This window comes from Pseudomonas sp. PA27(2017) (assembly GCF_001945445.1).
In the GTDB taxonomy this organism is placed as follows: Bacteria; Pseudomonadota; Gammaproteobacteria; order Pseudomonadales; family Pseudomonadaceae; genus Aquipseudomonas.
In genome coordinates this window covers 169095-224416 of sequence record NZ_MSXW01000022.1, presented here as the reverse complement: position 1 = coordinate 224416, position 55322 = coordinate 169095, and the positions used below count along the sequence as shown (strand labels likewise).

General features: G+C 62.9%; 52 protein-coding genes, 7 tRNA genes and 1 pseudogene (2 of these 60 cut by a window edge). 41 read left to right on the top strand and 19 right to left on the bottom strand.

Annotation, left to right across the window (positions count from 1 at the left end; translation table 11 throughout):
• The 4 genes from BVH06_RS12140 to BVH06_RS12125 all read left to right on the top strand — a co-directional run.
• Positions 1–402: the 3' portion of a glutathione S-transferase family protein gene (locus BVH06_RS12140; RefSeq protein WP_075934227.1), read on the top strand. 216 nt of this gene lie to the left of the window's left edge; the window shows 402 of its 618 coding nt (coding positions 217–618); its start codon lies beyond the left edge, outside the window; its stop codon occupies positions 400–402.
• Positions 403–434: 32 nt separating this feature from the next.
• Positions 435–2501: a pyridoxamine 5'-phosphate oxidase family protein gene (locus tag BVH06_RS12135; protein ID WP_075934226.1), complete on the top strand. Its 2067-nt coding sequence runs from the start codon at positions 435–437 to the stop codon at positions 2499–2501.
• Between the two features lie 263 nt (positions 2502–2764).
• Positions 2765–3655: a LysR family transcriptional regulator gene (locus BVH06_RS12130; protein WP_075934225.1), complete on the top strand. Its 891-nt coding sequence runs from the start codon at positions 2765–2767 to the stop codon at positions 3653–3655.
• A 96-nt stretch (positions 3656–3751) separates the two neighbouring features.
• On the top strand, positions 3752–5626 hold the full coding sequence (locus BVH06_RS12125) for an MFS transporter (RefSeq protein WP_075934224.1): 1875 nt from the start codon (positions 3752–3754) through the stop codon (positions 5624–5626).
• 11 nt (positions 5627–5637) lie between these two features.
• Here the strand turns inward: BVH06_RS12125 and sugE are convergent.
• From sugE to rdgC, 3 genes and pseudogenes are all read right to left on the bottom strand, one after another.
• Positions 5638–5949, bottom strand: a pseudogene (gene sugE, locus BVH06_RS12120) (quaternary ammonium compound efflux SMR transporter SugE); the annotation flags it as partial.
• A 108-nt stretch (positions 5950–6057) separates the two neighbouring features.
• Positions 6058–6999 (bottom strand): bile acid:sodium symporter family protein, encoded by a 942-nt coding sequence (locus BVH06_RS12115; protein ID WP_075931120.1) that lies wholly within the window; start codon positions 6997–6999, stop codon positions 6058–6060.
• Positions 7000–7333: 334 nt separating this feature from the next.
• Positions 7334–8254, bottom strand: coding sequence for a recombination-associated protein RdgC (rdgC, locus tag BVH06_RS12110; RefSeq protein WP_075931119.1), 921 nt, complete (start codon positions 8252–8254; stop codon positions 7334–7336).
• Between the two features lie 321 nt (positions 8255–8575).
• Here rdgC and BVH06_RS12105 point away from each other — a divergent pair.
• A tRNA-Val gene (locus BVH06_RS12105) sits at positions 8576–8651 on the top strand.
• Positions 8652–8663: 12 nt separating this feature from the next.
• Positions 8664–8740, top strand: a tRNA-Asp gene (locus tag BVH06_RS12100).
• Between the two features lie 96 nt (positions 8741–8836).
• On the opposite strand, the gene BVH06_RS12095 is transcribed toward BVH06_RS12100, so the two are convergent.
• From BVH06_RS12095 to BVH06_RS12080, 4 genes are read right to left on the bottom strand one after another with little or no spacing between them, the layout of a single operon-like run.
• Complete coding sequence (locus tag BVH06_RS12095) at positions 8837–9505, bottom strand: DUF3618 domain-containing protein (protein WP_075934223.1); 669 nt, start codon at positions 9503–9505, stop codon at positions 8837–8839.
• Positions 9502–9906, bottom strand: a complete 405-nt coding sequence (locus BVH06_RS12090) for a phage holin family protein (protein WP_075931117.1) — start codon at positions 9904–9906, stop codon at positions 9502–9504. Before BVH06_RS12090 ends, BVH06_RS12095 begins: the two co-directional genes overlap by 4 nt.
• Positions 9903–10316: a hypothetical protein gene (locus BVH06_RS12085; RefSeq protein WP_075934222.1), complete on the bottom strand. Its 414-nt coding sequence runs from the start codon at positions 10314–10316 to the stop codon at positions 9903–9905. The genes BVH06_RS12090 and BVH06_RS12085 overlap by 4 nt, the downstream gene beginning before the upstream one ends.
• A gap of 45 nt (positions 10317–10361) precedes the next feature.
• Positions 10362–10778 (bottom strand): YgaP-like transmembrane domain, encoded by a 417-nt coding sequence (locus BVH06_RS12080; protein ID WP_075934221.1) that lies wholly within the window; start codon positions 10776–10778, stop codon positions 10362–10364.
• 427 nt (positions 10779–11205) lie between these two features.
• Here BVH06_RS12080 and BVH06_RS12075 point away from each other — a divergent pair, with 427 nt between their 5' ends.
• Complete coding sequence (locus BVH06_RS12075; protein ID WP_075931114.1) at positions 11206–12999, top strand: thiamine pyrophosphate-requiring protein; 1794 nt, start codon at positions 11206–11208, stop codon at positions 12997–12999.
• On the opposite strand, the gene BVH06_RS12070 is transcribed toward BVH06_RS12075, so the two are convergent.
• Positions 12996–13493: a CinA family protein gene (locus BVH06_RS12070; RefSeq protein ID WP_075931113.1), complete on the bottom strand. Its 498-nt coding sequence runs from the start codon at positions 13491–13493 to the stop codon at positions 12996–12998. The genes BVH06_RS12075 and BVH06_RS12070 overlap by 4 nt on opposite strands.
• Before the next feature lie 148 nt (positions 13494–13641).
• On the opposite strand from BVH06_RS12070, the gene BVH06_RS12065 reads away from it, so the two are divergent.
• Positions 13642–14442 carry a glucose 1-dehydrogenase gene (locus tag BVH06_RS12065; RefSeq protein WP_075934220.1) on the top strand — a complete coding sequence of 267 codons (801 nt, stop codon included), beginning with the start codon at positions 13642–13644 and terminating at the stop codon, positions 14440–14442.
• A complete protein-coding gene (locus BVH06_RS12060; protein ID WP_075934219.1) occupies positions 14435–16246 on the top strand; it encodes a glycoside hydrolase family 15 protein in 1812 nt (603 codons plus the stop codon). The genes BVH06_RS12065 and BVH06_RS12060 overlap by 8 nt, the downstream gene beginning before the upstream one ends.
• A 10-nt stretch (positions 16247–16256) precedes the next feature.
• Here the strand turns inward: BVH06_RS12060 and BVH06_RS12055 are convergent, their stop codons facing one another.
• Positions 16257–17111, bottom strand: coding sequence for a DMT family transporter (locus BVH06_RS12055; RefSeq protein ID WP_075934218.1), 855 nt, complete (start codon positions 17109–17111; stop codon positions 16257–16259).
• 148 nt (positions 17112–17259) lie between these two features.
• Here BVH06_RS12055 and BVH06_RS12050 point away from each other — a divergent pair, with 148 nt between their 5' ends.
• On the top strand, positions 17260–18312 hold the full coding sequence (locus BVH06_RS12050) for a nitronate monooxygenase family protein (protein ID WP_075934217.1): 1053 nt from the start codon (positions 17260–17262) through the stop codon (positions 18310–18312).
• 71 nt (positions 18313–18383) lie between these two features.
• On the opposite strand, the gene BVH06_RS12045 is transcribed toward BVH06_RS12050, so the two are convergent.
• Positions 18384–18653 (bottom strand): hypothetical protein, encoded by a 270-nt coding sequence (locus tag BVH06_RS12045; protein WP_075931108.1) that lies wholly within the window; start codon positions 18651–18653, stop codon positions 18384–18386.
• 458 nt (positions 18654–19111) lie between these two features.
• Between BVH06_RS12045 and BVH06_RS12040 the strand changes: the two genes are divergently transcribed.
• The 15 genes from BVH06_RS12040 to BVH06_RS11970 all read left to right on the top strand — a co-directional run bounded on the left by BVH06_RS12040 (position 19112) and on the right by BVH06_RS11970 (position 33185).
• On the top strand, positions 19112–20332 hold the full coding sequence (locus BVH06_RS12040; protein WP_075934216.1) for an aspartate aminotransferase family protein: 1221 nt from the start codon (positions 19112–19114) through the stop codon (positions 20330–20332).
• A gap of 123 nt (positions 20333–20455) precedes the next feature.
• The gene (gene aruF / locus BVH06_RS12035) at positions 20456–21472 is read left to right on the top strand and encodes an arginine/ornithine succinyltransferase subunit alpha (protein WP_075931106.1); all 1017 of its coding nucleotides are present in this window, start codon (positions 20456–20458) and stop codon (positions 21470–21472) included.
• Positions 21473–21524: 52 nt separating this feature from the next.
• Positions 21525–22541 carry an arginine N-succinyltransferase gene (astA, locus tag BVH06_RS12030; protein ID WP_075934215.1) on the top strand — a complete coding sequence of 339 codons (1017 nt, stop codon included), beginning with the start codon at positions 21525–21527 and terminating at the stop codon, positions 22539–22541.
• Positions 22542–22676: 135 nt separating this feature from the next.
• Positions 22677–24131 carry a succinylglutamate-semialdehyde dehydrogenase gene (gene astD, locus BVH06_RS12025; RefSeq protein WP_075934214.1) on the top strand — a complete coding sequence of 485 codons (1455 nt, stop codon included), beginning with the start codon at positions 22677–22679 and terminating at the stop codon, positions 24129–24131.
• On the top strand, positions 24128–25483 hold the full coding sequence (gene astB, locus BVH06_RS12020; protein ID WP_075934213.1) for an N-succinylarginine dihydrolase: 1356 nt from the start codon (positions 24128–24130) through the stop codon (positions 25481–25483). Before astD ends, astB begins: the two co-directional genes overlap by 4 nt.
• A 39-nt stretch (positions 25484–25522) precedes the next feature.
• Complete coding sequence (locus BVH06_RS12015; protein WP_013792219.1) at positions 25523–25807, top strand: hypothetical protein; 285 nt, start codon at positions 25523–25525, stop codon at positions 25805–25807.
• Positions 25808–25816: 9 nt separating this feature from the next.
• On the top strand, positions 25817–26827 hold the full coding sequence (gene astE, locus BVH06_RS12010; RefSeq protein ID WP_075934212.1) for a succinylglutamate desuccinylase: 1011 nt from the start codon (positions 25817–25819) through the stop codon (positions 26825–26827).
• A gap of 248 nt (positions 26828–27075) precedes the next feature.
• The gene (gene ltaE / locus BVH06_RS12005) at positions 27076–28077 is read left to right on the top strand and encodes a low-specificity L-threonine aldolase (protein WP_075934211.1); all 1002 of its coding nucleotides are present in this window, start codon (positions 27076–27078) and stop codon (positions 28075–28077) included.
• Positions 28078–28250: 173 nt separating this feature from the next.
• Positions 28251–30875, top strand: coding sequence for an alanine--tRNA ligase (gene alaS, locus BVH06_RS12000; RefSeq protein WP_075934210.1), 2625 nt, complete (start codon positions 28251–28253; stop codon positions 30873–30875).
• 114 nt (positions 30876–30989) lie between these two features.
• On the top strand, positions 30990–32228 hold the full coding sequence (locus BVH06_RS11995) for an aspartate kinase (protein WP_013792215.1): 1239 nt from the start codon (positions 30990–30992) through the stop codon (positions 32226–32228).
• Positions 32229–32407: 179 nt separating this feature from the next.
• A complete protein-coding gene (csrA, locus tag BVH06_RS11990; RefSeq protein ID WP_013792214.1) occupies positions 32408–32593 on the top strand; it encodes a carbon storage regulator CsrA in 186 nt (61 codons plus the stop codon).
• A 61-nt stretch (positions 32594–32654) separates the two neighbouring features.
• Positions 32655–32745, top strand: a tRNA-Ser gene (locus tag BVH06_RS11985).
• Positions 32746–32813: 68 nt separating this feature from the next.
• Positions 32814–32890, top strand: a tRNA-Arg gene (locus BVH06_RS11980).
• A gap of 70 nt (positions 32891–32960) precedes the next feature.
• A tRNA-Arg gene (locus tag BVH06_RS11975) sits at positions 32961–33037 on the top strand.
• Between the two features lie 71 nt (positions 33038–33108).
• Positions 33109–33185: transfer RNA gene (locus tag BVH06_RS11970), tRNA-Arg, on the top strand.
• Positions 33186–33288: 103 nt separating this feature from the next.
• Here BVH06_RS11970 and BVH06_RS11965 read toward each other — a convergent pair.
• Positions 33289–33795, bottom strand: coding sequence for a DUF4124 domain-containing protein (locus BVH06_RS11965; RefSeq protein ID WP_075934209.1), 507 nt, complete (start codon positions 33793–33795; stop codon positions 33289–33291).
• 319 nt (positions 33796–34114) lie between these two features.
• Here BVH06_RS11965 and mgtE point away from each other — a divergent pair, with 319 nt between their 5' ends.
• Positions 34115–35557 carry a magnesium transporter gene (mgtE, locus tag BVH06_RS11960; RefSeq protein ID WP_075931097.1) on the top strand — a complete coding sequence of 481 codons (1443 nt, stop codon included), beginning with the start codon at positions 34115–34117 and terminating at the stop codon, positions 35555–35557.
• Positions 35558–35672: 115 nt separating this feature from the next.
• Here mgtE and BVH06_RS11955 read toward each other — a convergent pair whose 3' ends face one another.
• Positions 35673–36002 carry an Arc family DNA-binding protein gene (locus BVH06_RS11955; protein ID WP_073264256.1) on the bottom strand — a complete coding sequence of 110 codons (330 nt, stop codon included), beginning with the start codon at positions 36000–36002 and terminating at the stop codon, positions 35673–35675.
• Between the two features lie 419 nt (positions 36003–36421).
• Between BVH06_RS11955 and phnN the strand changes: the two genes are divergently transcribed.
• The gene (phnN, locus tag BVH06_RS11950) at positions 36422–36982 is read left to right on the top strand and encodes a phosphonate metabolism protein/1,5-bisphosphokinase (PRPP-forming) PhnN (protein WP_075934208.1); all 561 of its coding nucleotides are present in this window, start codon (positions 36422–36424) and stop codon (positions 36980–36982) included.
• A 27-nt stretch (positions 36983–37009) separates the two neighbouring features.
• Here phnN and BVH06_RS25395 read toward each other — a convergent pair whose 3' ends face one another.
• The 3 genes from BVH06_RS25395 to BVH06_RS11940 all read right to left on the bottom strand — a co-directional run bounded on the left by BVH06_RS25395 (position 37010) and on the right by BVH06_RS11940 (position 38261).
• Positions 37010–37192, bottom strand: a complete 183-nt coding sequence (locus BVH06_RS25395) for a PA3371 family protein (RefSeq protein ID WP_139315626.1) — start codon at positions 37190–37192, stop codon at positions 37010–37012.
• Between the two features lie 186 nt (positions 37193–37378).
• The gene (locus BVH06_RS11945) at positions 37379–37615 is read right to left on the bottom strand and encodes a hypothetical protein (RefSeq protein ID WP_075931094.1); all 237 of its coding nucleotides are present in this window, start codon (positions 37613–37615) and stop codon (positions 37379–37381) included.
• A 178-nt stretch (positions 37616–37793) separates the two neighbouring features.
• On the bottom strand, positions 37794–38261 hold the full coding sequence (locus BVH06_RS11940) for an Lrp/AsnC family transcriptional regulator (protein ID WP_075931093.1): 468 nt from the start codon (positions 38259–38261) through the stop codon (positions 37794–37796).
• A gap of 201 nt (positions 38262–38462) precedes the next feature.
• Here BVH06_RS11940 and BVH06_RS11935 point away from each other — a divergent pair, with 201 nt between their 5' ends.
• From BVH06_RS11935 to BVH06_RS11920, 4 genes are all read left to right on the top strand, one after another.
• Entirely contained in the window at positions 38463–41930 is a 3468-nt protein-coding gene (locus tag BVH06_RS11935) for an indolepyruvate ferredoxin oxidoreductase family protein (protein ID WP_075934207.1), read from the top strand.
• 222 nt (positions 41931–42152) lie between these two features.
• Positions 42153–42227 (top strand) — tRNA-Arg (locus tag BVH06_RS11930).
• Between the two features lie 426 nt (positions 42228–42653).
• Positions 42654–43310 carry a YceH family protein gene (locus BVH06_RS11925; protein ID WP_371915286.1) on the top strand — a complete coding sequence of 219 codons (657 nt, stop codon included), beginning with the start codon at positions 42654–42656 and terminating at the stop codon, positions 43308–43310.
• A gap of 171 nt (positions 43311–43481) precedes the next feature.
• Entirely contained in the window at positions 43482–44816 is a 1335-nt protein-coding gene (locus BVH06_RS11920; protein WP_075931090.1) for an MFS transporter, read from the top strand.
• Positions 44817–44826: 10 nt separating this feature from the next.
• On the opposite strand, the gene BVH06_RS11915 is transcribed toward BVH06_RS11920, so the two are convergent.
• The 4 genes from BVH06_RS11915 to flgA form a co-directional block, all read right to left on the bottom strand.
• Entirely contained in the window at positions 44827–45576 is a 750-nt protein-coding gene (locus tag BVH06_RS11915; RefSeq protein ID WP_075931089.1) for a flagellar brake protein, read from the bottom strand.
• Between the two features lie 77 nt (positions 45577–45653).
• The gene (locus BVH06_RS11910) at positions 45654–46121 is read right to left on the bottom strand and encodes a flagella synthesis protein FlgN (RefSeq protein WP_075934206.1); all 468 of its coding nucleotides are present in this window, start codon (positions 46119–46121) and stop codon (positions 45654–45656) included.
• A gap of 106 nt (positions 46122–46227) precedes the next feature.
• Positions 46228–46563: a flagellar biosynthesis anti-sigma factor FlgM gene (flgM, locus tag BVH06_RS11905; protein WP_075931087.1), complete on the bottom strand. Its 336-nt coding sequence runs from the start codon at positions 46561–46563 to the stop codon at positions 46228–46230.
• Positions 46564–46708: 145 nt separating this feature from the next.
• Entirely contained in the window at positions 46709–47467 is a 759-nt protein-coding gene (gene flgA / locus BVH06_RS11900; RefSeq protein ID WP_075934205.1) for a flagellar basal body P-ring formation chaperone FlgA, read from the bottom strand.
• A 79-nt stretch (positions 47468–47546) separates the two neighbouring features.
• Here flgA and BVH06_RS11895 point away from each other — a divergent pair, with 79 nt between their 5' ends.
• The 10 genes from BVH06_RS11895 to BVH06_RS11850 all read left to right on the top strand — a co-directional run.
• The gene (locus tag BVH06_RS11895; protein ID WP_075931085.1) at positions 47547–48470 is read left to right on the top strand and encodes a chemotaxis protein CheV; all 924 of its coding nucleotides are present in this window, start codon (positions 47547–47549) and stop codon (positions 48468–48470) included.
• 101 nt (positions 48471–48571) lie between these two features.
• The gene (gene cheR, locus BVH06_RS11890; protein WP_075934204.1) at positions 48572–49399 is read left to right on the top strand and encodes a protein-glutamate O-methyltransferase CheR; all 828 of its coding nucleotides are present in this window, start codon (positions 48572–48574) and stop codon (positions 49397–49399) included.
• Positions 49400–49685: 286 nt separating this feature from the next.
• On the top strand, positions 49686–50096 hold the full coding sequence (flgB, locus tag BVH06_RS11885) for a flagellar basal body rod protein FlgB (protein ID WP_075934203.1): 411 nt from the start codon (positions 49686–49688) through the stop codon (positions 50094–50096).
• A gap of 11 nt (positions 50097–50107) precedes the next feature.
• Positions 50108–50551 carry a flagellar basal body rod protein FlgC gene (gene flgC, locus BVH06_RS11880; RefSeq protein WP_027906146.1) on the top strand — a complete coding sequence of 148 codons (444 nt, stop codon included), beginning with the start codon at positions 50108–50110 and terminating at the stop codon, positions 50549–50551.
• 14 nt (positions 50552–50565) lie between these two features.
• Positions 50566–51237, top strand: coding sequence for a flagellar hook assembly protein FlgD (gene flgD / locus BVH06_RS11875; protein WP_075931081.1), 672 nt, complete (start codon positions 50566–50568; stop codon positions 51235–51237).
• Positions 51238–51280: 43 nt separating this feature from the next.
• Positions 51281–52762 (top strand): flagellar hook protein FlgE, encoded by a 1482-nt coding sequence (locus BVH06_RS11870; protein ID WP_075931080.1) that lies wholly within the window; start codon positions 51281–51283, stop codon positions 52760–52762.
• Between the two features lie 191 nt (positions 52763–52953).
• Positions 52954–53694, top strand: coding sequence for a flagellar basal body rod protein FlgF (locus BVH06_RS11865; protein WP_075931079.1), 741 nt, complete (start codon positions 52954–52956; stop codon positions 53692–53694).
• Positions 53695–53739: 45 nt separating this feature from the next.
• Entirely contained in the window at positions 53740–54525 is a 786-nt protein-coding gene (gene flgG / locus BVH06_RS11860; RefSeq protein WP_027906148.1) for a flagellar basal-body rod protein FlgG, read from the top strand.
• A gap of 60 nt (positions 54526–54585) precedes the next feature.
• Positions 54586–55299, top strand: a complete 714-nt coding sequence (gene flgH, locus BVH06_RS11855) for a flagellar basal body L-ring protein FlgH (RefSeq protein WP_075931078.1) — start codon at positions 54586–54588, stop codon at positions 55297–55299.
• Between the two features lie 11 nt (positions 55300–55310).
• Positions 55311–55322 carry the beginning of a flagellar basal body P-ring protein FlgI gene (locus tag BVH06_RS11850; protein WP_075931374.1) on the top strand. 1086 nt of this gene lie beyond the right edge of the window, so the window shows 12 of its 1098 coding nt (coding positions 1–12); the start codon lies at positions 55311–55313; the stop codon falls past the right edge of the window.

Sequence of the window (55322 nt, the reverse complement as noted above, 5' to 3'; positions counted from 1 at the left end):
GCCAAGAAGACCGGGCGCACCGACTGGCTGCCGGAAGATCCCGCTGGTGCGGCGGCGGTGCAGCGCTGGCTGTCCGTGGCCGCCGGCGAACTGGCTTACGGCCCGTGCGCGGCGCGGCTGATCACGGTATTCGGTGCCGACTTCAATGCCGAGGAAGTGATCGCCCGTGCCCACGTGCTGCTCGCCCGCCTGGAGCGCCACTTGAGCGGTCGCCAGTGGCTGGCCGCCGATCACCCGACCATCGCCGACGTGGCGCTGTACAGCTACCTGGCGCGGGCGCCGGAAGGCAATGTCGACCTGTCGGCCTACGAGCAGGTTCGGGCCTTTCTGGCGCGCATCGAGGCGCTGCCCGGCTTCGTGGCCATTCCCCAGACGCCTGCCGGGCTGACCGCCAACGCCTGAGCCTGCGCACCACCGCCTCCAGGAGAGCCGCCATGACCGATCTCGCGAAAACGCCCGCACCCTGGCATTCGGGTGAAACATTCATTCAGGAAAAGCTCGGCGTCGCCGAACGAATGGATGCGGTCGGCAAGCGCGTGGTGCGCGACTTCATGCCCGACCAGCACCGGGATTTCTATGCCCAGCTGCCGTTCATCGTGCTGGGCAGCGTGGATGGGCAGGGCGATGCCTGGGCCGGCGTGCTCGAGGGCCAGGCCGGTTTTATCGCCTCGCCAACCCCCACCACGCTGGACATTGCCGCCCGGCCCCAGGCCGACGACCCTATCGCCCAAGGCATGGGCGAGGGCGCTGCGCTGGGCCTCCTGGGCATCGAACTGCACAGCCGACGGCGTAACCGCATGAACGGCGTGGTGGTGGCGGGCGGCGAGGGCCTGCGGGTGGCGGTCGAGCAGAGTTTCGGCAACTGCCCACGCTATATCCAGCAGCGCGACTTCACCTTCGCCCGTGATCCGGCGGCGCCGTTCGCCGCTACCGTCGAGCAGTTACCGGCGCTGGATGCCGCGGCGCGGGCAGTGATCGAAGGCGCCGACACCTTTTTCGTGGCGACCTATGCCGATGTCGACGGGCAGCGGCAGGTGGACGTCTCGCACCGTGGCGGCAACACCGGCTTCGTGCGCATCGATGCCGACGGCACCCTGACCATCCCGGACTTCAACGGCAACCTGTTCTTTTCCACCCTCGGCAACATCGTGCTCAACGGCAAGGCCGGTCTGCTGTTCGTGGATTTCGCCACGGGCGACATGCTGCAACTGAGCGGCGACGCCGAGGTCATCTTCGAATCCCCGGAAATCGGCGCCTTTCAGGGCGCCGAGCGGCTGTGGACCTTCCGTCCCCGGCGTATCGTGCGGCGCCCGGCTGCCATGGCCCTGCGCTGGGCCATGCGCGAGGACGGCTGGGCGGACAGCTCGCTGCTCACCGGCAACTGGCAACAAGCCGCCGATCAGCTGCGTGCGGCCCAGTACGCCACGCAGTGGCGGCCAATGAGGGTTGCGCGCATCGTTGAGGAAAGCCGGTCGATCCGTTCCCTGCATCTGGAGCCGGTCGACGGTGCCGGGGTGTTGCCGCACCTGGCCGGCCAGCATTTGCCGATTCGGCTGCGAGTGACCGCGGGCGAGAAGCCGCTGATTCGTACTTACACCCTGTCGGTTGCGCCGTCCGACGGCATCTACCGGATCAGCGTCAAGCGCGAGGGGCGGGTATCGCAATTCATCCATGACGGGTTGCGCGAAGGCGACCTGATCGACGCCCGCGCGCCGGCCGGGGCATTCACCCTCGATGCGCAGGAGGAGCGCCCGCTGGTGCTGCTGGCCGGTGGCATCGGCATCACGCCGATGCTGGCGATGCTGCGCCATGTGGTCTACGAAGGCTGGCGCCGGCAGCGGATCAGGCCGGTCACATTGTTCTACGCTGCGCGCTCGAAAGCCGAGCGCGCCTTCGACCGCGAACTCGGCGACCTGGTGGCCGCCGCCCAGGGCGCGGTCAGCCTGGTGCGGGTGCTGAGCGACAGCAGCGGCGCCGAGCCGGGTGTCGATTACGACACTGCCGGGCGCATCGACATGGCGCTGCTGACCCATTATCTGGCCTTCGACGATTACGCCTTCTACCTGTGCGGGCCACCGGCCTTCACCCAGGGGCTGTACGATGGCCTGCGCGGCTACAACATCGCCGATGGGCGCATCCACGCCGAAGGCTTCGGGCCGGCGTCCCTGGTGCGTCGCCCCGATCAGCTGGCGGCGGCCGCCGTGACGGCTCCGCCGGCCACCGAGGCGGTGCCGGTGCTGTTTACCGAGTCGCTGAAGGAGGGGCGCTGGACTCCGGGCTCCGGCACCTTGCTGGAACTGGCCGAGGCCAGAGGCCTGGAACCGGAGTTCAGTTGCCGCGAGGGCTCTTGCGGCACCTGCAAGACGCGCCTGGTGAAAGGCGCGGTGAGCTACCTGAAAGAACCCAGCGCGCCCCACGGCGACGATGAAGTGCTGATCTGCTGCGCAGTGCCGGCGCAGCCGCAAGGCGCCAGTGACGAGCGCCTCGAGCTGGCGCTCTGAGCGGCGCAGAGAGCGAACCTCGGGCAGCCCCGCGCGCAGTTTTTGTAGGAGGTGCCTTCAAGCTCTATTTTGGCTGGCAGGACGCACAAAAGCTCGAGGCTGAAGCCTCTCCTACGGGCCGGTAGGGCGATGGCGCCCGCGTTCCTGCGTGGGCGCTCGACCGTGCAGCCTGAATAGCATCGCCGCTCAGGACGCGCGGATACGGCATACTCGCTTGGCTGCGCCACCAGCGCAGCCAACGCTTAAAGCAGAGGAGCGGGTGGATGGATCGTTGGCAGGCGATGCGGGTATTCGTGAAGGTCGCGGAGACGGGCAGCTTCGCCAGTACCGCGCGGCAGATGCACATGAGCGCGCCGGCGGTGACGCGCATCGTCGCCGGCCTCGAGGATCTGATCGGCGCGCGGCTGCTGGTGCGCACCACCCGTTCGGTGAAGACCACCGATGCCGGTAGCCGCTACCTGCAGGATTGCCGGCGCATTCTCGCCGACATCGCCGAGGCGGAACTGGCCGCAGCCGGGCATTATGCCGAGCCGTCCGGCACCCTGGCTGTGACCGCGGCGTCGATGTTCGGCCACCTGCACGTGCTGCCCCTGGTGCTCGATTATCTGGATGCCTACCCGGGCATGCACGCGCGCACCTTTTTCGTCGACCGGCCGGTGAATATCCTCGACGAGGGCATCGATGTGGCGGTTCGCATCGGTCACCTGGCGGATTCGGGCTTTACCGCCATCCAGGTCGGCGCGGTACGCCGGGTGATCTGCGCGGCGCGGTGTTACCTGGAGAAATACGGCGTGCCGACCACGCCCGCCGACTTGAAACACCATCGCATCGCCGTGTCGCAGAGCGCCTGGGCCTCACCGGAATGGCGCTTCGCCGAGGGCCAGCGAGTGCTGGTAGACCCGGTGCTGCAATGCAACACCAACGAGTCGGCGATCGCCACCGCCAGGGCCGGCTGGGGGCTGACCCGGGTGCTGCACTATCAAGTCGGCCAGGCGCTGCAGGAGGGCGCGTTGCAGATCGTGCTCGAAGGCTTCGAGGAGCCACCGCTGCCGATTCACGTGCTGTACCCCGAGGGCCGTCAGGCGCCGGCCAAGGTGCGTGCCTTCGTCGACCTGGCCGTTGCGCGCCTGCGTGGTAACCCGCTGTTCAACTGAAAAGGCGCGACGCGTCGACAAAAATGCCCATGGCTGTGGCTTTGCCCGGGCAGTTGCAGTCCAATGCTCATCGAATCCGCAAAGGGAAAGGTATCGATGAGTCAGCACTCGCAATTCGCTCTGCTGAAGAGCCGGCGCTTCCTGCCGTTCTTCGTCACGCAGCTGCTCAGCGCGTTCAACGACAATATCTTCAAGCAGTCGTTGATCCTGGCGATTCTCTTCAAGCTCAGCCTTGACGCGGATCGCGACCTGCTGGTCAACGTCGCGGCCATGCTGTTCATCCTGCCGTTCTTCCTGTTTTCCGCCCTCGGCGGCCAGTTCGGCGAGAAGTTCGCCAAGGACCTGCTGATCCGCCGGCTGAAGTTCTTCGAGATCTTCATCATGCTGGTCGGCGCCCTCGGTGTGCTGCTCGGCAACCTGACGCTGATGCTCGCGGTGCTGTTCACCATGGGCATTCAATCGGCGCTGTTCGGCCCGGTGAAGTACTCGATCCTGCCCCAGGCGCTCAAGCCTGAGGAGTTGGTAGGCGGCAACGCGCTGGTGGAAATGGGCACCTTTCTGGCGATCCTGGCGGGCACCATCGGCGCCGGCATCATGCTCACCAGTGCTCACTACAGCGTGATCGTCGCCGTCTCAGTGGTGCTGGTGGCGATGCTCGGCTACCTGTCGGCCCGCGGCATTCCGCGGGCCGGTGCCGCGCTGCCGGATCTGGCGCTGGACTGGAACATCTTCCGGCAAACCTGGCTGACCCTGCGCATGGGCCTGACGCAGCCCAAGGCGGTGTCGCGCTCGCTGGTCGGCAACTCGTGGTTCTGGTTTCTCGGCGCGGTGTACCTGACGCAGATCCCGGCCTATTCCAAGGAGTGGCTGCACGGTGACGAGAGCGTGGTCACCCTGATTCTCACCGTGTTCTCGGTGGGTATCGCGCTGGGCTCGATGCTTTGCGAGCGCATGAGCGGGCGCAAGGTGGAAATCGGCCTGGTGCCGTTCGGTTCCATCGGCCTGACGGTGTTCGGCATCCTGCTCTGGGCGGCCTCGGGCGGCATTCCCGAGGCGGCGCAGCCCTACGACTGGCTGGCGCTGCTGGGCTTCGGCCACGCCTGGTGGGTAATGGCCTCGATCCTCGGCATTGGCGTGTTCGGCGGCTTCTACATCGTGCCGCTGTATGCGTTGATCCAGTCGCGCACCGCCGAGAACGAGCGGGCCCGGGTGATCGCCGCCAACAACATCCTCAATGCGGCGTTCATGGTCGTCTCGGCAGTGGTGTCGATCCTGTTCCTGAGCGTCGCCGGGCTGTCGATCCCCCAGCTGTTCCTGGTCATTTCGCTGATGAACGTGGCGGTCAACAGCTACATCTTCAAGATCGTCCCCGAATTCACCATGCGCTTCCTGATCTGGATGCTCGGCCACTCCATGTACCGGGTGTCGCACAAGGGCCTCGACTCGATTCCGGAAGAGGGGCCGGCGGTGCTGGTGTGCAACCACGTGTCGTTCGTCGATGCGCTGCTGATCGGTGGTGCGGTGCGTCGCCCGGTGCGCTTCGTCATGTACTACAAGATCTACAACCTGCCGGTGCTCAACTTCATCTTCCGCACCGCCGGCACGGTGCCGATCGCCGGGCGCAGCGAAGACCTGCTGGTGTTCGATGCGGCGTTCAAGCGCATCGGCGAATACCTGCGCGACGGCGAGCTGGTGTGTATCTTCCCCGAGGGCAAGCTGACCGCCGACGGCGAGATCGACGAGTTCAAGGCGGGCGTGGAGCGCATCCTGCAGGACAACCCGGTGCCGGTGATTCCCATGGCGCTGGGCGGGCTGTGGGGCAGCTTCTTCAGCCGTGATCCGCGCAAGGGCCTGTTCCGTCGCTTCTGGTCGCGGATCGACCTGGTGGCGGGGGCGCCCATCGAGGCAACGGCGGCGACGCGGCAGGTGCTGCAGGCCGAGGTTAAGGCGTTGCGTGGGGATAATCGCTGAATGAAGAAGCCGTGGCTCATCTTCAGGCCGATCAGCCCGCAGATGATCAGCGCCACGCTGACCAGGCGGATCAGCGCCATGGACTCACCGAACAGAATGATCCCGGCGATCACCGTGCCGACGGCGCCCACGCCCGTCCAGATCGCGTAGGCGGTGCCCAGGGGCAGCTCCTTCATGGCCAGGCCGAGCAGGCCCAAACTGACCAGCATGGCGGCGATGGTGAGCACGGTCGGCAGGGGACGGGTGAAACCGTCGGTGTACTTCAGGCCGACGGCCCAGCCGACCTCGAACAGGCCGGCGAAGAACAGGATGATCCAGGACACAGGCGACTCCAGTCGAATGGGGTCGTCCCCGGTAATCATGCACTTGAGCCGGGGTCGTCCCCGGCGTGCTCCAATAGTGTGCACCATTGCCCGGTTGGGGCAAGCCGTTCAATCGGCCGGCTTGTCGTCCTTCATCCGCCGCAGGAAGGTGGCCAGCAACGCGCCGGAGAGGTTGTGCCACACGCTGAACAACGCGCTGGGCACTGCCGCCAACGGCGAGAAGTGGGCGCTGGCCAGGGCCGCGCCGAGCCCGGAGTTCTGCATGCCGACCTCGATGGACAGCGTCTTGCGTTGCGCCAGGGGCATGCCGGTCAGTACCCCGGCCAGGTAACCCAGGCCAAGCCCGAGGCCGTTGTGCAGCATCACCACCGCCATGATCAGCAGGCCCGACTCGGCGATCTTCGCCTGGCTGGCCGCCACTACCGCGGCGACAATGGCGACGATGGCCAGCACCGAGGTCAGTGGCAGGATATCCACCACCACGCGAACCTTGTCGCCCAGCACGCGCTGCACGATCAGGCCGAGAACGATGGGCAGCAGCACTACCTGAAGAATCGACAGGAACATGGCCGAGAAGGACACCGGCAACCATTCGGAGGCCAGCAGCCAGATCAACGCCGGTGTCACCACGGGCGCCATGAGTGTGGTGACCGAGGTGATCGATACCGACAGGGCCAGGTCGCCCCGGGCGAACCAGGTGATCACGTTGGAGGCGGTGCCGCCTGGGCAGCAGCCGACCAGAATTACCCCAACGGCGATCTCCGGTGGCAGGGCGAACAGTTTGCAGAGCAGCCAGGCTAGGCCCGGCATGATGATGAACTGCGCCAGCACGCCGACCAGCACGCGACCGGGGCGCCGCCCCACTTCACGAAAGTCCTCTGCTTTCAGGGTCAGGCCCATGCCGAACATGATCAACCCGAGCAGCGGCACGATGAATGCCGTCAGCGGCAGGAAGGCACTCGGAAGCAGAAACGCCAGCACGGCGAATAGCAGAACCCAGATGGCGAAGGTGTTGCCGACGAAGCGGCTGAGGGCGACCAAGGCAGACATGGCAGAAATTCCCTATAAAGCCGTAGCAGGCTCCAAAGGCGGAGCACTGTGCAGCCAGTTATTGTTGGATAGACAGCGGTGGCGGTCGGATGGAGCGGGGTATTGGGCTGTTGCAAGAGAGCAGCTGCAATTGAAAGGCTCGCGAGCTAAAGCCCTGCAAGCCTAGGCGGCCCCACAAAATAGGCGAGAAACGCAGCGTAGCGAAGTAACAGCCGAAGGCTGGCCCGTAGGGTGAGCGCAGCGAATCAAGCGGCCGGGTCGCGACCGACTGTACTTTTGTACATGAGCGTTTCGAGCCTATTTTCAACGCCGCAGGGCGGACGCGCAGCAGCCTTTAGAGTCCTTGCGGAGTGTCTTCGCCACCCAGGGCTTCGAACAGTGCCGGCAGGAACTCGATCAGGGTCAGCATCATCAGCGTGAAGCTGGCGTCCTGCTGGCTCAGGTCGTCGTCGCCGCCATCCTGCTCGGCCTGCTCCTGCAGCAGGTCCTCGAACTTCAGGCGCTTGACCACCAGCTTGTCATCGAGCACGAAGGACAGCTTGTCCTGCCAGGCCAGGGACAGTTGGGTCACCTGCTTGCCGGAGCTCATGTGCAGTTGCACTTCTTCGCCGGTCAGGTCCTGGCGCTTGCAGCGCACGATGCCGCCGTCTTCGTGAGTGTCGCGCAACTCACACTCGTCCAGCACGTGGAAGTCGGCCGCGGCCTGCTGGGCCTTGACCCAGTCGGTCATGGTCGCGCTCGGAGCGATCTTCACGGTCAGCGGGCGCACCGGTAGCGAGCCGATGGCTTCGCGCAGGGTCGACAGCAGATCTTCGGCGCGCTTGGGGCTCGAGGCGTTGACGATGATCAGGCCCTGGGCCGGGGCGATGGCGGCGAAGGTCGCGGACTTGCGAATGAAGGCGCGGGGCAGGAAGGCCTGGACGATCTCGTCCTTGATCTGCTCGCGCTCCTTCTTGTAGACCTTGCGCATCTGCTCGCTTTCGATCTCGTCGACCTTCTCCTTCACGGCGTCCTTGACCACGCTGCCGGGCAGAATGCGCTCTTCCTTGCGAGCGGAGATCAGCAGAAAGCCCTGGCTTTCATGCACCAGCGGTGCATCCTCGCCCTTGCCGAAAGGGGCGACGAACCCATAGGTCGCCAGTTCCTGGCTGGCGCAGGGGCGCGCCGGCTTGGCGGCCAGTGCGGTTTGCAGTTTTTCGGTATCGAAGTCGACGTCCTGGGTGAGGCGGTAGACCAGCAGGTTGCGAAACCACATGAGCGGGTTGTCTCCAGTTAATGGGTGCGCGCCGCGGCGCGCAGGAAATCTTCAATTCGGGCGCATGGCAGCTGCCTCAGGCAGCGCATGGGCAGTCTGGCGGCGGATAGGCAATCACGCCGCGCGACGATCAGACCCGCGCGAGGGCGCATTATTCCTTCCGCTGTTGGATTAGGCCAACCCCATATCGAGTCGTCGCGTGATTTGCCCTGCCAAATGGCGGTGATTGCTAAGCCTTTGGATCGCCAATAAATTTTTTTCACAAAGGGGGTTGCCAAGGGGCAGGGTGCTCTCTAGAATGCGCCCCACTTCGAGAGTGAAGGGTGATTAGCTCAGCCGGGAGAGCATCTGCCTTACAAGCAGAGGGTCGGCGGTTCGATCCCGTCATCACCCACCAATCGAGGTATGCGCAGCGGTAGTTCAGTCGGTTAGAATACCGGCCTGTCACGCCGGGGGTCGCGGGTTCGAGTCCCGTCCGCTGCGCCATATATCGCTTCCAGGGCCCACTGAACACCCGGAAGCAACGTAAAAAAGCGCCTTAGGGCGCTTTTTTCGTTTCTGCGTTTCGCCTTTTACCCGACGTCAGATCGCGCCGGGGCGAAAGGGTGGCTCGTCATCCGGCACATCGGCGAGTTCATCGAAGCCGGCTTCGATATCCGGCACCACGTAGCTTTCCTTTACTAGTTCGTCTTCTGGCGAGTGCCGGCGCCCTGTGCCCAGCAGCCCCACCAAGGCGCCTGCTGCCAAACCGGCAGCCGCGAAGGCCCACGGGTGGCGATGCACGGCCTGGCTCACGGCGCTGGCGCTCTGCTTGACCTGTTGTGTCGCGGCGCTGGCACCATCGGCAAGGTCGTGCAGTTTGCGGCGCGCGGCTTGGGTGCTCTGTTCCAGCGACTGTTTGGCACTGTGCAGGGCATCGGCCAGGGATTCGTGATCCTCCGGCGCATCAGGCTCGGGCGCCTTCGGCGTGTGTCGGCGCGCCTGCTCGACGGCCAGCCAGGCCAGGCCGATGGCGGTCATGGCGACCGGTACCGGGTTGGCCTTGAGGGTTTGCCCCAGGCGTTCGGCCATTTCCAGGCCGCCGCTGTCGCGACCATAGGCTAGCGCTTGGTCGATCAGCCGTTGCGGGGTCAGGCGTGCCTCCACGTCATCGATAAGTGCATCGATACGGCTGCGCTGCTGGTCGATTTCCTGCTCGAGCACTTCCGGGGACTTGAGCGATTCGGCGGCGATGCTGCTATGGGTACTCATGACATTTGCCTCTGTACCGCTTCCTTGTCTTTCTGCAAGGAGTCCAGGGTGCGTTCGGGAGTGAGTTGGGAAGGGGCGAATTTCTGTTGCCCGACCTTGAGCATGATCAGGCCGATCACGATCACCACGACGCCTACGATCAATGCGGCCGCCCAAGGCGGCATCACTTCGCTGAGGCCATAGACAGCGGCGAGCAGCAGCATCAGCACGCCGCACAGCAGCACGATGGCACCGCCCGCGACGGCGGCGATGCCGGTCTTTGTGGCTTGCAACGAAGCATTGAGCTCGACCTTGGCCAGCGCCAGCTCCTTGGTGAATAGCGTCTGCACTTCTCGCGTCAACTGGCGCAGCAGGCCGAGCAGCGAGGGCTCAAGTGGCGGTTGCCGGAGATCGTCGTTCATCGCAGCGTCCCTCCATGGGAATAGCCATCAGCGTGGCTGCGTCGCTTGCGCAACACGCGACTCACCAAAATGCCTACCGCCACGCCGCCGGCCGCCAGCCACAGCGGATGCTTGCGGGCGAAGCGGTCGACGCTGTGCACGGCGTGGCCGCTGTAGTTGTTCAAGGCGTCGCGTAGAGCGGCGAGTTGGCGCCCGGCCTCGCGCAAGCGATCCGGCGAGGCCACCGCGTCGGGGTTTTCCAGGTCGGCGATGGTGGAGCGGGCGATGTTGGCCAAGGCTTCCAACTCATCGGTATGCGACTGCTCGGCCTGGATGCGTGCGCGTAGTCGTTCCTGGGCATCGTGCTGCCAGTGCCCGGAAATGATCTTGGCAGGGCGCTTGTGCGGGCGGTCTTTGCTGTCGTTATCCATATGACTACACCTGTTGATGCTAAAAATGCGGTATGGCAATGCCTGTTATCGGCTCTGCTCGCGGCTGGCGAATTCATCGGCAATCGGCGTGCCCAGGTCCGCTGGTGCCGGCGTGACTGGTACCGGCGGCACGGGCGGAGCTGGCGTGGCGCGGGTGCGATCGGCGACTTCCTCGGCCATTAGCACCAGCTCCTGGAGGCGCTGTACACGGGCGCGCAGGTAGCGGATTTCAGCCAGCGGGTCGTCCACCGCGCTTTTCACGCTGCAATGACCGCTCAGCCCGCGCAGCAGCAACAGGCCGCCCACGCTAAACTGGCGCCGGCCACGCTCGCCGTGCTTGCTCGCGCCGAGCGTAGCCAGCAGCAATCCCCCGCCGATGGACAACAGGCGCTCCCAGCCTCTGACGTTCTGAGGCGCCGGGCCCTGTCGTTCGGGTTGCGATTGCGGTTCGAAGGCGACCATGTGTTCACTCCTGCCTGATGTGACGGGCCAACGGTTCAAGCCTGCTCAAACGGGGTCGGGCTGTGGCTTGTCCGGTAGCGCATCGTTGTCGGGTTCGTGGGGCTGGCCGAGTGGAGGGGGCTCGCCCGGCAAGTCGGGTGCCTGGGTCGGATCGGGTACTCGCTGGGTCATGCCTCGTCCCTCGGTGCGTTGCTCTAGAGGGTTTGAGGGTGACGGGCGCTGCATGTTCGATCTTTTTGCCCCGCGGCGGCTTGCCTTCAACCCAGGCGCAGCGGTCTGGCAGAAACCTTAAACCTCCGTGAGCGGGCCCCGGTCAAGATTTCCTGTCCGGCAGCGAACTGCCGGGCCGAGCCGTCGCGCACAGAGACCTCGCGTGGCAACTCCATCCATGTCGGCCCAGCGGGCCCGAACTTCGAGCGAGTTTTCCATGAGCATGACCGTCGCAGATTTCATCGTCGAACGCCTTCACGAATGGGGCGTTCGGCGCATCTATGGCTATCCAGGGGATGGCATCAACGGCGTATTCGGCGCCCTGGCCAAGGCCGAGGGCAAGATCCGCTTCATCCAGGCGCGCCATGAGGAAATGGCCGCGTTCATGGCGGCGGCCGACGCCAAGTTCTCTGGCGACCTGGGCGTATGCATCGCCACCTCCGGTCCCGGTGCGGCCCATCTGCTCACGGGTTTGTACGATGCGCGCATGGACCACATGCCGGTGCTGGCGATCGTCGGCCAGCAGGCGCGCAACGCCCTGGGCGGCCATTACCAGCAGGAGGTGGATCTACTGTCGATGTTCAAGGACGTCGCCGGCGCCTTCGTCCAGCAGGCCAGCGCGCCGTCCCAGGTGCGTCACCTGGTCGACCGCAGCATTCGCACGGCGCTGGGTGATCGTCGGGTGACGGCGATCATTCTGCCCAATGATCTACAGACGCTGCCCTACGAGGAGCCGCCCCGCGAGCACGGCACCCTGCATTCGGGCGTGGGTTACAGCCGGCCGCGGGTTGTGCCGTACGAGGCTGACCTGCAGCGCGCCGCGGATGTGCTCAATGCCGGCAAGAAGGTAGCGATCCTGATCGGTGCCGGCGCGCTCGGTGCTGGCAAACAGGTGACCGAGGTGGCCGAAGTGCTGGGTGCCGGCGTGGCCAAGGCGTTACTCGGCAAAGCCGCGCTGCCGGACGATCTGCCCTGGGTGACCGGCTCCATCGGCCTGCTGGGCACCAAGCCCAGTTATCAGATGATGAACGAATGCGACACCTTGCTGATGATCGGCTCGGGCTTTCCCTATGCCGAATTCCTGCCCAAGGAAGGCCAGGCGCGCGCCGTGCAGATCGATATCCAGGCCGACATGCTCGGCTTGCGCTATCCCATGGAGGTCAATTTGCAGGGCGATGCCGCGGACACCCTGCAGGCGCTGCTGCCGTTGCTCGAACGCAAGACGCTGCGCACCTGGCGCAAGCGCATCGAACGCTGGACTGCGCAGTGGCAGACCACCCTGAAGCGCCGCGCCATGGCTTCGGCTTCGCCGATCAACCCGCAGCGGGTGGCCTTCGAACTGTCGCCGCGCCTGCCGGATCGCGCGGTGGTGACCAGTGATTCCGGCTCCTGCGCCAACTGGTTCGCCCGTGACGTAAAGATGCGCGAGGACATGCTCTGTTCGCTGTCCGGTGGTCTGGCCTCCATGGGCGCGGCGGTTCCCTATGCGATTGCCGCCAAGTTCGCCCACCCGGATCGCCCAGTGGTGGCGCTGGTCGGCGACGGCGCCATGCAGATGAACAACATGGCCGAGCTGATCACGGTCGCCAAATACTGGCGCGAATGGCAGGACAAGCGCTGGATCTGCGCGGTGTTCAACAACGAAGACCTCAACCAGGTGACCTGGGAGCAGCGGGTGATGGAAGGCGACCCGAAGTTCTCGGCCTCCCAGGACATTCCCAGCGTCGCCTATCACCAGTTCGCCGAGTCCATCGGGTTGCTGGGGATATATGTCGACCGCGAGGAGGACGTCGCTGCGGCCTGGGAGCAGGCGCTGGCCGCTGACCGCCCGGTGGTCATCGAATTCAAGACCGACCCCGATGTGCCGCCTTTGCCGCCGCATATCACCTTGGCCCAGGCCAAGGCCTTTGCGTCCACTCTGTGGCAGGGCGACCCGAACCAGGGCGGCATCCTGCGCCAGGCCACCAAGCAGGTATTGGGTTCGATCCTGCCCGGGAAAGGCCGGCGCTAACCCTCGCCAAGCAGCTGCGCGTGCCGCTCGGGCAGGCGCAGCAGGGCGAAGCGGGCGGCTTCATCGAGGATGCGCGAGCGGTCGCCGGCGAAATGTTCGGTGCTCGAATACAGCTGGATGTTGCCGTCTGCCAGGCGAAAGGCCCAGGCGAAGCACAGGGTGCCGGCAGCAATCTCGCCCTGTGGTTCGGGACCCGCGACGCCTGTGGTGGCGACGGCGACATTGGCCGGGCTGCCGTCTAGCGCGCCCTTGGCCATGGCCCGCGCCACTTCCTCGCTGGTCAGGTTGAAGTTGTCGAGGGTGTGCTGGCTCACGCCCAGCAAGCGTTTCTTGGCGGCTGGCGAATACACCACATGACCGCTGTCCAGGCATTCGCCGCTGCCGGGATGCTTGGCGAGCAGCGCCACGACCATGCCGGCGGTGCAGGACTCGGCGGTGGTCAGATACAACTTGTGACGCTTCAGATAATCGAGCAGCGCTTCGATGTCTTGCATGGCAACTCTCCTCCCATGGCCGGTTATTCTTGGATCGGTGCGTCGCCCTGGAGGTGCTGGCAGCCTGATCGACGGCAGCGGGCTTTTCCCTGAACTCTGCCGCTTTGCTTTCAGTCAGGTGTAGCAAGTCGAGGAAAGGGAAACGGCCATGCTCATCTCTCTGCAGTCACAGGTCGCGCTGGTCACCGGGGCGAGTTCAGGTATCGGCGCGGCTTCGGCCAAGGCGCTGGCCGAGGCGGGCGCCGCGGTGGTGCTCAACTATCGGTCCGGGCGTGAGGCTGCCGAAAAGCTCGCCGCGCAAATTCGCGATGGTGGTGGCCAGGCCATCGCCGTACAGGCGGATGTGTCCAGCGAGCAGGGCGTCGAGGCGCTGTTCGCTGAAACCCTTTCCGCGTTCGGGCGGCTGGACATTCTGCTGGCCAATTCCGGCATGCAGCGCGACGCGCCGACCGTGGACATGAGCCTGGACGAGTGGAACCAGGTGCTGCAGGTCAACCTCACCGGTCAGTTTCTCTGCGTGCGCGCGGCGCTGCGGCAGTTCGCCGAGCAGGGCATTCGCGAGGAGATTTCCCGCGCGGCCGGCAAGATCATCCAGATGAGTTCCGTGCACCAGCTGATTCCCTGGGCAGGGCGCGCCAACTACGCGGCCTCCAAGGGCGGGCTCGACCTGCTGATGCGCAGCGTGGCCCAGGAAGTGGGCGAGCAGCGCATTCGCGTCAACGCAATTGCGCCGGGGGCCATCCGCACCGCGATCAACCGTGAAGCCACCGAAGGTGCGGCTGCCGACAAATTGCTCGAGCTGATTCCCTACGGCCGTATCGGCGACGCTCAGGACGTCGCCAATGCGGTGGTTTGGCTGGCCTCCGACATGGCTGATTACGTTCACGGCACCACGCTGTTCATCGACGGCGGCATGAGCCTTTACCCGGAGTTTCGTGACAATGGCTGATATCCAGAATCGTCAGATGCCCATCGAGGCCCACGGCATCATCGGCGACATGCGCAGTGCCGCGCTGGTCGCCGACAGTGGTTGCGTGGACTTCTTCTGCTGGCCGGATTTCGACAGCCCGTCGATCTTCAGTGCCTTGCTCGACACGCCCGAAGCCGGGGTTTTCCAGCTGGCGCCGGATCTGCCCGAGGCGCGCCGTCAACAGCTGTATCTGCCTGATACCAACGTGCTGCAAACGCGCTGGCTGGACGAGCAGGCGATAGTGGAATGCACCGACCTGATGCCGATCAACGCGGATGCCGACGCTGCGCCAAGGCTGATTCGCACCATTCGCGTGGTCTCCGGCCACGCCACCATCCGCCTGCGCTGCCGGGTGCGCCACGACTACAGCCGTGCTGACACGGTCGCCGAGCTGGAAGGCGGCGACGTGCTGTTCACTGCGCCGGGCCAACCCAGCCTGCGGCTATCGGCGAGCGAGGCGCTGGAGGTCGACGATCAGTGCGCAGTTGCCGAATTCGAGCTGCGCGAAGGCGAGCACGCGGAGTTCGTGCTCGGTGCGCCGGATGATCCTCTGGTGTCCGCTGGTGCCTGCGAGCATTGCCGCGACGAGACCGTGAGGTACTGGCGGCGCTGGATGAAGCAGTCCAACTACCGCGGACGCTGGCGCGAGATGGTCCATCGATCGGCGTTGGCGCTCAAGCTGCTGACCTCGCGCAAGCACGGCGGCATCATCGCCGCCGCCACCTACGGCCTGCCGGAAGCGCCGGGCGGTGAGCGCAACTGGGATTATCGCTACACCTGGATTCGCGACGCCTCGTTCACCGTATACGCCTTCATGCGTCTGGGTTTCTCCGACGAGGCCAATGCCTTCATGCGTTGGGTGCGCGACCGCGTCGAAGACTGCTCGGAAACGCCGGCGCACCTGCGCATTCTCTACAGCCTGCGCGGGCAGCATCACTTGCCTGAAAGCTCCCTTGATCACCTGGCCGGCCATGGCGGCGCTAAGCCGGTGCGTATCGGCAACGAAGCCCACGAGCAAACCCAGCTGGATATCTTCGGCGAACTGCTGGACGCCGTTTACCTGGCCAACAAGTACGGCGAGGCGATCTCCCACGAGGGTTGGAAACACGTGGTGGGCATCGTCGATCAGGTATGCGACAGCTGGCAGCAGAAGGATGTCGGCATCTGGGAGATTCGCGGCGAGGAGCAACATTTCCTGCATTCGCGGCTGATGTGCTGGGTCGCGCTGGATCGTGCCATCCGCCTGGCCCAGAAACGTTCGCTGCCGGCGCCGTTCGCGCGCTGGAACGACGAGCGCCAGGCCATCCATGACGACATATGGAACAATTTCTGGGACGAGAGCTGCGGCCATTTCGTGCAGCGCATCGGCTGCCAGGACGTCGACGGCTCCATGCTGCTGATGCCGTTGATGCGTTTCGTCGCCGCTACCGACCCGCGCTGGCTGGCGACCCTGGAGGCCATCGAGCAGCAACTGGTGCGCGACGGCATGGTGTATCGCTATCGCACCGACGACGGGCTGGAAGGCGAGGAGGGCTCGTTCATGGCGTGCTCGTTCTGGTACGTCGAGTGCCTGGCGCGTGCCGGCAGGATTGAAAAGGCCCACCTGGAGTTCGAGCAACTGTTGCGCTATGCCAACCCGCTGGGTTTGTACGCCGAGGAACTGGACAGGCGCGGCCACCATCTGGGCAACACGCCCCAGGCGCTGAGCCACCTGGCACTGATCAGCGCGGCGAGCTTTCTCGACCACCGGCTCAGCGGCGAGCGCACCACCTGGCAACCTTGAGTAAGAGTGGTCAGTGGCCGCCCTGCAGGCCGGCCCAGGCCACGGCGCCAAGAATCAGCGCGCCACCGAGCAACATGCCGGCGGTCGGTACGGCGCCGAACAGCAACCAGGCGCCGGCGATGGCATAGATCGGCTCCATGGTAATCACCACTGCAGCGGTGTGGGTGCGCACGTGGCGCAGCGAGGCGATGAACAGGCTGTAGGCCAGGGCCGTGCACAGCACGCCCAGGGCCGCCAGTTGCCACCAGTCGTGAGTGCTGATGGTCGGCATCTCCGGGAGGCACCAGAACAGCAGCGCGAAGCTGATTGCCAGGCATTGCCACCAGCACGAAGCCAGGCCATCGACGTTGCTGGCCGCATGCTTGTTGGCCACGGCAATCGCTGCATATATCGCACCGGACAGCACGCCGTAGAGCAGGCCGACGGTGGCGCCATCGCGCAGGTCGAACGACGGGGTGATCAGGACCAGCCCGATCGATACCAGCACCAGTATCCAGCGATCACTACGCCCCAGGCGCTGGCCGAACAGCAGCCGTTCGGTCAGCGCGGTGAACGCGGGAAACGAGGCGAAGCCCAGGGTCGCCACGGCCACGCCGCCGGTTTGCACCGCCATGAAGAACAGCAGCCAGTGCGCCCCCAGCACCAGGCCCGTGGCTAGTAGCTTGGCAGCGGTGGCCGAAGTGACGCCGCGCCAGGGCCGCTTGCCCAGGCACAGGCAGAAAAGGCTCAGGGCCAAGAGCGCGAAGGCCGAGCGGCCCAGCACGATCATGCTGGCGCTGACCTTCAATGATTCGCCGAACAGCGCCGAAACGCCGACCAGCAGGGCGGCCGTATGCAGCTGAACGTGGGCGGTGCGAAGGCTCATTGGAAACCTGCCTGATCGGTGAAGTTACAGAGTGCCAAGTCAGGGGCGGCAGGTAAAACGGATTGTGCGGCTGGCTGGTCAGGTGAGCGTTACGCGGCCCGCGGCGTTATAGTCGGGAGCCGTGTCATCTTCATCAAGCGAGGATCTTATGAGTTGCGCAGCCCTGGGCATCGATTACCCGATCATCCAAGCGCCCATGGCGGGCACTGCCACGCCGGCTCTTGCCGCGGCGGTCAGCAACGCCGGTGGGCTGGGTTCGATCTCCATCGCCGCGGTGCAGGCCGAGGCCGGCCGGCAGATGATCCGGGAAACCCGAGCCGCCACGAGCAAACCGTTCAACATCAACGTGTTCTGCCATCGCCTGAGCGTCGCTGATGCGGCCAGGGAACAGGCGTGGCTGGCGCACTTGCAGCCTTATTTCGCCGAGTTCGGCGCGGCTGCGCCAGAGGCCATCCGGGATATCTACTGCAGTTTCCAGGAGGACGAAGGGCAACTGCAGGTTCTGCTGGAAGAGCGACCGCCCATCGTCAGCTTTCATCTTGGGCTGCCGCCTCAGTCGCGCATCGATGCCCTGAAAAGCGCCGGCATCACCTTGCTGGCGTCGGCCACCACGCTGGAGGAGGGGTTGCTGGCCCAGGATGCGGGCATCGACATCATCGTTGCCCAGGGCATCGAGGCCGGCGGCCACCGCGGCGTTTTCGACCCAGCCTACGATCAGGGCATCGGCACGCTGGCCCTGGTGCGGGTGCTGGTCAAGCACCTGAAGCGCCCGGTGATCGCCGCTGGCGGCATCATGGATGGCGCCGGGATCGCCGCGGCCTTGAGCTTGGGGGCCAGCGCTGCGCAGCTGGGCACCGCATTCATTCTTTGCCCCGAGTCGGCCGCCAACGAGGCCTATCGCCGCATGCTGGGCAGCGAGCGGGCGCAGGTCACCCAGGTCACTACGGCGATTTCCGGGCGCCCGGCGCGCGGCATCGTCAATCGTTTCATGGCCGAAGTCGGGGCGCCCGGCCACCCTGCAGTGCCTGGGTTCGGGATTGCCTACGATGCTGGCAAGCAACTGATCGCCGCCGCCGCCAAGGCCGGCAACGCCGAGTTCGCCGCCCATTGGGCCGGGCAGGGAGCGGCCCTGGCTCGGGCGATGCCGGCAGCCGAACTGGTGGCTGTGCTGCAGCGCGAGTACTTGGCGGCACGCGGCTAAACGGGGACTGCTGACGGGGGAGAGCATTTAGGCGGGCCGACGACGTCGGCCCGTACGGGAAGCGATGCGACTCAGGCCGAGTGCAGCTGGACTTCCTCGATGGCATCGACGCGGGTCGGGGCTTCGACACCGGTCAGTTCGCTGATCAGCACCCACTGCTGATCCAGCTCACGGCTCACCGCGCCGAGGCGGGTGATCATCTTCGAAGCGGCAGAGCGAACGCCGCTGTCATCGCTGCGCAGCAGGTCGAATGACAGCGCCGTCATGGCGGCAGTCATATGGGTGATGCTGCGAGAGGTGAGGGTGAGCAGTTCGGTCAGTTGTTGTTCTTTGGCGGTCATCTCGTGCTTCCTTGACTGGACGAGTCGATGCACAGCATTGATAGGAACCTGCGTCAGACCATCAGATCCTTGATGGCCGGCAGTGAGACGCCGTTCACAATAGAGCGTCGCACTGCGAGCAAAATGATATCACCGTCACTCCAGGGGCTGGCAATATGCCGCAGCAGGACGAATGAAAATATTTTTCATGCCCCAGGCCGCTTCGGGTCGGCAAATCCCTTGCTGATCCGCCCCACCTCGATGGGTACTGTCGATAAATGTTAGTCGACCCGTGCGCCGGAGCAGCCGCAACGTTTAAACTGCGCCTCGCGGGCCGACGGACGGGGTTCCCCCAGCTGCGGCCAGCTACGGCGCTGTAAGAAGTTGTCGCATGCCGGCAATGCCCGCCCATTAGCACCCCCTACAATCTTTCGCATCGCAGGCCCGCCAGGCCTGTGTATCTCGTCAGGAGAGTCCCGATGTCCGTTCAGCACGACCCGGTGCAACGCGCCGATTTCGACCAGGTGATGGTGCCCAGTTACGCGCCGGCTACGTTCGTGCCGGTTCGCGGCGCCGGTTCGCGCGTCTGGGACCAGAGCGGTCGCGAGCTGATCGACTTCTCCGGCGGCATCGCCGTCAACGCCCTGGGCCATGCCCATCCGGCGCTGGTCAAGGCGCTGAACGAGCAGGCCGGCAAGCTGTGGCACGTCTCCAACGTGTTCACCAACGAGCCGGCGCTGCGCCTAGCCAAGAAGCTGGTGGACGCCACCTTTGCCGACCGAGTGTTCCTCTGCAACTCCGGCGCCGAAGCCAACGAAGCGGCGTTCAAACTGGCCCGCCGTGTAGCCCACGACCGCTTCGGGGCGGACAAGTACGAGATCATCGCGGCGACCAACAGCTTCCATGGCCGTACCCTGTTCACCGTCAGCGTCGGTGGCCAGCCGAAGTATTCCGATGGCTTCGGGCCGAAGATCCAGGGCATCACCCATGTGCCGTACAACGACTTGGAAGCACTCAAGGCGGCGATCAGCGACAAGACCTGCGCCGTCGTCATCGAGCCTATCCAGGGCGAGGGCGGCGTGCTGCCGGCGGATCTGGCCTATCTGCAAGGCGCTCGTGCGCTGTGCGACGAGCACAACGCGCTGCTGGTGTTCGACGAGGTGCAGAGCGGCGTCGGCCGTTCCGGTCATCTGTATGCCTACCAGCACTACGGCGTGACGCCTGACGTGCTGTCCAGCGCCAAGAGCCTGGGCGGCGGTTTCCCGATCGCGGCGATGCTGACCACCGACGCCCTGGCCAGCCATCTGGCGGTCGGCACCCATGGCACCACCTATGGCGGTAACCCGTTGGGCTGCGCGGTCGCCGAGGCGCTGCTCGACGTGGTCAACACACCCGAGGTACTGGCGGGCGTCAAGGCCAAGCATGAGCGCTTCAAGACCCGCCTGCTGCAGATCGGCGAGCGCTACGGGGTGTTCTCCGGGGTGCGCGGCATGGGCCTGTTGATCGGCGCGGTGCTCTCCGATGCCTGGAAAGGCAAAGCGCGTGAATTTTTCGATGCGGCAGCCGGCGAGAATCTGATGATCCTGCAGGCCGGCCCGGACGTGGTGCGCTTTGCGCCCAGCCTGGTGATCGAGGATGCCGACATCGACGAGGGTCTGGATCGCTTCGAGCGTGCCGTGGCCAAGCTGGCCGGCGCCTGACCCTTACGGGCGGCTGGGCGCCGCCCGCTCAATTCGCTGTGTCGGCCCGTGCCGGCCAGCCTCACGGACGATGATTCTCGCTGCCAGGGCTGCAACGCCCCAGCCTTGCTGAAGGAGTGAACCATGCTGGTTATGCGCCCTGCGCGAATGACCGATCTCGCCGAAGTGCAGCGCCTGGCCGCGGACAGCCCGGTGGGCGTCACCTCGCTGCCCGACAACGCCGAGCGCCTGCGCGACAAGATCGCCGCGTCGGAGGCGTCGTTCGCCGCCGAAGTCAGCTTCAACGGCGAGGAGCGCTATTTCTTCGTGCTCGAAGACAGCGAAACGGGTCGCCTGTCCGGCTGCTCGGGCATCGTCGCCTCGGCGGGCTACTCCGAGCCGTTCTACAGCTTTCGCAACGAGACCTTCGTTCACAACTCCCGCGAGCTGAAGATCCACAACAAGATCCACGTCCTGTCGCTGTGCCACGACCTGACCGGCAACAGCCTGCTCACCAGCTTCTACGTGGAGCGCGGGCTGGTCGACAGTGTCTGGGCCGAGCTCAATTCCCGTGCGCGCCTGCTGTTCGCCGCCTGCCACCCGGAGCGCTTCGCCGACGCCATGGTGGTGGAGATCGTCGGCGAGAGCGACGACGCCGGCGAGTCGCCGTTCTGGGATGCGGTCGGCCGGCATTTCTTCGGCATGAGCTACGGCGAGGCCGAGCGCTTGTGCGGGCTGCGCAGCCGCGCCTACCTGGCAGAGCTGATGCCCCATTACCCGATCTATGTGCCGCTGCTGCCCGATGCCGCTCAGGAGTCCATGGGCCTGGTGCACCCGCGTGCCCAGGTGTCGTTCGACATCCTGATGCGCGACGGCTTCGAAACCGACCACTACATCGACATCTTCGACGGCGGCCCGACCCTGCATGCGCGCACCTCCGGCATTCGCTCCATCGCCCAGAGCGCGCTGGTGCCGGTGGTGCTCGGCGAGGCGGGTGAGGGCGGCCAGGCTTACCTGGTCAGCAACGAGCAATTGCAGGGGTTTCGTGCGGTCGTCGCCCAATTGGATTGGGCGCCTGGTCAGCCCGCGGTGCTCGATCCGCAGACCGCGCAGGTCCTCGGTGTCGCCGAAGGCGGCCAAGTAAGGCTGGTGGCGGTATGAGTTTTCCAACCATGAGCGCCACCCGTCTGGCTCGCGATTTTCCGGAGGCAGCATGATCGTTCGCTCCGTACGCGCCGGTGACCTGCCGGCACTGATCGACCTGGCACGCAGCACCGGCACCGGCCTGACCACTCTGCCGGCCAACGAAGCGCGCCTGGCCTACCGGGTCGGGCGCGCCGAAAAGACCTTCAGCGGCGAAGCCGAGCGCGGCGATTGCGACTACATGTTCGTGCTCGAGGACGATGACGGCCGCGTGCTGGGAATTTCCGCCATCGCCGGCGGCGTCGGCTTGCGTGAGTCCTGGTACAACTACCGGGTCGGCCTGACCGTTTGTGCGTCTCAGGAGCTGGGTATCCACCGTCAGGTGCCGACGCTATTCCTGGCCAACGACCTGACCGGCCATTCCGAGCTGTGCTCGCTGTTCCTGCATGCCGACCATCGCACCGGCCTGAACGGGCGCTTGCTGTCCAAGGCGCGGCTGCTGTTCATCGCCGAGTTTCGTGAGCGTTTCGGCGAGAAGATCATCGCCGAGATGCGCGGCGTGTCCGACGAGCAGGGCCGTTCGCCGTTCTGGGAGTGCCTGGGTCGGCACTTCTTCCGCATGGAGTTCTCCCAGGCGGACTACCTCACCGGCGTCGGTAACAAGGCGTTTATCGCCGAGCTGATGCCGCGCTTTCCGCTTTACACCTGCTTCCTGTCCGAAGCCGCCCGCGAGGTGATCGGCCGGGTGCACCCGGATACCGAACCGGCGCTGGCGATGCTCAAGTCCGAAGGCTTCAGCTACCAGGGCTATGTCGATATCTTCGATGCCGGCCCGGCCATCGAGGCGGAGACCACGAAGATCCGCGCGATTCGCGACAGCCAGCTACTGGTGCTGGCCATCGGCACGCCGGGCGACGATGCGCCAGTGTACTTGGTGCACAACCGCAAGCATGCCGATTGCCGCATTACCGCAGCCCGTGCGCGTATGGCTGCCGGGACGCTGGTGGTCGACCCGCTGACCGCCCGGCGCCTGCGCCTGAATGTCGGCGATCAAGTGCGCGCAGTGCCCTTGGCGGTAAAGGCCTGAGCCACCGTTTCTGATGTGACCCGGGGCGGCGCGCCGCCCCGACCGGCAATGTTGCCATAGAGCGACAGCCGTGACAGGTAGCAGGTCAGCGCCCAGCGCTGGCTTGTGCAACCGTGAAGCCTGGAGTGATAGACCATGAGCACGCATTACATTGCAGGTCTCTGGCAGATAGGACAGGGCAGCACCCTGGAGTCCCTCGACCCGGTCAGCCAGCAGGTGCTCTGGGTGGGCCGCGAAGCCAATGGGGCCCAGGTCGAGGCGGCCGTGCAGGCGGCCCGCGAAGCCTTCGCCGAATGGGCGGCGGCGCCATTGAGCGAACGAATCGCACTGCTCGAGCGCTTCGCCGCCGTATTGAAAGCCCGGCAGGACGAACTCGCCCGCACCATCGGTGAAGAAACCGGTAAGCCGCTGTGGGAAGCGATCACCGAAGTCGCCAGCATGATCGGCAAGGTGGCCATCTCCATCCACAGCCATGCCGAGCGCACCGGCCAGCGCAGCGGCGCCCAGGGCAGCGTGCTGCGCCACAAGCCCCATGGCGTGGTCGCCGTGTTCGGCCCGTACAACTTTCCCGGTCATCTGCCCAACGGGCATATCGTGCCGGCCCTGCTGGCCGGCAATACCGTGGTGTTCAAACCCAGTGAGCAGGCCCCGAAGGTCGCCGAGCTGACGCTCAACTGCTGGATCGAGGCCGGCCTGCCGGCTGGCGTGCTGAACCTGGTGCAGGGCGCGCGGGAAACTGGCGCGGCACTGGCGGCTCACCCGGGTATCGAAGGCCTGTTCTTCACCGGCTCCAGCCGCACCGGCAATCAATTGCACGCACAGTTCGGCGGCCACCCGCAAACCATCCTGGCTCTGGAAATGGGCGGCAACAATGCACTGATCGTCGATCAGCCTGCCGATGTCGATGCGGCGGTGTACTGCATCGTCCAGTCCGCATTCATTTCCGCCGGCCAGCGCTGCACCTGTGCCCGCCGTTTGCTGGTGCCCGAAGGCGATTGGGGCGACACACTGCTGGCGCGGCTGGTCAGTGTGGCTGCCAGCCTCAAGGTCGGCGCCTTCGATGCCGAGCCGGCGCCGTTCATGGGCGCGGTGATTTCCCTGGACGCCGCCCAGCACCTGCTCAAGGTGCAGGAGCGGCTCATCGACAAGGGCGCGCGGCCCCTGCTGGACATGAGCCAGCCGCTCGAAGGCGCGGCGCTGCTGACGCCCGGCATCATCGATGTCACCGCCGTGCAGCCGCGCGCCGACGAAGAAGTGTTCGGGCCCTTGCTGCAAGTGATTCGTTATGCCGATTTCGACGACGCCATCGTCGAAGCCAATGCCACCCGTTTCGGGCTTGCGGCCGGGCTGCTGTCCGATTCGCGTGAGCGTTACGAGCAGTTCTGGCTGCGCAGCCGAGCCGGCATCGTCAACTGGAACAAGCCACTGACCGGCGCCGCCAGCAGCGCGCCGTTCGGCGGCATCGGCGCGTCGGGCAACCATCGTCCCAGCGCCTATTACGCGGCGGATTACTGCGCCTATCCGGTCGCTTCGCTGGAAAGCGAGCAACTGGCGTTGCCCGACAGCCTGGCACCGGGAGTCAGCCTATGAGTCGACTCACCTCCTGCGAGCTGAACATCGACGGGCTGGTCGGCCCGACACACAACTACGGCGGGTTGTCGTACGGCAACGTGGCCTCGCAGAACAACTGCCAGGTGGCGTCCAACCCGCGGGAAGCGGCGCGTCAGGGCCTGGCGAAGATGAAGGCACTGATGGACATGGGCTACGCCCAGGCGGTGCTCGCGCCCCAGGAGCGCCCCGATGTGCAGGCGCTGCGTGCCTGTGGTTTCACTGGCAGCGATGCCCAGGTGATCGAGAAGGCAGCGCGCGAGGCCATGCCGCTGCTGGTCGCCAGTTGCTCGGCCTCGAGCATGTGGACGGCCAATGCGGCGACCGTCAGCCCCAGCGCCGATACCGCCGACGGGCGCGTGCATTTCACCGCGGCCAACCTCAACTGCAAGTTTCACCGCTCCATCGAACATCCCACCACCAGCCGAGTGCTGGCAGCGATGTTCGCTGACGAGCGCCATTTCGCTCACCACGGCGCCTTGCCCGCCGTCAGCCAGTTCGGCGACGAGGGCGCGGCCAACCATAGCCGCTTCTGCCGCGACTACGGCGAGCGGGGCGTGGAGTTCTTCGTGTTCGGCCGCAGTGCCTTCGACCTGCGCTTGCCGGCGCCGCAGCGCTACCCGGCGCGCCAGACCCTGGAGGCTTCTCAGGCCGTGGCCCGGCTGCACGGCCTCGCCGATGACGCCGTGGTATTTGCCCAGCAGAACCCGGCGGTGGTCGATCAGGGTGTGTTCCATAATGACGTGATAGCCGTGGGTAACGGCCAGGTGCTGTTCCATCACGAAGATGCCTTTCTCGACAGCGAGCGGGTGGTGGGCGAGCTTGGCGACAAGCTGGCGCGCCTCGGTGGGCAGTTGCAATCGGTGTGCGTGCCGCGCCACGTGCTGGGTGTCGAGGATGCGGTGCGCTCCTATCTGTTCAACAGTCAGCTGTTGAGCCGTGCCGACGGGCGTATGCTGTTGGTGGTGCCGGAGGAATGCCGCGGCAACCCTCGGGTCTGGGCCTACCTGCAGACGCTGCTGGGCAGCGACGGGCCGATTGCCGAGGTTCGTGCCTTCGACCTCAAGCAGAGCATGCAGAACGGTGGCGGCCCCGCCTGCCTGCGTCTGCGTGTAGCCTTGCAGGCAGAGGAGCTGGCGGCGATGAACCCGGGCGTGATGCTGACGCCGGAACTGTACGAGCGGCTGCTGCGATGGGTCGACTGCCACTATCGTGATCGCCTGAGCGAGCATGACCTGGCCGACCCGCAGCTACTCGACGAATGCCGCACGGCGCTGGATGAGTTGACGCAAATCCTCGATCTTGGCGCCGTGTACCCCTTTCAATTCATTTGAGCGGCTCGATGGCGAGCCGCCAACCCTACTGGAGTTACCATGAGCGACGCCCTGCAACTGATTCTCGAAGACGCCGACGGCACCCAGCTGGAAACCTCGTGCACCCGTTTTGCCGTAATGTGGCAAGGTAAGGAAGTGTGGATTCAGCAGGTCGGCAACGGCCAGCTGATGATCGGCGTTGATGTAGCCGAAGGTGATAGCGAATACGCCAATCTGCTGCTGCGCCCGCTGGCCACCAACCTGGTCAGCCTGGAGCTGGAAATGGAGCCGGCCGATGACGGCGCCGATGACGACCATGTCCATGGTCCGGACTGCAATCACTGAGGAACGCCCATGCTCGCCCTCGGCAAACTGCTCGAACTGACCCTGACCGGCCATGAACCGGCCTCGAAGATCCAGTTGACGCCGCAGGGCACGCGCTTGCGCTGGCTGGCCGAGGGCGCCCTCGAAATTACCCCGGCCTGCGGGCGCGACAACGGCATGGACCTATTGCTGTCCGCGGGCATCCACGGCAACGAGACCGCGCCGATCGAATTACTCGACCGCTTGCTGCGGCGCATCGCTCGCAGCGAGTTGCAGCCGCGCGCACGCGTGCTGCTGCTGTTCGGCAACCCGGCAGCAATGCGCCATGGCGAGCGTTTCGTCGAGCAGGACATCAACCGCCTGTTCAGCGGCCGTCATGAGCTGAGCAGTGGCGGCGAGGCGATGCGCGCCTGCGAACTGGAACACCTGGCGTCGTCGTTCTTCATCGACTCCGGCCGCGAGCGCCTGCATTACGACCTGCACACGGCGATCCGCGCCTCGCGTATCGAGCAATTCGCCCTTTACCCCTGGGCCGAGGGGCGTCGCCAGTCGCGCCGCGAATGCGCGCGCCTGCAGGCCGCCGGTATCGATGCGGTGCTGCTGCAAAGCAAACCCTCGACCACCTTCAGTGCCTATACTTATGCCGAGCTGGGCGCCGAAGCCTTCACCCTCGAACTGGGCAAGGCCAGGCCGTTCGGCCACAATGAGCTGGTCAATCTGGATCGCCTTGAATTGCGTCTGCAGGCGCTGATCGAAGGCAACGAGCCGCCGATCGAAGAGCGCGCCGTCGAGCACCTCAAGCTGTTCGCCTTCGCCCGCGAGCTGATCAAGCACAGCGATGCCTTCGTTCTGCACTTGCCTGCCGACGTGGAGAATTTCACCGAGCTGGAGCCCGGCTATCTGCTCGCCGAAGACCTGGCCAACAGCCGCTGGGTGGTGGAAGAGCAGGGCGCACGAATCATTTTCCCCAACCCTAAAGTCCATAACGGTCAGCGTGCCGGCATCCTGCTGGTGCCCGCTGCCGACTCTTCACTGGAGTGACCGCTTAGAATCTGTTCATGATCTTGCAGCCCAGGCTCGTCGATTTTGGCAGCTAAGTGGCGGTAGCGGTTGGCAGCCACTTGTGGGAACGGGCCATGCCCGTGATTTTGCGGGTATGGCCCGCTCCCGCAGGTAAAAACAGCGATGTCCGCTCCTGCCTCATGACTGCCGCTTCATGCACATCAAGATCATGATCAGGCTCTCGGCAGCGCTGCCAATCCACGTTGTTTACTTGCACAGGAGTGCCCATGCGAATCATCGATCTGCGTAGCGACACCGTGACCCAGCCCTCAGCCGGCATGCGCGAGGCGATGCTGGCCGCCGAACTGGGCGATGACGTGTACGGCGAAGATCCGACCGTCAATCAGCTGGAGCAGCGCCTGGCGCGGGATCTCGGCTTTGCCGCGGCGCTGTTCGTGCCCACCGGCACCATGAGCAACCTGCTTGGCCTGATGGCCCACTGCGAGCGGGGCGACGAATACATCGTCGGTCAGCAGGCGCACACCTATAAATACGAAGGTGGCGGCGCGGCGGTGCTCGGCTCGATACAGCCCCAGCCGCTGGACATGGAACTCGATGGCTCCCTGGATCTTGACCGGGTCGAAGCGGCGATCAAGCAGGACGACTTCCATTTCGCCCGTACCCGTCTGCTGGCCCTGGAAAACACCATGCAGGGCAAGGTGCTGCCGCTGGAGTATCTGGCCGAGGCTCGCGCCTTGACGCACAACAAGGACCTGGCGCTGCATCTGGATGGCGCGCGGCTGTTCAATGCGGCGGTCAGGCAGGGTGTCGACGCGCGGGAAATCACCCGCCATTTCGACTCGGTGTCCGTGTGTCTGTCCAAAGGGCTGGGGGCGCCGGTCGGCTCGGTGCTGTGCGGCAACGAGGCGCTGATCGCCAAGGCGCGCCGCCTGCGCAAGATGGTCGGCGGCGGTATGCGTCAGGCCGGCGTGCTGGCGGCAGCCGGGCTGTACGCGCTGGATCATCAAGTCGAGCGCCTGGTGGAGGATCACGCCAATGCCGATTCCCTGGCGGCCGGCCTGCGCGAGCTGGGCTATTCGGTCGAGCCGGTGCAGACCAACATGGTCTACGTACAGATCGGCGAGCGCGCCTCTGCGCTGAAGGACTTCTGCGCCGAGCGGGGCATCCGCCTGAGCGCCGCGCCACGCCTGCGCATGGTCACGCATCTGGATGTCGATGCCGGCGCCATGGCTCAGGTGATCGAAGCCTTCGCCACCTTCCGCGCCTGAGAAGGCCTGCGTGCAGTGCCAAGCAGTGGCCTGGCAGCTGCGGCCCTGTGTTTTCCGGCCATCGCGCCGCCTGCAAATAATTCAGCCCATGCCCTAGCCGCCGCGGACAAGCCCGATATAATGCGGGCTTTTGCCGGCTCTGCCGTGGCCGCCTGTTTTCCTGGAAATTGCCAATGAAAAGCGCAGAAATCCGTGAAGCTTTCCTGAGCTTCTTCGAAGAGAAGGGGCACACCCGTGTCGCTTCCAGCTCCCTGATTCCGAACAACGACCCCACGTTGCTGTTCACCAACGCCGGCATGAACCAGTTCAAGGACTGCTTCCTGGGCCTGGAAAAGCGCGCCTATACCCGCGCCGCCACCAGCCAGAAGTGCGTGCGCGCCGGTGGCAAGCATAACGACCTTGAAAACGTCGGTTATACCGCGCGTCACCACACCTTCTTCGAAATGCTCGGCAACTTCAGCTTTGGCGACTATTTCAAGCGTGATGCCATCCACTTCGCCTGGGAATTCCTGACCGGCGACAAGTGGCTGAAACTGCCCAAGGACAAGCTCTGGATCACGGTGTACGCCACCGATGACGAGGCCTACGACATCTGGAACAAGGAAGTCGGTGTGCCGGCCGAGCGGATGATCCGCATCGGCGACAACAAGGGCGCGCCGTACGCTTCCGACAACTTCTGGACCATGGGCGATACCGGTCCGTGCGGCCCCTGCACCGAAATTTTCTTCGACCATGGCGAGCACATCTGGGGCGGCCCGCCCGGCAGCCCGGAAGAAGATGGCGACCGTTACATCGAGATCTGGAACAACGTGTTCATGCAGTTCAACCGGACCGCGGACGGCGTGCTGCACCCGCTGCCGGCGCCGAGCGTGGACACCGGCATGGGCCTGGAGCGCATCAGCGCCGTGCTGCAGCACGTCAACTCCAACTACGAGATCGACCTGTTCCAGAGCCTGCTGGCTGCCAGTGCCCAGGCTATCGGCTGCGCCAACAATGGTGACGCGTCGCTGAAAGTGGTGGCGGATCACATTCGCTCCTGCAGCTTCCTGATCGCCGACGGCGTCACGCCGTCCAACGAAGGCCGCGGCTACGTGCTGCGCCGCATCATTCGTCGCGCCTGCCGCCACGGTAACAAGCTGGGCGCCAAGGGCAGCTTCTTCCACAAGATCGTCGCGGCCCTGGCCAGCGAGATGGGCGAAGCCTTCCCTGAGCTGAAACAGCAGCAGGCGCACATCGAGCGCGTGCTGAAAACCGAAGAAGAGCAGTTCGCCAAGACCCTGGAGCAGGGCCTGAAGATCCTCGAGCAGGATCTGGCCGAATTGCAGGGCTCGGTCATCCCGGGCGAAGTGATCTTCAAGCTGTATGACACCTACGGCTTCCCGATGGACCTGACCGGCGATATCGCCCGCGAGCGCGAGCTGACCCTCGACGAGGCCGGCTTCGAGCGTGAGATGGAAGCTCAGCGCGTGCGTGCGCGCTCCGCCAGCTCCTTCGGTGTGGACTACAACAGCCTGGTCAAGGTCGACAAGGACACCCGTTTCCTCGGCTACGGCGCCACGGTTGCCAGTGGCGAACTGCTGGTGCTGCTGCGCGACGGCCAGCCCGTCGACACCCTCAACGAGGGCGAGGAGGGCGTCGTAGTGCTCGACCAGACGCCGTTCTATGCCGAGTCCGGTGGCCAGATCGGTGACTGCGGTTTCCTTGAAGGCCCGGGTGTGCGCTTCGACGTGCGCGACACCACCAAGGTCGGTGGCGCGTGGCTGCACCACGGCGTGGTCAGCAAGGGCAGCCTGAGCGTCGGCGCCACCATCAACGCCGAAGTGGACGCTTCGGTGCGTACCGCCACCGGCCTCAACCACTCGGCTACGCACCTGCTGCATGCCGCGCTGCGCCAGGTACTTGGCGAGCACGTGCAGCAGAAAGGCTCGCTGGTCGACAGCCAGCGCCTGCGTTTCGACTTCAGCCACTTCGAGGCGATCAAGCCTGAGCAGCTCAAAGAGCTGGAAGAGATCGTCAACCGCGAAGTGCGTCGCAACACCCCGGTACAAACCGAGGAGATGGATATCGAGAGCGCCAAGGCCAAGGGCGCCATGGCGCTGTTCGGCGAGAAGTACGGCGACAGCGTGCGTGTGCTGACCATGGGCGACGGCTTCTCGGTCGAGCTGTGCGGTGGCATTCATGCCAACCGTACCGGCGACATCGGCGTGTTCAAGATCGTCAGCGAAGGCGGTGTGGCCGCCGGCGTACGTCGTATCGAGGCAGTCACCGGCGCAGCGGCATTCGCCTACCTGAACGGTGCCGAGGAGCAATTGAAAGAGGCGGCGAGCCTGGTCAAGGGCAGCCGCGACAACCTGCTCGACAAGCTCGCGGCGGTGATCGATCGCAATCGTCAGCTGGAAAAGGAGCTGGAGCAGCTCAAGGCCAAGGCCGCCAGTGCGGCAGGCAGCGACCTGGCCGGTTCGGCCGTGGACGTCAAGGGCGTGAAAACGCTCAGCGCGCGCATCGATGGCCTTGATGGCAAAGGCCTGCTGGCGCTGGTCGATCAACTGAAGAACAAGCTCGGCAGTGCGGTGATCCTGCTCGGCGGCGTGCAGGACGACAAGGTCGTGCTGGTGGCTGGCGTGACCCAGGACCTGACCGCCAAGCTGAAGGCCGGCGACCTGATGAAACAGGCCGCTGCAGCCGTAGGCGGCAAGGGCGGTGGTCGTCCGGACATGGCGCAGGGTGGCGGGGTCGATGTGGCCGCGCTCGATGGCGCCCTGGCGCTGGTCGGCCCGTTCGTCGAACAGGGCCTCTGAGGCCTGTAACTCAAGCGTGACCGCGTCGCCCGCCATGCCCGGCGAACGACGCGGTGGTGTGCGGTGGTGTTGTCTGTTTAATGGGCGCCCTTCACGGGCTGAGGCAGCTTTGAAATGGCTTTGATCGTACAGAAATTCGGCGGTACCTCCGTCGGCACCGTCGAGCGAATCGCGCAGGTCGCCGAGAAGGTGAAGAAATTCCGCGAGAAGGGCGACGATATCGTCGTCGTGGTATCCGCGATGAGCGGCGAGACCAATCGCCTCATCGACCTGGCCAAGCAGATCAGCGATGACCAGCCGATCGCTCGCGAACTCGACGTGATGGTCTCCACCGGTGAGCAGGTGACCATCGCGCTGCTGGCCATGGCGCTGATCAAGCGTGGCGTGCCGGCGGTGTCCTACACCGGCAGCCAGGTGCGCATCCTGACCGACAGCGCGCACACCAAGGCACGTATTCTGAGCATCGACGACACCAATATCCGCGCCGACCTCAAGGCCGGTCGCGTGGTGGTCGTCGCCGGCTTCCAGGGCGTGGATGAGCAGGGCAACATCACCACCCTCGGCCGCGGCGGTTCCGACACCACCGGCGTTGCCCTGGCGGCGGCGCTGAAGGCCGATGAGTGCCAGATCTACACCGATGTCGATGGCGTTTACACCACCGATCCGCGTGTGGTGCCCAAGGCCCAGCGCCTGGAGAAGATCACCTTCGAAGAGATGCTGGAAATGGCCAGTCTCGGTTCGAAGGTGCTGCAAATTCGCTCGGTGGAGTTCGCCGGCAAGTACAACGTCCCGCTGCGCGTTCTGCACAGCTTCCAGGAGGGTCCGGGCACCCTCATTACCCTTGATGAAGAGGAATCCATGGAACAGCCGATCATCTCCGGCATCGCCTTCAATCGCGACGAAGCCAAGCTGACCATCCGTGGCGTGCCTGACCTGCCGGGCGTTGCGTTCAAGATTCTCGGCCCGATCAGCTCCGCCAACATCGAAGTGGACATGATCGTGCAGAATGTCGCGCACGATAACACCACCGACTTCACCTTCACCGTGCACCGCAACGATTACCAGAACGCTCAGCAGGTGCTCGAAGCCACTGCGCGCGAACTCGGTGCTCGCGAAGTGGTCGGAGACGTTAACATCGCCAAGGTGTCCATCGTTGGTGTGGGTATGCGTTCCCATGCCGGTGTGGCCAGCCGTATGTTCGAAGCGCTGGCCAAGGAGAACATCAACATCCAGATGATCTCCACTTCCGAGATCAAGGTCTCGGTGGTCATCGAAGAGAAATATCTGGAATTGGCGGTGCGCGCCCTGCACACTGCGTTCGAACTCGATGCCCCGGCCCGTCAGGGCGACTGAGGCATCCTGCAAAAGGCGCGGCTACCCGCGCCTTTTGTTGTTTTGGTTGGTGTTGGTGGAACTTTCCTTCCGTCCGTACTGGTCAATACTTGAGTGCTGGCCTGTTGCTTTCGCGTCAGGCCGGCGCTTTTCACGTTTGCAGACTTGTTGTCCGAAATTGAATCCGTAAGGAGAAAGGAATGCTGATTCTGACTCGCCGGGTCGGAGAGACCCTGATGGTGGGTGACGAAGTCACCGTCACCGTATTGGGTGTTAAAGGTAATCAGGTGCGGATTGGCGTCAACGCGCCGAAGGAAGTCGCCGTTCACCGCGAAGAGATTTACCAGCGCATCCAGAAAGAGAAGGGCGAAGAACCAAACCATTAATTTTTCTCAAAATTTTGGTTTGCAAACGGGGAAAACATGTTTATCATGCGCCCCGTGTTGCGGAGAGGTGGCCGAGTGGCCGAAGGCGCTCCCCTGCTAAGGGAGTACACCTCAAAAGGGTGTCGGGGGTTCGAATCCCCCCTTCTCCGCCATTATTTGGCAAGCCGGGTTTTACCGGGCTGGCAAACAACCAGAGGTGATCTGGTATAAAAACACCAACGGACTCATAGCTCAGCTGGATAGAGTACTCGGCTACGAACCGAGCGGTCGGAGGTTCGAATCCTCCTGAGTCCGCCATATTGAATGGCTTGCAGCAATGCAGGCCATTTTGTTTCAACCAGCGGTGATCTGGTCTAAAAGCGCCTACGGACTCATAGCTCAGCTGGATAGAGTACTCGGCTACGAACCGAGCGGTCGGAGGTTCGAATCCTCCTGAGTCCGCCATATTGAATGGCTTGCAGCAGTGCAGGGCATTTAGCGTCAACCAGCGGTGATCTGGTCTAAAAGCGCCACACGGACTCATAGCTCAGCTGGATAGAGTACTCGGCTACGAACCGAGCGGTCGGAGGTTCGAATCCTCCTGAGTCCGCCACATCAAAAGGGCCTGCAGCGATGCAGGCCCTTTTTCTTTGCCTGGTGTTTTTGCCTGGGCGCTGTTGCCGTTTCAGCGGCCGTGCGTGAAGCGGTAACAGGCCTCATCGTCTGCCGGTCACGCAGCCTTCTTGGTCGAAGGTGACGGTGCGGCGTTCGCTGTTGTGCTTGCTCGCGTAGTGGTAGGTGGTCTGGCCGTTGCGTGTGCTGATGCGATCAGGCTTGCCCAGGGCGCTTTCCACGTCGCTGCGGGTCATGCCGGCGCGTACCTGCTTTCTGATGATCGCTTCGCGTCTGGCGCTGCCGGTGACGGCATTGTCGCAGCCGTCCTGCTGACCGCCGACCACGGTCAGGGTGCTTTCACTGGCATCGATCCTGGCGGCGTTGCCGGCTCTGTCATCGCTGTTCGGAATTGCGAGCGGAACGGGGGCGCCGCTTCCGGGTCTTGGATTATGGGTGCTTTGTATGTGCTGCTGCTGATGGTCGCTGCAGCCGTGCTGGGAAAAGGTGACGTGGCCATCGGCGTCTTCGCAGCGAAAGACGCTCGAGGCCTGTGAAAGGGTGGGGCAGAGCAGAATGGCGCATACGGCTGCGCCATGCATCCAGCGCATAGGGCTTCCTCCTGGTCGGGTGCTCGCAAGCGTAGGTCATGCCCTTGCGGTTGCCAGGTGTCTTGTGCCGATTTGGTAACGTCGCATCACCGGACTCGTGCCGATGCTCTCAAGAAAATGCTGCAAGCGCTTGTCCTGCCATGCCTTTGTCACGTACGTGGCCGATTGGCATGTTATTATTCGCGCCGTCAGCCCCGCCGGGGCTTGTGGATTCCTTCCATGGACTTACCCAGTAGTAACTCAGAATTCCAAGTGTGCAATCACGTATTGACTGATTGACCCTCGCTGGCGCGCGCCGCCGCTGGGGGCGGAGTGTGCCATGACCGAAGTAGAAGCCAAGAAGCCGCAAGAAAGCCTGCAGGATCGACTCGCTCAGGTCGTCGAACTGTTGCAGCGGCACAGGCTGGTCGAAGACCTGACTCATCGCCAGGAAGGCCCGCACCACGACCGCGTCGAAGGTCTGGTGCATCGGCAGAACCTCACCGAGCTGCAGCGCAAGCTCGACGACCTGCACTCGGCCGACGTCGCTTACATCCTCGAAGCCTTGCCGTTGGAAGACCGCCTGACCATCTGGCAGCTGGTCAAGGCCGATCGCGACGGTGACATTCTTCTTGAAGTGTCCGATGCCGTCCGTGAAACCCTGCTGGCCGATATGGAGGATCACGAGATCCTCGCGGCCGCCAAGGAAATGGACGCCGACGAACTGGCCGACCTGGCCTCCGAGCTGCCGCGCGACGTCGTGCACGAGCTCATGGAAACCCTCGATGCCCAGCAGCGTGAGCGGGTGCGTTCCGCGCTCTCCTACGAGGAGGAGCAGGTCGGTGCGCTGATGGACTTCGAGATGGTCACCATTCGCGAAGACGTCAGCCTCGAAGTGGTGTTGCGCTACCTGCGCCGTCTCAAGGAGTTGCCGGGCCATACCGACAAGCTGTTCGTGGTCGATTACGATGGCGTGCTGAAGGGCGTGCTGTCGATCAAGCGTCTGTTGGTGAACGACCCGGAAAAGCAGGTCGCCGAGGTCATGGCCAATGATCCGGTCAGCTTTCATCCTGATGAAGACGCCTATGACGCCGCCCAGGCGTTCGAGCGTTATGACTTGATTTCCGCGCCCGTGGTCGACAAGAACGGCAAGCTGATCGGCCGTTTGACCATCGATGAGATGGTCGACCTGATTCGTGAGGAGAGCGAAAGCGAAGTCCTCAATATGGCGGGTCTGCGTGAGGAAGAAGATATCTTCGCCTCGGTGTGGAAGTCGGTACGCAACCGCTGGGCCTGGTTGGCCGTCAACCTGATCACCGCATTCATGGCGTCGCGCGTCATCGGCCTGTTCGAAGGCTCCATCGAAAAGCTGGTGGCCTTGGCGGCATTGATGCCGATCGTAGCGGGTATCGGCGGAAACTCGGGTAATCAGACCATCACCATGATCGTGCGGGCCATGGCGCTCGACCAGGTCAGCACCGGCAATACCTCGCGACTGATTCGCAAGGAATTGGGCGTCGCGCTGATCAACGGCCTGGTGTGGGGTGGAGTGATCGGGGTCGTGGCCTATGGGTTGTACGACAGTTGGTCGCTGGGTGTGGTGATGACCGCGGCGATGACGCTCAACCTGCTGCTCGCAGCGCTCATGGGGGTCCTGATTCCCATGACGCTGATGCGCATGGGGCGTGACCCTGCGATGGGCGCCAGTGTGATGATCACCGCGGTTACCGACAGCGGCGGTTTCTTCATCTTCCTGGGGTTGGCCTCGCTGTTCCTGCTTTAGGCGCCCGTTGGCAGCCAACAAAAAAACCGGCCTTTAGCCGGTTTTTTCGTTTCTATGCCGTCGCTCGCGGGGCGCCGCAAGTGGCGTAGGGAGCTTTCTGCGATGGCGCGCTGTGTCAGTCGTCGTTGCCGGCGGCCATCTCTGCATCGTGCGCAATCAGCGCTACCAGGGCGTTCTGCTGGCGACGCGACAGTTGTCGAAAACGTTGCAGCAGCTCGCGCTCGTGCAATGACAGTTCAGGGCTGTCGAGGCTTATGCCGAGCTCATCGTCCAGCGCGCCTTCCTGAAGCATGCTCTGCTCCAGGCGAGCGATGATCTCGGAGTTCATGCTGCGATGGTGTTGGCGAGCCACATCAGCAATGCGCTCGCGCATGCCGTCGGGCAACCGAACGACGAACTTGTCAGCCGTACGGCTGGAGTAGATAGCCTGTTTCATAGGGCGCATACATCAACCAAATTAGTTCAGGGAAACGAAGCTGTAATGGCATATAGCTACGGAATGTCAGAGTTCTGACCATCTTTCGCCCATGCCGTTCAACGACGTCGGCATTTTGTCTGGTGATCGTACTTCTTGCCAGCAGATATTTGACGCCAATTACGTGTCGTATTCTGGACTGGGTACCGGCTTTTTGCCAGCACAACTTGTCGAAATTGATTCTGATTGCGCGCAGCGTCGCATTTCTGGTGGATGGCAGTGGGCCGCCTTTTGCGATATTCACCAAGAATCGAGATAAAAAATGCGTTTTCTATGCACTTGCGCATTAGGTAGCGCCCGTGCAGCGTGAATTGCATATGATCGGCATCCGCTGCAGCCCTGTGTAGCTGGTTAATGCCCTGTGTTTTCTCTTCTCGGCGAGGTGTTTGATGAATGCTGGCAGGCTGATCTACCTGATGGGACCTTCGGGGGCCGGCAAGGACAGCGTGCTACAAGGCCTGCACCCCTATCTTGAGGGGCGTCGCTGCCGCATAGCCCGGCGGGTCATCACCCGTTCAGCCGAAGCGGTGGGTGAACAAGCCATTGCGGTGTTGCCAGACGAGTTCGACGAACGCGAGCGCGCTGGCGATTTCGCCATGGTCTGGCGTGCCAATGGTTTGGCTTACGGTATTCCCAGAGAAATAGACGGGTGGCTCGCGGACGATTGCCAAGTGATCGTCAATGGCTCGCGGAGCTATCTGGAAGAGGCTCGCCGAAGGTATCCCGATCTGCTTGCCGTTCTGTTGGAAGTCGAACCCGCCATTCTCAGGCAAAGATTACTTGCGCGAGCCCGGGAAGATGCCGTTCAGATCGAAGCGCGATTGATACGTGGCGCCGAGCTGGCTGGCAGTGCCCTCCTGCAAGGTGACGAGCGCATCGTCCGGCTCGATAACTCCGGCAGTCTCGATAACGCCGTGCAGCGGTTACTCCAGCTCATCGACAGCCGATAGCTGGCTCGAGCGAAGAGTGATCGTGCCCTAGCGCAGGATAGGGTCGAACTTGACCCGCTTGCCGATCAGCAGGGCAACGGCCAGGGCGACACTGCTCATCGTCAGGGTGACCTTGGCGGTGGATGTGAGCCACGTCGCCTGATCGGGCAAGGCAAGCAGAGCGCCTGATAGAACCGCGATCAGCAGAAACAATACAGCTGGTTTAGACATCATGCTCTCCTCGCGCGGCAGGGTTGCCTCTAGAAAAAAGGGTCGTGGGGACCATTGTGATCATCATTGGAGTGTTGGGGTGGAGCTCTATCCGAGAGTCCATCGATCAGCCAGATGGCTGTACAGGTGATGGTTGCCAGTAGCAGCACGAAACCTGGGAAAAATACGCTCCACATGATCAGGCACTCAGAATGTGAAGCGCTGTTGTGGACGTGGCTCCCACTCACCGGTGGTCAGCGGCTTGGCAGCAAATTGACCAGGCTCGACTTTGGTGGCGTGTTGAAATTGCACCGGAGTGGCGCGCATCTGCTGAACCAGCTGCATGGCGGTCGCCTGTTGCTGGTTGTTCTGGAAATTGGCGAATGCGGCGCCTGCAAGCAGGGTCAGGGCAATGGCAGTGGCCAGGGCGATGAGGCTGTTCATGGGGTGGGTTCTCGCATTCGAATTCTATGCGAGTGAGATAGCAGTTCCCGTGCCAGGAATTTATTCAAAAAAAATCTTTTAAAATCAATTACTTAGTTTCAGATATCTTGCGCTTTTCCGTGCATGTTGCAAGGTGCCTGAGTTGTTGTATTGCAAAATGCACGGCGACTCTCGCGAGTCAATCCAGAGGCAATTCAGTAGTGCGCTTGACTTCGCTCATCGCGATGCCGGAATGGGCCTCCTGCACATGGGGCCGCTGCAGCAATTGATCACGCAGAAAACGCTCGTAACTGGCGATATCCCGCGCCACGACCTTGAGCAGATAGTCCGAGCTACCTGCCATGGTGTAGCACTCGATGACCTCGGGATAACCGGCAATCGCACGCTCGAACTCATCCAGATTGCTACGCCCATGGGCGGACAATTTGATGCTGACGAACACCGTGATGGTGAAACCGAGCCGCTTGTGGCTGAGTAACGCTACCTTGCGCTCGATGAAGCCTTCTTCCTGCAGGCGATTGATACGGCGCCAGCAAGGCGACTGGGACAGTTCGACCTTCTTGGCGATTTCCGCGGCGCTGAGGTCAGCATTGCGCTGCATGAGACGAAGGATTCGGCGGTCGATGGCGCTTAGGGAGTCATGCATGTTCGTTTCCGATTTGTGATTATTTTCGAAACGTTCATGCGCAGTATTGGCGTTGACGGCATAAATGGGAAAGAAAAAATTGCCACGCTCCGGTCTATGCTTAAGGCAGTCATCCTCACAGTGATCCTGGTGGATGCAACAGGCAGGTGATTAACCGTGTCACCTGACAGGTCGCTATAAAAACAACAGGAGCGCCGACTTATGTCTCTGGCCGAAATTCGTCTGGACGACAAATACCGTCTCGCGACGGGCCATTTGTACCTCACCGGCACCCAGGCGCTGACCCGCCTGCCCATGCTGCAAAAGCAGCGCGACGCCGCTGCCGGGCTGAACACCGCATGCTTCATTTCAGGCTACCGCGGATCGCCTCTGGGCGGCCTCGACAAAAGCCTTTGGGAGGCTCGCGAATTTCTGCAGCAGAACGCCATTCATTTCCAGCCCGGCGTCAATGAGGAACTCGGCGCTACGGCGGTGTGGGGCAGCCAGCAGACCAACCTGTTTCCAGGCGCGCGCTACGATGGCGTGTTCGCCATGTGGTACGGCAAGGGCCCCGGTGTCGATCGCAGCGGCGACGTGTTCAAGCACGGCAACTCGGCCGGCGTATCGCCACACGGCGGTGTGCTGGTGCTGGCAGGTGATGACCACGGCTGCAAGTCCTCGACCATCGCCCATCAGAGCGAGCACGCCTTCATCGCCGCTTCCATGCCGGTGCTCAACCCGGCCAACGTTCAGGAAATCCTCGACTACGGCATCATCGGCTGGGAGCTGTCGCGTTACAGCGGCTGCTGGGTGGCGCTGAAGACCATCGCCGAGAATGTCGATTCTTCCGCGGTGGTGGATGTCGATCCGCAGCGCATCAAGGTCGTGATCCCCGATGATTTCGCCTTGCCCGAGGACGGCGTGCACATTCGCTGGCCGGATCCACCCCTGGCCCAGGAGAAGCGCCTCAACGTCTACAAGATTTACGCGGCCCGCGCGTTCGCCCATGCCAACGGCTTGAACAAGGTGATGCTCGATTCGCCCAATCCGCGCTTGGGGATCATTACGACCGGTAAATCCTATCTCGACGTACGCCAGGCACTGGATGACCTGGGCCTGGACGAAGCGCTATGCGCACAGATCGGGCTGCGGGTATTGAAAATCGGCATGAGCTGGCCGCTGGAGCCGGTTTCCGTGCATGGCTTTGCCGAAGGCCTGGACGAGATTCTGGTCGTCGAGGAAAAACGCAGCATCATCGAGGATCAACTGACCGGGCAGCTCTACAACTGGCCTGTCGGTAAACGGCCCAGGGTGGTCGGTGAATTCGACGAGCATGGCCAGTCGCTGTTGCCCAACCTGGGCGAGCTGACCCCGGCGATGATCGCCCGCGTGATTGCCCGGCGCCTGGCGCCGATCTACAACAGTGCAGTCATCGAAGCGCGACTCGGCTTTCTCGATGCCAAGGAAAAAGCCCTGGCGGCGCGCAGTTACAACACCGTGCGCACACCGCATTTCTGCTCGGGCTGCCCGCATAACAGCTCGACCAAGGTGCCTGAGGGTAGCCGCGCAATGGGCGGTATCGGTTGTCACTACATGACCCAGTGGATGAACCGCAGCACCGATACCTTTACCCAGATGGGCGGCGAAGGGGTGACCTGGATCGGTCAGGCGCCGTTCACCGATACGCCCCATGTGTTCCAGAATCTGGGCGACGGGACCTACTTCCATTCCGGGCACCTGGCACTGCGGGCTGCCGTAGCCGCTGGCGTGAACATCACCTACAAGATTCTCTACAACGATGCGGTGGCCATGACCGGCGGCCAGCCCGTGGATGGCGAGTTGCGGGTCGACCAGTTGAGCCAGCAGGTCTTCGCCGAAGGGGTCAAGCGCATCGCGGTAGTCAGTGACGAGCCGGACAAGTACCCGAGTCGCTCCAGCTTCGCGCCGATCACCAGTTTCCATCATCGCCGCGAACTCGACGCGGTGCAGCGCGAGTTACGTGACTTCAAGGGCGTGTCGGTGATCATCTACGATCAGACCTGTGCGACCGAAAAACGTCGACGCCGCAAGCGCGGCAAGCTGGTCGATCCGGCGCGGCGGGCGTTCATCAACTCCGCGGTGTGCGAAGGCTGTGGCGACTGTAGCGTGAAATCCAACTGCCTGTCGGTGCTGCCGCTGGAAACCGAACTGGGGCGCAAGCGGGAAATCGACCAGAACGCCTGCAACAAGGATTTCAGCTGCCTCGATGGCTTCTGCCCCAGTTTCGTCACCGTGCACGGCGGTCAGCTGCGTCAGCCCCAGGCGCTCGGTGCCGGGGCGCTGTTCGTGGCCTTGCCGGAGCCGCGCCAGCCCGCCCTTGACAGGCCCTGGAACATCCTTCTGCCCGGCGTCGGCGGCAGTGGGGTGACCACCGTGGGCGCTCTATTGGGTATGGCGGCGCATCTGGAGAGCAAGGGGTGCACGGTGCTCGATCAGGCCGGCCTGGCGCAGAAGTTCGGGCCGGTGAACACCCATGTGCGCATCGCCGCCCGGCAGGACGACATCTACGCCGTGCGGATCGCCGCGGGGGAAGCCGACCTGCTGATCGGTTGCGACCTGGTGGTGGCGGCCGGCGAAGACGCGCTGGCCAAGCTCAATGAGAAGGTCTCTCACGCGGTCATCAACGACCACGAAGCCGCTACGGCGGAATTCACCCGTAATCCCGACGCCCAGGTGCCGGGGCCTGCGATGCGCCAGGCGCTGGTCGACGCGGTAGGGGCCGAGAAAACCTGGTTCGTCGATGCAACGCATCTGGCGACCCGCCTGCTCGGCGACAGCATCGCCACCAACCTGTTCATGCTCGGTTATGCCTATCAAAAGGGGCTGGTGCCGATCAGCGCACAGGCCATCGACAAGGCCATCGAGTTGAATAACGTGGCGGTCGAGTTCAACCAGCAGGCCTTCCTGTGGGGGCGGCGTGCCGCCTACGATTCTGCCGCCATCGAGCGTCTGGTTCGCCCGCAGGGAGATGACAGCAAGCGCTGCAGCACGCTCGATGAAGTCATCGAAGACCGCGTCGCACGGCTGACTGCCTATCAGAATGCCCGCTATGCCGACCGCTACCGCCAATTGGTCGGCCGCGTTCGCGCACGCGACAGTGAGCCGGGACAGCGCCTGACCGAAGCCGTGGCGCGCTATTACTTCAAGCTGCTGGCCTACAAGGACGAGTACGAGGTGGCACGGCTATACAGCGACGCGGCGTTCGGCGAAGCGCTGCACGCTCAGTTCCAGGGCGATTTCCGTCTGCAGTTCCACTTGGCGCCGTCCTGGCTCAGCCGTACCGATCCGGTAACCGGAGAGCCCCGCAAGCGCAGCTTCGGTCCGTGGATGCTCAATGCCTTCAAGTTGCTGGCCAAACTGCGCGTACTGCGTGGTACCTGGCTGGACCCGTTCGCGCGCAGTGAGGAGCGCAAACTGGAACAGGCCTTGATCGAAGACTACGAGCGCAGTGTTGGTCAGTTGCTGGAGTCGCTCGGTACGGGTCACTACGAGACAGCACTGGCCATTGCCGAGCTTCCCGAGCAGATTCGTGGCTACGGGCATGTCAAGGAAAAAGCGGTAGAGCGTGCGCGCATGCATGAGCGACAACTGCAGGAAAGGCTCAAGGCCGGCCAGGCAGTGGTCGTGAAACTATTCGAGCCGGCTGCCTGATCGAGCGTGGCGACATGACAAATCCGTTTGCGCTGGTTAACATGCCGCCCGGCGCCCAAACAGGCCGTTGAAAAACGTAGGCGAGGCAGACAGCGCAAGGCAAAAACATGCGAAAAAGCGGAGTGTACAAGTAGTACATGAGCATTTTGAGCCTGTTTTTAACGCCGCGATGGCAACGCAGCTAGTTTTTCAACAGCCTGCCAAGGGCGCCGGATCAATTGGGTCTCCTTAGTTCAACGGATAGAATAAGCCCCTCCTAAGGGCTAGATGCTGGTTCGATTCCAGCAGGGGACGCCATGATCCGCACGCCTCGATCCTAGCATCGGTCGTGGCAACGGTTTGCGTTAGCCTGAAAAAGAGAAAACGCCGAGAGCCAATTCCGACGTCGCTTGCGACCACCCGTAAGGGAGTGTCGTCAGGAATGGCAGGCAAAAAAAGACCCGGCAAAAAGCCGGGTCAATAACCGTGATTAGCCTGATGAGGAGATAAACTGGAAGCATCCGACCAGGAAGCATTCAGGTTATCCAACCAGCCTCGCGGCTGGTGATGTAGATAGTAGTCATTCTCGATTATTAGTCAATAAAAATAATTCTCATTTCTCACCTCCTGCTGGTATTGATTTTTTGTGTCTTGAAAATCAGCGACTTGCATGGTGACAAAATCTCTTTCACGCATGTCATCTTCACTGCACTCGGGCTACGCTAGGGGCAACCTCCAGGTTTGGTGAGCGACATGACCGAAGATTCCCCCGACACTTCTCCGCTGAGCGCTGCTGAAACGCGCATTCTGGGTTGCCTGATCGAAAAGCAGGCCACGACGCCCGAGGCCTATCCGCTGACGCTCAATGCGCTGGTGCTCGCCTGCAACCAGAAAACCAGCCGTGACCCATTGATGAACCTGACCCAGGGTGCAGTAGGGCAGGGGCTGCGAAGCCTGGAAGAGCGGGGCTTCGTGAAGCTGGTAATGGGCAGCCGAGCCGATCGCTGGGAGCATCGAATCGACAAGGCGCTCGAGTTGGTGGCCCCGCAGGTGACTTTGCTTGGCCTGCTGTTGCTGCGTGGGCCGCAGACGACCGGCGAACTGCTGGCGCGAAGCGGTCGCCAGTACGAGTTCGACGACGCTCAGCAGGTGCAGCACCATCTCGAGCGAATGATCGGCCGGCAGCTCGTGGCTCAGGTCGGCCGCCAAGCGGGGCAGCGCGAGGATCGTTACGCGCAGCTACTCGGTGACCCCGAGCAAACTCAGGCCCAGCTCCAAGAGCGGGCGCAGCGCACTGAACCGTCGACGGGTGATTCCACGCAGCGCCTGGAAGCCCTCGAAGCCCGTATAAGTGCGTTGGAAGCGCGGCTGGCGATGCTGGAAAGCAACGCTGGCGAATGAGCATTTTTGCATTTGTTTGCAGAGCCGCTGGAATCAGTGAACTGTGCCCGACGCGCACCATCCATATGGCACAGCGGCAGCCCAGTAGCCTTGGATGAAAGGTGACTTGCCTGGTCGCCCGTCGAACATAGGCCTGCTCTCGGAGCCGGTACAAGGAGTCGTTGCAGTCCAATGCGCTTGATCTGGAAGTCCTTCAGTTCCCTTTATATCGCCACCGTCCTGATGCTGCTGGGTTCCGGCTTGCTGAGCACCTACTTGGCGTTGCGCCTGGCCGAGTCCGGAGAGGGCGTATGGGCCGGTGCGTTGATGGCGGCCAATTATTTCGGCCTGGTGCTGGGCGGCAAGATCGGCCATCGGCTGATCGCCCGCGTGGGGCATATTCGAGCTTACGTGGCCTGTGCCGGTGTCGTGACCGCGGCAGTATTGGGCCACGGCCTGCTCGACTGGTTGCCGGCATGGCTGGTGCTGCGCGTGTTGGTCGGCCTGGGGATGATGTGTCAGTACATGGTGATCGAGAGCTGGCTCAACGAGCAGGCTGAGACCAAGCAGCGTGGCCTGGTGTTCGCCGGCTATATGGCGGCTTCCTACCTAGGCCTGGTACTCGGCCAACTGGTGCTGGTGGTGCATCCGACACTGGGGCTGGAGCTGTTGATGCTGGTGGCCCTGTCATTCGCCTTGTGCCTTGTGCCAGTGGCGCTGACCCGTCGTCTGCACCCGGCGCCCCTGCGACCTGCACCATTGGAAATGCGCTTCTTCTTTCGCCGCGTGCCGTTGTCACTGACCACCATCGGCGTCGCAGGCCTGATGATCGGTTCCTTTTACGGTCTGGCGCCGCTGTATGCGGCAGAAATGGGGCTGGCCACCGAGCAGATCGGTATCTTCATGGGCTGTTGCATTCTCGCCGGCCTGGTCGTGCAAGCGCCGCTGGGCTGGCTCTCGGACCGCTTCGACCGGGTCAAGTTGATCCGCGGCATGTCGGCTGCACTGCTGCTGGTGGCTTCACCCCTGGCCGTTCTCTCCGAAGCGCCCCTGTTGCTGCTGATCTCGGTCGGCTTCATCGTCAGCATGTTGCAATTCAGCCTGTATCCATTGGCCGTGGCATTCGCCAACGACCACGTGGAGACTGATCGGCGCGTGTCGCTTACCGCCATGCTGTTGGTCACGTTCGGGGTGGGTGCCTGTATCGGTCCACTGCTGGTCGGCGTACTGATGCGTTTCTTCGGGGCCAACATGCTGTACGCGTTCTTCTGCCTGTGCGGGCTGTTCCTGGTCTGGCGCGTTCGTTCGAACATCGTCACCCACCTGCACCAGGTCGACGACGCACCGCTGCATCACGTGGCCATGCCGGTGAACATGACCGCTTCACCACTGGTGGCGGCGCTTGACCCGCGTGTCGATGAGCAGGTGGTGCAGGAACAGATGCAGGAGCCTGTAGTGAGCGAGTCGGACAACACTGAAAGCCAGACTGAGAGCTCGCAACCGTCGGCCTCCACGCCACCGGCGTGACGCGCTAATGCTATAGAAAAGTGTCGCTATCGAAGCGGCGCGCCTCGCGCTGCAACTGGTAGACGAAGCGCTCAATCAGGCGCTGCTGGAGGCCGCTGAGGTTGTCGAAATGCAGGCCAGCGAAAGTAACGTCCAGCTTGTCGTCGTAGCGGGTATGCCGCAGTTCGACGGCCGCTTCCAGCTTGCCGACCGGCAGTTGGGCGCAGAATCCTTCATAGACTTGCCCGGGTTGCAGCTGCTTGCCGACGTCGCCGGCGAGGCGGATCTTGCAGCCTGATGCCGAGATGTCCAGCATCAAGCCGTCGAGAGGATTGCGCAGTCGCGTTCCGCCTAGCTGTACCTTGACCTGTTCCGACTGCTTCAGTGCAGCGCGAAAGGCATTGCGCCGCTGGTGGTAGAGCACCTCGGCGGGGATGACGCCGACATAGCAGCGTTCGCCCTGGTATTCCCCAGTGCGCATGCCCGTTGGGCACTCCCAGGCGATGCGTACGCCGTCATGCAACGATTCGACACTGAAGGCTTCACCATTTTGCAGGTAGCGTTCGCCGTCGCTGGGGATCATTTCGTCGAGAATCAGCAGGTTGCGCTCTCGGTCGATCTCGATCACATAGCTCTGGAAGCGCTGGTTGCGCTCCAGAAAAGTCAGGGTCAGCGGATCATGGTGTTGTTGCAGCAGACGTAGGTTGGCAATGATCTCCACGGGCGCCTTGAGCACCTTGGGAGGTTGCGGGCCACAGTCCTGAGCGAAGGGGTTGGACACGGTCCAGTGATCTCCGGGGCAAGGTACTGCTGCGTCGGGTGAGGCGAAGAGGCTTCACCGCGCATCTTGTCGTTATGTCAGGCCTGGCTGAGCGGGCGCTTGTTGCCGATTTTAGCGGTACCGCCGCTGCTGTCATAGAGCGAAGGTGTTTCGCTGCCGCGCAGGATGCCGAGCATGCTGGCGGTGGATTGCTGGCTCGTGCGGATGATTCGGCCATTGCGCAGGTTGGCTTCCTGGCAGTGTTCGAGCAACTCGCTCAGCCGTTCGCTGGCCTGAATGAGTTCGTCGCCCTTGTCCGAGCGTTCGGCAAGCGCTTTCAAGCCCGAGCGGTCAGGACTCAGTTGCAGGTTTACCAACGCTTGCGTGCGGTTCTTACCGTGTTGGTCGAGCGTGGCCAGAAGCGGCTGTTTGCTCGCCAGGATTTCCTGCAGTTTACTGAGGTCATGTTTGCCGAGGGCTTCATATTCGGCTTCGATCAGCTCAAGCAGTTGCGCTGCGTGGCCGATATCCTCGTTGAACAGGTCGAGCAGGGGCGTGATGTTCATGGTTCAGACTCTCTGGAGTGGAACCGCTAGGCGCACGTCTGCTGTAGCAGCGGACTGGCATCAAGTCGGTTTCCGGGCGTCCAACACCCCAGTGCGAGCCGGAAGACTAGCGCTGGGATTCGAAATTGAGCAGCTTGCTGGCAACGCGCTGGCTGTCGACCTGATAACTGCCGTCGGCAACAGCCTGTTTCAGCTTGGCCACTCGATCGCTATCGACGGCAGGCTGATCGCGCAGCTTGTCGACGGTTTTTTGCAGCTGTTGCGCTTCGCTGCTCAGCTGAACGGACTCGCCGCTCTTGCTATCTGTTGCCGCTGGCTGGGCCGTAGCGGTGCTGCCGGCAGCCTTGTTGTCGATGGCTTCGTTCTTGCCGCCCTGGGTGCTGCCCGCACGATTGGTGCTGGCTGGCGTGGAGCTGTTGAGTCGGTTGAAGTCGATGACCATGATGCAAAACCTCTAACGGTGTGTGGACGCTTGCCTAGTGTGTCGGCTGTGCCCGGAAAAACTTTAGGCAAAAAAAGTCGCGTCGCTCGCACAGTCTAAAACAGCCTCGCTCGCCCGTCAGCCAGTGCGTTGGCCGGACGCATTCTCACATCGATACTTCAACCTGCCCAGGGCCGGTCACTCGCGCGCGCACCACGCGTTGCGAACTCTGATTACGTACGCTGATCTGCTTGCCCACGGCGCCATCGGAAAGCGCTTCACCGGGCATGCGCACATTGATGCCGCCGCTGCGGGCGCTGATCACCACCTGATCGCCGCGGCGGATAACTTCCGCCTGGCGGATGAAAGTAGGCGACAGCACCTGATCGGGTAGCAGCGGGCGGGTGCTCTTGCGACCGATCGCCTGTTCCAGGTCGATCATGTAGCCCTGGTTGAGTAAGCCGACGTCGCGCTCGGCAAGCATCAGGTCACCTTCACCGAGCACGCCTTCACGTTTGATCGGGCGTACCACGGTCACCACTTCGCGGTAGAGGCGAACCTGCCCAGGGACGAATACCGTCCAGGGTGATGTGCCGTCACAGCGTACTCGCATAGTCACCCGGCCGACCGGTTCGGCTGGCGTTTCCAGGGTGACCGTCAACGGCTGGTCGCACAAGGGCAGGCGCAGGCGCGGGTCGAGCCGGTTGATCTGCACCTCGTGGCGCCCCTGAATATTGCTGCGCTGCAAATAGTCTGCAACTGCCTGCTCAAGAAAGCGCTGGGTCTCGCCGATAAGCTGATCGGGCAGAGTGACGGAGGCAGTTGTCAGCGTGCTATAGCCGAGCGCCATCAAAGCAGGTAAAACTGCCAGGCAACGAAGGCTCTTGGCCATCGAGCGTCGGATAATTGTCATTCGTGCATTCATGTCTGGTTCGAAGCAAGGCGCGTGCCGCCTGCTACGCTAACCAAATCTGATGTGTTACTGGAATCTTGGGAGCCCGTACATGGCCGGTGTGATGGATTCGGTCAACCAGCGAACTCAGCTGGTTGGGCAAAATCGCCTGGAACTGCTGCTGTTTCGTCTCGACGGCTCTCAGCTGTACGGGATCAACGTCTTCAAGGTGAAGGAGGTGTTGCAGTGCCCGAAACTCACCATCATGCCCAAGTCGAGCCCGGTGGTTCGCGGCGTGGCCAACATCCGTGGCGGCACTATTCCGATTCTGGATCTGTCGATTGCCACCGGCAAGCGCCCGCTGGGTGACATCAACGGCAGCTTCGTCATCATCACCGAGTACAACACCAAGGTTCAGGGTTTTCTGGTGCGCTCGGTCGAGCGCATCGTCAACATGAACTGGGAAGAAATCCACCCACCACCCAAGGGCACCGGGCGCGATCACTACCTGACGGCCGTCACGCGGCTGGATGACAAACTGGTCGAGATCATCGATGTAGAGAAGATTCTCGCCGAAGTGGCGCCTACTTCCGAGGTGATCTCGGCTGGGGTGATCGATGTCGAGGTGCAGACCAAGGCCGTCAGCCAGCATGTACTGATCGTCGACGATTCTTCTGTGGCTCGTAAGCAGGTGATGCGTTGCCTGCAGACCGTCGGCGTGGAAGTGACGGCATTGAACGATGGCCGTCAGGCCCTTGATTACCTGCAGGCCATGGTTGCCGAGGGCAAGTCGCCGGAGCAGGAGTTGTTGATGATCATCTCCGACATCGAGATGCCGGAGATGGACGGCTATACCCTGACCGCCGCGATCCGTTCCGATCCGCGCATGCAGAAGCTGCACATTCTGCTGCATACTTCGCTGTCCGGCGTGTTCAACCAGGCCATGGTGAAGAAGGTGGGCGCCAACGACTTCCTGGCGAAGTTCCGCCCGGATGATCTGGCTTCCCGGGTGGTGGATCGCATCAAGGCCGGCTGATCGTCAGCGTTACCAGGGTTGCTCGGTAATGGCAGCCAAACCGGCGAACGCTTCACCCGCGTTCGCCGCTTCCGATTCAATAGATGGACGAGGCCTCACGAGTGTCTTCAGGTAATTTGGATTTCGAGCAATTCCGGATCTTTCTGGAAAAAGCCTGTGGCATCGTGCTGGGCAGCAACAAGCAATACCTGGTTTCCAGCCGGTTGAACAAGCTGATGGAAACCAACGGCATCAAGACCCTGGGTGAGCTGGTGCAGCGCATGCAGAACCAGCCGCGCAGTGGTTTGCGCGAGCAGGTGGTCGATGCGATGACCACCAACGAAACCCTCTGGTTTCGCGACACCTATCCGTTCGAAGTGCTCAAAAATCGCGTCTTGCCCGAGCTGATCAAGGCCTACCCAGGGCAGCGCCTGCGTATCTGGTCGGCCGCCTGCTCCTCGGGCCAGGAACCTTACTCGCTGTCGATGAGCATCGATGAGTTCGAGCGTAGCAACATCGGCCAGCTCAAGGCTGGTATCCAGATCGTGGCTACCGACCTGTCGCCCACCATGCTGAACAACTGCAAGTCCGGCGAGTACGACAGCCTAGCCATGGGCCGCGGCCTAGCCCAGGAGCGTCTGCAGCGCTATTTCGACCCCAAGGGGCCGGGGCGCTGGGTGGTGAAGCCGGCCATCAAGAGCCGCGTGGAGTTCCGCCCGCTCAATCTGCTCGACAGCTACGCCAGCCTCGGCAAGTTCGATATCGTGTTTTGCCGCAACGTGCTGATCTATTTTTCGGCGGAAGTGAAGAAGGACATCCTCACGCGCATTCACGCCATGCTCAAGCCGGGTGGCTATCTGTTTCTCGGCGCCTCCGAAGCACTCAACGGCTTGCCCGAGAAGTATCAGATGGTGCAATGCAGCCCAGGCATCATCTACAAGGCCAAGTGATTCTTGCGCCATCGAGAAAAGCGGGAGGCCTGGGCCTCCCGCTTTCTTTTCAGCTCCAGCTCATCCGACGGTGCTTTGTCGCCGTCGCGTCAGAAAAGCGGCAAGTCGCCGTTGATATTGCCGCCCCTGCCTTGCCAAACGGCGGAAAAGCTTTGCCGCTATTGCTGCGAAAGTCCGCTGCTTTTCGGTGATCCTGCTGATTTATAAGTAAAAAATTTAGTTGGCACATGCCTTGCTATGGTCTCTGCACGTAAACAGGCGAGCCGCTACGGCAAAGGTTCCTGAAATGAGCATCAGTTTCGACAGCGCACTTGGCATTCATGAAAAGGCCCTGGGCTTCCGTGCCCAGCGTGCCGAGGTGTTGGCCAACAACATGGCCAACGCCGACACCCCAGGCTACAAGGCACGTGATCTGGATTTCGCCTCCGTGCTGGCGCAGCAGGCCGCCAAGAGCAGCGGTAGCGGCAACTCGGGGCTTAAAACCACCAATAGCCGCCATATAGCAGCAGAAGGCGTGCCAATGGGTGATGCGGCGCTGGCTTACCGCACCCCTACTGCGCCCTCCATCGACCAGAACACCGTCGATGCCCAGGTGGAACAGGCCAATTACGCCGAGAACGCGGTCGCTTTCCAGACCAGCTTCACGCTGCTCAACAGTAAATTCAAAGGGCTCGTCAGCGCCCTGCGTGGTGAATAAAGGAGCCTGATATGTCCCTCACCAGTGTTTTCAATATCGCCGGAACCGGTATGAGCGCCCAGAGCACTCGGCTCAATACCATCTCCAGCAACATTGCCAACGCCGAAACGGTTTCGTCGAGCATCGACCAGACCTATCGCGCACGCCATCCGGTGTTCGCCACCGTTTTCCAGAATGCCCAGGGCGGCACCAACGGCTCGCTGTTCGCCGATCAGGATCAATCCGGTGCCGGCGTTCAGGTGCTCGGTATCGTGGAGGACCAGAGCAGCCTGATGCCGCGCTACGAGCCCAATCATCCGGCGGCGGATGAGGCGGGTTACGTGTATTACCCAAACGTCAACGTGGTCGAGGAGATGGCGGACATGATTTCTGCCAGCCGCGCCTTCCAGACCAACGTGGAAATGATGAACACCGCCAAGCAGATGATGCAGCGCGTGCTGACTCTGGGTCAGTGAGCGGGGAGTGAGAGATGAGCACTGTTGATGGCGTCAGCTCCAGTTCGGTACTGGACAAGTATCAGGTCAAGCAGGACAGCACGCAGAACAAGGAACTGGGCAAGGATCAGTTTCTCAACCTGCTAGTGGCCCAGCTGAACAACCAGAACCCGCTGGAGCCCCAGGGCAATGGCGAGTTCATCGCGCAACTGGCGCAGTTCAGTACCGTTGAGGGGGTCGAGAAGCTCAATTCGAGCATGGAGACCATCCTGTCCGGCTATCAGTCTTCGCAGGCGCTCCAGGCTTCCTCGTTGGTCGGGCGTAAGGTGATCGTGCCGGTCGACAAGGCGGTCGTCGATACCAGCGAGAGCTTCAAGGCCAGCGCCGTGCTGCCGACCAGCAGCAGTAACGTGTACGTCAACGTCTACGACAGCGCCGGCGCGGTGGTCAGTCGTATCAACCTGGGTGAGCAGCAGGCCGGCAACGTCAGCTTCATCTGGGACGGCAAGGACTCGAGCGGCAACGTCATGAAACCAGGTACCTACAGGTTCGAGGCGCAGGCCACGTACGGCAACGAAACCAAAGGGCTTTACACGCTGTTGCCGGCCAACGTCGACAGCGTAACCCTGGGTGGCAACGAATTGATGCTTAACCTGGCAGGAATCGGCAACGTGCCGTTGTCCCAGGTGCAGGTCATTGGTCAGTAATTAACAGGCTGTAAATGCCGGGTTTTCGGCAAGGAGAATTTTCATGTCGTTCAATATCGGTCTTAGTGGCCTGCGTGCTGCGACCAGTGACCTCAACGTAACGGGTAACAACATCGCCAACGCCGGCACCGCTGGCTTCAAGCAGTCACGCGCCGAGTTTGCCGACCTGTATGCCTCGTCCATGCTCAGCAGCGGCTCCAATCCGATCGGCAGCGGCGTGCTGCTCAGTGACGTGTCTCAGTTGTTCAGCCAGGGCAACATCAACTACACGAAGAACTCGCTGGATCTGGCCATCAATGGCAGCGGTTTTTTCCGTACCAGCAACAATGGCGATATCAGCTATACCCGTGCCGGCTACTTCGGCACCGACCGTGAAGGTTTCATCGTAAACAACTTCGGGCATAACCTGCAGGGCTATGGTGTGGACGCCAATGGCAACCTGCAGAATGGCATCATCGGCAATCTGAGAGTGGAAACGGCCAGCCAGGCGCCGCGCTCGACGAGCACCATCACCCAGCCGTTCAACCTGAACTCCACTGAGTCCGTACCCGTTTTGCGTCAGAGCGCTTACGACACGGCCTATCAGACAGCCTTCAATGGCGTGCTTTTGCCGGGTAATCCCAATCCGACTCCTGCTGAAATCGCGGCCGCTACTGCGGCGGCCACTCCAGCGGAACTCGCGGCGGCGAATGCGGCGGGTGCGACGGCAGGTACGACTGCGGCCAATGCCTCGTTCAATCCGGCAGACCCGACCAGTTACAACCGCTCTACCTCGGTCAATATCTTCGACGCCCAGGGTAACGCGCACTCCTTTACCCAGTATTTCGTGAAGACGGGTGCGAACAGCTGGGATGTGAAGATTCTGGTCGACGGCCGTAATCCGCTTGATCCGACCAGCACTCAGGCGCTGTCGGCCGGCGTGACGTTCGATGCGTCCGGTAAAATGCAGGCCATTGATCCGGCTAATTTGAGCGCCGGGCTGACGGTCGCACCCGATGGTTCCATCAACATGAATGGCTGGGTGCCTGCTGCGCCGACCAATGCCGAAGGTACGACCTGGGCGCCCAATGGGTCTGCGGCCAGTGCTGCGATCAAGTTCGATTTTCGCGGCTCTACGCAGTTCAACAGCACTTTCTCGGTCGCCAAGGTCGTGCAGGACGGTTACAGCACGGGCGAGCTGGCCGGGCTGGAAATTGACGAGACTGGTGTGTTGTTTGCGCGCTATACAAACGGTCAAACCAAGGTTCAAGGTCAGCTGGTTCTGGCTAACTTCGCCAATATGCAGGGGCTGACGCCGGTTGGCAAAACCGCATGGGTGCAGTCTTCCGAATCGGGGGAACCGGTGATCGGCACGCCGAAAAGCGGCACGCTGGGCACGCTTCAGGCCGGTGCTTTGGAAGACTCCAACGTCGAACTGTCCGATCAACTGGTCAACCTGATCGTGGCGCAGCGTAACTACCAGGCCAACGCCAAGACCATCGAAACCGAGAGTGCGATCACGCAGACCATCATCAACCTGCGTTAAGCGTCAGGGAGCCGTTGCCGAAACCGGCAACGGCTCGCCGAGCGACAAATTACAGGCTCCCTCGGGAGCCTTTTTGTTTTATTAAATTCCTTTATATTCATAGGCTTAATATTGTTTTTGAAATGTGGCACGTGTATTGCTATTGAGGTTTTGTCAGAGTCGCGGGCGCGTTGCCCACCTCGGAGGAAAACATGGACAAAATGCTGTACGTCTCCATGACTGGTGCCCACAACAACACGTTGGCCCAGCGTGCCCACGCCAACAATCTGGCGAACATCTCCACCACCGGTTTTCGTCGTGATTTCGAGCAGGCGCGTTCGATGCCGATTTTCGGCGAGAGCCAGCCTTCTCGTGTATTCGCCATGAGCGAACGGCCGGGTACCGACTTCACCCCCGGCACGCTGCAGGAAACCGGGCGCGATCTGGACGTCGCCATCGGCGGTAAGGGCTGGCTGGCCGTGCAGGCCCCCGACGGCACCGAGGCTTACGTTCGCACCGCAAGCCTCAACGTGGATGCCCAAGGCATGTTGCGTACCGGCAACGGTATGCCGGTGATGGGCAATGCCGGTCCCATTGCCGTGCCGCCGGAGCAGAAAATCGAGATTGGCCAGGACGGCACCATCAGCATTCGCGCTCTCGGCGAGGCGCCCCGGGTGCTCGCTGAAGTCGACCGGCTGCGCCTGGTCAACCCTGATCAAAAACAGATGCAGAAGGGCACGGACGGCATGATCCGCTTCAACGGCCCTCAGCCGCCGGAGGCCGACGCCACGGTGCAGATCACCTCGGGCTTTCTCGAGTCCAGCAACGTCAATGCAGTCGAGGAGATGACCTCGATCCTGGCGTTGTCCCGGCAGTTCGAGCTGTCCGTCAAGATGATGCGCACTGCAGAAGATAATGACACTGCCATGGCGCGCGTCTTGCAGATGAGCTGATAACCAACACGCGGCGCCACGAATCCGGCGCCCGAGGAGAACGCTATGCTTCCGTCACTGTGGGTCGCCAAGACCGGCTTGTCCGCTCAGGACATGAACCTGACGACCATTTCCAACAACCTGGCCAACGTGTCCACCACCGGCTTCAAGCGTGACCGCGCCGAGTTCGAGGACCTGCTGTACCAGATCCGTCGCCAGCCCGGCGGTCAGTCCAGCCAGGACAGCCAGTTGCCCTCCGGCCTGCAGCTCGGTACCGGTGTGCGCATCAATGGCACCCAGAAAATCTTCACCGCCGGCAGCCTGCAGACTACCGAGCAGCCGATGGACATGGCCGTCAACGGCCGCGGCTTCTTCCAGGTGCTGATGCCCGATGGCACGGTGTCCTATACCCGTGATGGCAGCTTCCACCTGAACGCCAACGGCCAGGTGGTTACCTCCCAGGGTTTCGCTCTGGAGCCGGCCATCGTGCTGCCGCCGGAAGTGCGCACCTTCACCGTCGGCGAAGACGGCACCGCGTCGGTCACCACCACCGGTAACCCGCAGCCGCAGATCGTCGGTAACCTGCAGATCGCCGACTTCATCAACCCGGCGGGCCTGGAAGCGATCGGCAACAACCTGTTCCTGGAAACCGCTTCCAGCGGTGCGCCGCAGGTCGGTACGCCTGGCCTCAACGGCCTGGGTACGACCCTGCAGAATACGCTGGAAAACTCCAACGTCAGCGTGGTCGAGGAGATGGTCAACATGATCACCACCCAGCGCGCCTACGAGATGAACTCCAAGGTCATCTCCACCGCTGACCAGATGCTGTCCTTCGTCACCCAGAACCTTTAAGACCCCGGGGTAGGCATTCGCTCACCCCCTGATACGCCCGAACGCTGTGAGGTAGTGGTTATGAACCGCTTGGTGTGTGTGTTCTCGATTCTCGGCAGCGTAGTGCTGAGTGGCTGCGTGGCGCCTGCCGCCCGGCCGAACGATCCCTACTACGCACCCGTGCTGCCACGCACGCCACTGCCGGCCGCGCAGAACAACGGCTCGATCTTTCAATCCGGGTTCGAAAGCAATCTGTATGGCGATCGCAAGGCCTTTCGCGTGGGCGATGTGATCACCATCACCCTCAACGAGCGCACCCAGGCGAGCAAGAATGCCACGTCGAAGATCGCCAAGAACAGCAACGCCAATATCGGCCTGACCTCGCTGTTCGGCGGCGGGGTGTCGATCAACAATCCCAACTCCAGCCTGAACCCGCTGCAGGCCGATGATCTCGGCCTCAGCGCTCAGTACGGCGCGCAGCGCAGTACCGATGGTTCCGGCCAGGCTGGGCAGAGCAATAGCCTGACCGGCTCGATCACCGTGACCGTCGCCGAAGTGCTGCCCAACGGCCTGCTGGTGGTGCGCGGCGAGAAGTGGATGACTCTCAACACCGGCGACGAGCTGGTGCGTATCGCCGGCCTGGTTCGTTCCGACGACGTGGCCCGTGACAACTCCGTGGCTTCGACCCGTATCGCCGACGCGCGCATTACCTACTCCGGCACCGGTGCCTTTGCCGATGCCAGCCAGCCTGGCTGGCTGGACCGGTTTTTCGCCAGCCCGCTGTTTCCGTTCTGAGGTCAATGATCATGCGTAAATGG

Excerpts from the sequence above, each read along its gene's own strand:
- BVH06_RS12135 (WP_075934226.1), top strand. The coding sequence starts at position 435 with ATGACCGATCTCGCGAAAACGCCCGCACCCTGGCATTCGGGTGAAACA.
- BVH06_RS12130 (WP_075934225.1), top strand. The coding sequence starts at position 2,765 with ATGGATCGTTGGCAGGCGATGCGGGTATTCGTGAAGGTCGCGGAGACG.
- BVH06_RS12125 (WP_075934224.1), top strand. The coding sequence starts at position 3,752 with ATGAGTCAGCACTCGCAATTCGCTCTGCTGAAGAGCCGGCGCTTCCTG.
- BVH06_RS12115 (WP_075931120.1), bottom strand. The coding sequence starts at position 6,999 with ATGTCTGCCTTGGTCGCCCTCAGCCGCTTCGTCGGCAACACCTTCGCC.
- rdgC (WP_075931119.1), bottom strand. The coding sequence starts at position 8,254 with ATGTGGTTTCGCAACCTGCTGGTCTACCGCCTCACCCAGGACGTCGAC.
- BVH06_RS12095 (WP_075934223.1), bottom strand. The coding sequence starts at position 9,505 with ATGAGTACCCATAGCAGCATCGCCGCCGAATCGCTCAAGTCCCCGGAA.
- BVH06_RS12090 (WP_075931117.1), bottom strand. The coding sequence starts at position 9,906 with ATGAACGACGATCTCCGGCAACCGCCACTTGAGCCCTCGCTGCTCGGC.
- BVH06_RS12085 (WP_075934222.1), bottom strand. The coding sequence starts at position 10,316 with ATGGATAACGACAGCAAAGACCGCCCGCACAAGCGCCCTGCCAAGATC.
- BVH06_RS12080 (WP_075934221.1), bottom strand. The coding sequence starts at position 10,778 with ATGGTCGCCTTCGAACCGCAATCGCAACCCGAACGACAGGGCCCGGCG.
- BVH06_RS12075 (WP_075931114.1), top strand. The coding sequence starts at position 11,206 with ATGAGCATGACCGTCGCAGATTTCATCGTCGAACGCCTTCACGAATGG.
- BVH06_RS12070 (WP_075931113.1), bottom strand. The coding sequence starts at position 13,493 with ATGCAAGACATCGAAGCGCTGCTCGATTATCTGAAGCGTCACAAGTTG.
- BVH06_RS12065 (WP_075934220.1), top strand. The coding sequence starts at position 13,642 with ATGCTCATCTCTCTGCAGTCACAGGTCGCGCTGGTCACCGGGGCGAGT.
- BVH06_RS12060 (WP_075934219.1), top strand. The coding sequence starts at position 14,435 with ATGGCTGATATCCAGAATCGTCAGATGCCCATCGAGGCCCACGGCATC.
- BVH06_RS12055 (WP_075934218.1), bottom strand. The coding sequence starts at position 17,111 with ATGAGCCTTCGCACCGCCCACGTTCAGCTGCATACGGCCGCCCTGCTG.
- BVH06_RS12050 (WP_075934217.1), top strand. The coding sequence starts at position 17,260 with ATGAGTTGCGCAGCCCTGGGCATCGATTACCCGATCATCCAAGCGCCC.
- BVH06_RS12045 (WP_075931108.1), bottom strand. The coding sequence starts at position 18,653 with ATGACCGCCAAAGAACAACAACTGACCGAACTGCTCACCCTCACCTCT.
- BVH06_RS12040 (WP_075934216.1), top strand. The coding sequence starts at position 19,112 with ATGTCCGTTCAGCACGACCCGGTGCAACGCGCCGATTTCGACCAGGTG.
- aruF (WP_075931106.1), top strand. The coding sequence starts at position 20,456 with ATGCTGGTTATGCGCCCTGCGCGAATGACCGATCTCGCCGAAGTGCAG.
- astA (WP_075934215.1), top strand. The coding sequence starts at position 21,525 with ATGATCGTTCGCTCCGTACGCGCCGGTGACCTGCCGGCACTGATCGAC.
- astD (WP_075934214.1), top strand. The coding sequence starts at position 22,677 with ATGAGCACGCATTACATTGCAGGTCTCTGGCAGATAGGACAGGGCAGC.
- astB (WP_075934213.1), top strand. The coding sequence starts at position 24,128 with ATGAGTCGACTCACCTCCTGCGAGCTGAACATCGACGGGCTGGTCGGC.
- BVH06_RS12015 (WP_013792219.1), top strand. The coding sequence starts at position 25,523 with ATGAGCGACGCCCTGCAACTGATTCTCGAAGACGCCGACGGCACCCAG.
- astE (WP_075934212.1), top strand. The coding sequence starts at position 25,817 with ATGCTCGCCCTCGGCAAACTGCTCGAACTGACCCTGACCGGCCATGAA.
- ltaE (WP_075934211.1), top strand. The coding sequence starts at position 27,076 with ATGCGAATCATCGATCTGCGTAGCGACACCGTGACCCAGCCCTCAGCC.
- alaS (WP_075934210.1), top strand. The coding sequence starts at position 28,251 with ATGAAAAGCGCAGAAATCCGTGAAGCTTTCCTGAGCTTCTTCGAAGAG.
- BVH06_RS11995 (WP_013792215.1), top strand. The coding sequence starts at position 30,990 with ATGGCTTTGATCGTACAGAAATTCGGCGGTACCTCCGTCGGCACCGTC.
- csrA (WP_013792214.1), top strand. The coding sequence starts at position 32,408 with ATGCTGATTCTGACTCGCCGGGTCGGAGAGACCCTGATGGTGGGTGAC.
- BVH06_RS11965 (WP_075934209.1), bottom strand. The coding sequence starts at position 33,795 with ATGCGCTGGATGCATGGCGCAGCCGTATGCGCCATTCTGCTCTGCCCC.
- mgtE (WP_075931097.1), top strand. The coding sequence starts at position 34,115 with ATGACCGAAGTAGAAGCCAAGAAGCCGCAAGAAAGCCTGCAGGATCGA.
- BVH06_RS11955 (WP_073264256.1), bottom strand. The coding sequence starts at position 36,002 with ATGCGCCCTATGAAACAGGCTATCTACTCCAGCCGTACGGCTGACAAG.
- phnN (WP_075934208.1), top strand. The coding sequence starts at position 36,422 with ATGAATGCTGGCAGGCTGATCTACCTGATGGGACCTTCGGGGGCCGGC.
- BVH06_RS25395 (WP_139315626.1), bottom strand. The coding sequence starts at position 37,192 with ATGTCTAAACCAGCTGTATTGTTTCTGCTGATCGCGGTTCTATCAGGC.
- BVH06_RS11945 (WP_075931094.1), bottom strand. The coding sequence starts at position 37,615 with ATGAACAGCCTCATCGCCCTGGCCACTGCCATTGCCCTGACCCTGCTT.
- BVH06_RS11940 (WP_075931093.1), bottom strand. The coding sequence starts at position 38,261 with ATGCATGACTCCCTAAGCGCCATCGACCGCCGAATCCTTCGTCTCATG.
- BVH06_RS11935 (WP_075934207.1), top strand. The coding sequence starts at position 38,463 with ATGTCTCTGGCCGAAATTCGTCTGGACGACAAATACCGTCTCGCGACG.
- BVH06_RS11920 (WP_075931090.1), top strand. The coding sequence starts at position 43,482 with ATGCGCTTGATCTGGAAGTCCTTCAGTTCCCTTTATATCGCCACCGTC.
- BVH06_RS11910 (WP_075934206.1), bottom strand. The coding sequence starts at position 46,121 with ATGAACATCACGCCCCTGCTCGACCTGTTCAACGAGGATATCGGCCAC.
- flgM (WP_075931087.1), bottom strand. The coding sequence starts at position 46,563 with ATGGTCATCGACTTCAACCGACTCAACAGCTCCACGCCAGCCAGCACC.
- flgA (WP_075934205.1), bottom strand. The coding sequence starts at position 47,467 with ATGAATGCACGAATGACAATTATCCGACGCTCGATGGCCAAGAGCCTT.
- BVH06_RS11895 (WP_075931085.1), top strand. The coding sequence starts at position 47,547 with ATGGCCGGTGTGATGGATTCGGTCAACCAGCGAACTCAGCTGGTTGGG.
- flgB (WP_075934203.1), top strand. The coding sequence starts at position 49,686 with ATGAGCATCAGTTTCGACAGCGCACTTGGCATTCATGAAAAGGCCCTG.
- flgC (WP_027906146.1), top strand. The coding sequence starts at position 50,108 with ATGTCCCTCACCAGTGTTTTCAATATCGCCGGAACCGGTATGAGCGCC.
- flgD (WP_075931081.1), top strand. The coding sequence starts at position 50,566 with ATGAGCACTGTTGATGGCGTCAGCTCCAGTTCGGTACTGGACAAGTAT.
- BVH06_RS11870 (WP_075931080.1), top strand. The coding sequence starts at position 51,281 with ATGTCGTTCAATATCGGTCTTAGTGGCCTGCGTGCTGCGACCAGTGAC.
- BVH06_RS11865 (WP_075931079.1), top strand. The coding sequence starts at position 52,954 with ATGGACAAAATGCTGTACGTCTCCATGACTGGTGCCCACAACAACACG.
- flgG (WP_027906148.1), top strand. The coding sequence starts at position 53,740 with ATGCTTCCGTCACTGTGGGTCGCCAAGACCGGCTTGTCCGCTCAGGAC.
- flgH (WP_075931078.1), top strand. The coding sequence starts at position 54,586 with ATGAACCGCTTGGTGTGTGTGTTCTCGATTCTCGGCAGCGTAGTGCTG.